Genomic DNA, 53594 nt, shown 5'->3' on the forward strand with positions numbered 1-53594 from the left:
GCATTCGGCAACATCGAGCGAGGCTTCGAAGTACGCGTGCAGGGTTTCCGCGAGTTCAGCGTCCTGCCGCAGTAGTGCGTAAAGACTGCGGTGGCGGAACGTGGAGGACATGAAATTCTGAACCGCCTCGCGGAAGAGGATCTCTCCCTCGAAGTCGTCCACCGTGGCAACGCCCCTGTCCGAAGACGTGCCAACACAACTCAACAGGGCCTCGGTGATCCGGGTGGTCGAGTGCAGGGACAGCAGGTCCGGGACTACCGGGCCGACGGCTGCGAACGGGCTGATGCCGAGGTGCTTACCGGCATCCCGGACGATGGACTCGGCCAGGCTCCGCAGCCCGGGCTCCGCGGCGGTTGACTGCAGGCCAGGAACAATGACGGCGGTGTCACCCTTGAACTGGCCCACGACGGCGGACGCTTTGTAGGCGGCCGCGTGGATGGACGCCAGATTGGCGAGTTCGCCGTGCTTGAGTGCTGCGTCGTCGGCTTGGGCTTCGGAGTCGGGCATTCCTATCAGGATCAGTGCGGCCGGGCGCCCAGCTGAGATCTTCTCGCTGTAAGCACTGGCAGCGGCTTCCGCCGAGCCTGACAGGATCCGCACAATGCGGTCCTCGCGCATGTGCACAGACTGCTGGTTGCGGTGCCGGATGAGCTCTGCGGAGGCCCGAGCAACAGATCCTTTCAGCACATAGTCAACGTCGGGGCCGAAGCCGTCCCCGGTTTCCTGCAGCCAGATGTAGCCCATGATCCGGTCCCCGGCGAACAGTGTGACGGCCACCCGTTCCCGCAGCCCGTCCTGGGGCCGGGCCGGTACCCGCACCGGCAGCCGGGTCCTATGCAGTTCACGGTAGGCGCCCAGGTCCTTCAGCAGCAGCTCGTATATACGCGGACCTCGCCGGGCCAGGATGGAGGCCTTGCGCAGTTCGTCGATGTCGTTCGAAACGGTGGAGTATGCCAGGACCTTGTTGGCGGCGTCTTCGATGACCACGTGGCTGGAGGTGAGCCGAGCGGTGGTCTGGGCGATGGCAAACAAGTCCTCTTCCAGCAGCGTCAGCACTTCGCGCTGGTAGCTGCGCGGCTGGATGCGGTCCTTGGCAATGGACAGCAGCCGGTCCCAGTCAGCCCCCGGATCCACCAGGAGTAGGCCTGTGCCGGCATCGCGGAGCAGTTCCTGGGCTTCGGTGAGCTCTTCAAGCCTTCCCTTGACGGCGATCACTGGCGGAGGGTTCTTAAGGAGCCGCCGCAACGCGGGCAAAGCCGAGCGGCCGCGGACGCCGATCAGCAGGACAAAGGCCGCGCCGCCGTCGGACGTTTCATCATCCGCATCCACTATCAGGAACCGTTCGATCGCAGAGCTACCGGCGGCAGGCCGGAGGATGAGGCTGGCGAAACCCAGCGGGAGATCCGAGAGAATATCGTCCACCGTAACCGCTGCCATGGGCTTCCTTCTGCGTCGATCTGGTCGGACGGCTCTGTCCGGTAACTTCATGCTATCGAGGCGCGCTCGCCCAAAATATGGAAGAGAACCCAAATGAAGTGTCAGCTTTTCGGTTGGCGGACCAAGTTTTTACGGCGCATTGCCCTGTATGGGCGCCGGCGCGGTAGGTCAGTGCGAGATTGCGGGTGGCGGTGCTGCGCCACGCAGTCGGCTGTCCGGGCGCCTATTTGGGTGTTCGTGTCCAGCGGGTGGCCCTGGATGATCTGTTGCCAGCTGCTGACCCCTGACCGCCCGCCGTTGTGTGTGCTGGGACACAGAAGCCTGGCCAGGGCCTTGCTACGCTAGGGCAGAAGACGGCGGAACCTTCCGCCGTCGCTCGAAGGTGCACCTGTGAAAAAGCCGCTTCTGTCCGTTGCGTTGGCGGGCGCCCTGGGCGCCTCGTCCTGCGGCGCACCAGGCAGCACCACTACCGGCCCGTCCGCCGTCGGCGAAATCACCGCAGCGCAGCTTCACCACATACACCCCCGAGGCTGTATCTTCGGCGTCGGAGTCGGAGAAGGTCATCCTGTTCTTCCACGCCACCTGGTGCTCCACCTGCAAGCTGCTCGCCTCCGACATCGAGGCAAATGCCGCCAGCATCCCCGCCGGCGTCAAGATCCTTAAAGTGGACTACGACTCCGAGACCGCGCTCAAACAAAAATACGGCGTGACCCTCCAGCACACCCTCGTGCAGGTGAAGCCGGACGGCTCGCAGATCGCCAAGTGGAGCCTGAGCCGGGATCTGAATGCCCTTGTCAAGGAGATCCGCTAGCGCCGGCGGTACGTCATGGAACTCCTGCCGCTCGCGTTCCTCGCCGGCATCCTCACCGTCCTCTCCCCCTGTGTCCTGCCGCTGCTGCCGGTGGTCCTCGCCGGTTCCGCTGCCGAGTCGAACCGCCGGGCGCCGTACATCATCATCGCCAGCCTGGCCGTCTCAGCGGTGCTCTTCACCCTGCTGATCAAGGCCACTACCGTGCTGCTGGGGGTTCCCAGTGACGCGTGGCTGATTATCTCCGGGGCGTGGCCGGTGGCCCGGATGCCGCGGTGGTCTATGACCCGCGGACGGGGTAGCGTCGCGGGTCAAAACGCTGCTATGGCACCAACTGCCCGGTTGTCAGGTGATCCCCGATGTGCGCGGGAGCTGACGGCAAGGAAGGCAAACGTGGGAACGCCATCCGGTACCCCACTCCACGCACGGTCTCGATCCAACGCGGAGACCGGGAACTGTCACCGAGCCGCTTACGAAGGTTGCCGAGGTGGACTTCGACGGCGCGCTCCTCACCGGCCGTAACGAAAGAGCCGGTGTTGTACGGCTCATTCCGGAGCCGGCGGACCAGGTCCGCCTTGGTCTGCACCACTCGTCCGTTCTCCATCAGGACAAGAAGAAGGTCAAACTGCGTACGCGTCAAATCCAACGGCACCCCATGGATGGCCGTGGACCGTGAGCCTTCGTGCAGGGTCAGGCCATTGTGCTCAAAATCGCACAGGAGGGCCGTGCCGGTGGGGAGAAGTGGAGCGTCGGAGACGGCGGCGGGCACGGCTTGAGGAGCACGTTGCTGCACCGCCTGCGGAGCGTGAACCGGGGCCGTGACGCCCGCCGTGGAATTCAGCGAACGCGGGCGCCGGAGCATCGCCGCGATCCGGGCACGCAGCTCCCGCGGACGGAACGGTTTCGTGAGATAGTCATCTGCGCCGGCCTCGAAGCCCATCAGTGCATCGGCCTCCTCTACCCGGCCGGAGACGATGATGAGGTACGCGTCGCTGAACGTCCGGATCCGGCGCGCAGCTTCGATCCCGTCGAAGTCCGGGAGGCCGACGTCCATAGTCACAATGACGGGGTCGTGCTCCCGCACAGTCTCCACGCCTTCCGTCCCCGAGGATGTTGCGAAGACGGAAAAGCCAGACTGCTGGAGCACCTGCTCGAGGGATTCCCTGACGTCGTCGTCGTCTTCGACCACAACTGCGATGCCCCGTTCTACCATCCCTGCTCCCCATAAATTTTCGCTGCTGCGTCCACGCAAGATTTGCCCCGTAACGGAGCCCCGCGACGTGCCGGACAGAGCCAGCATGTGGCTGCGTCCTTGGAACTGGAACCCGGCAAACCCTCCAAGGTATTCCATGTGCAATTCGTCGTCACTAGCCATGTGGATTGGCTTGTCAATAACTATTAACCATAACGCGCAGAATATTGAGCCTACACACTGCTATTGCCTTCTTTTGAGGACTGAGGACACCTTGCCAAATTCTTGAGCTTGAGCAAATACTGAGCATTTCTTGATTAGTTGATTTACGCCAGGCCATCCGCCGGGACCTATTGCTTTCTGTTGCTGATGTGACTGATGATCATCGTGTGCTCAAAGGGGGCGCAGGATTGTCACTAAGAACGAGACGTCAGGGGCACGCATGGCTTCTTTTCGGTTACCCGTTTCACGTTCCGCACAACCACTCAGGCCGCTCAGGCCGCTCAGGCCGCTGGCTATGATAGCGGCCGCGGGCTTGGCATTGTTGGCAAGCATGCCAGCCGCGCAAGCAGCGGATGCCATTTCCCCTGATCCCGGCCCCGCCGGAAGCTTCTCCTGGAAGGGCTTCAACTGGGAAAAGCGCTTCTGGGGCGGGGCTCCTCAGTACAACGGGCTTTTTGCCGCAGCGAATGTGGTCGATCCCGACTCCAACGGGCATGTCACGCTGAAGCTAACCAACCCTTCCGGAGACGCGCCGGTGGGGGCTGAATTCCAGTCCACCCGCAAAGGCTTCGGCTATGGCACCTACAGCACCACGGTGGAGAAGAACCTCAGTCTGCTGCAGAAAGAGGTGGTGTGGGGGTGCCTGTTCACTTACGATCCCCTCGCCGAGCCCGGCTATAACGAAATCGACCTTTGCGAGGCGTCTGCCTGGGGCGGAGGTGCCGCCTACGGCCAGTCATGGCCGGTGGGACAGGGCCACGGATATTGGTTCGACGCTACCAAAGCGCCCGGCGAAGGCAACAACACCGTGGTCTTTGACGTGACGGCCAGCCCCATAACCACGCATCGGATGGTGTGGGAGCCGGGCAAGCTGACCTTCGAAACCTACGCTGGCGAGGGCTTTGGCGGCACCCTCCTGAAGCGGACGGTCCTGCAGGGCTCCACCGTGCCGGTGCCGGCCAAGGAGCAGCTCCACTTTAACCTCTGGGTCACCGGCGGTGGAGGTGGGGACCCCGCCCACGTGAAACCGGAATCGGTCAAGGTCCGGGACTTCTCCTTCGTCCCGGCGGCCGCAGCCTTGGCTATTGCGCCTTCGTCGGCCATCAAGCTCTCAGCCACAACTTCCAAGACGAAGGGCGTTAACACCACAACACTGAAGTGGGCCGGTGCCACGGGCGATTACGTGACGCTCTGGATCAACGGCGTCCGGAAATCCGTGCCTAACACCAGCAGCTTTGCCAACCAGTTCAAAGGCGGCAACACCACCACCTACAAGGTGTGCGACACCGCCGGATGCTCCAGCATCCTGAGCGTCGTCACCTGACTACGTCCGGACCAAGCATAGGCCCAGGAAATCCGGATGTCCTGGGCCTATGCTCGTTTTTTGGCTCCTGCGACAGAACGCTAGGACTTATCGCCGCGAACGGGAACAATCCGTTTGATGGCCAGACCCAATGCCATGAGGGCAAAAGCTGCCAGTGCAAACCAGAAAATATCACCCGCACCGGTCATGGCGAGGGTTCCGGAACCCATTCCGGCTGCGGCCGGAACTGCTGGGTTGTTATACATAGTTGTTACCAGGCTTTCTTTTTGTTGAGGGCTGCGTCCAGGTACGCCTTCGCATGGACCACCTGCAGGAACAGGTCGATCACCAGCTCGTACATGGTGGCGGCCGCGAGCATGTATTTCCATCCGCGCAGCCGGACCGTGACCACACGTTCGATCACGAAGACACCGGTCACGGCCAGCCAGAACGGCTGAATGTTCAGCCCGGCACCCGTGCCCAGTGCAAACGCCACCGTGCCGAAGTAGGCCAGTGTTACCAGAACGCCCACCAAGGCCAGGATCTGCCGGCCCCAGTACGGGCGCGTTACCCGGGTCCAGCCGTACTGCACGCAGTTCTCCACCGCGCCGCGCTTCCACCGGAGCCGCTGTGCCCACAGTTCGCGCCAGGTCGGCATCACCTCGGTCACCAGATTGCAGTCAGCGGGGGATTTGATCCGGTACCGCAGGGTCAGCAGGGCAAACGAGAGTTCGTTGTCTTCGGTCAGGACTGAGGTGTCGTACACCCCGCCGCGGCCATTGCCCGGCGGCAGCGACCCGTCCAGCCTGGCCGCGATGACATCGCGGAGCGTACGCGCCCGGAACAGTGCCGCGGTGCCCGTGACCACCAGGCACTTGCCCTTGAGCCGCTTCACGTCGCGGGCATACCGCGCATATTCGTTGCGCTGCAGGTGCCCGACGAACCCGCCGCCGTGACCGCCGCGGAAGACGCCGCCAACGGCGCCCAGCCGGGAATCGCGACGCAAGTGGGCCACTGCCCGTTCCACAAAGTCGTGGGCCAGTTGGGAATCGGCGTCCTGGATGAGGATCAGGTCTTCGGGACCGGCGCCGGGCAGGAGCCCGTCCAGGGCGAAGTTCAGGGCACCCGCCTTCTTGTCTGTATTGCCCTCGGTGGGCAGGACTTCGGCACCCTCGGCGAGGGCTATCGCCTCCGTGGCATCAGTGCAGTTATCTGCCACCACGATCACTCTGTCCGGGCGGCGGCTCTGCGACTTTAAGGAATTCAGCGTTGCACCGATCCCCGCCGCCTCATTGTGCGCCGGAATCAGGACCGTAATCACGGAAATGCGGGCAAAGACTTGGTCGCAATAATGGCCGGTATTTTCGGATAAGGCGGGTGAATAATTTCATGAAATTGTGACATGGCACGCATTAGCTTATTAATCTCCACATAAAAGGGTCATCGAATCCTGCTGTGCTTTGACTCTTCCAAGGGAAACGCAATCCAGCTGCAGAGAACCGGCAACGAAAGTACAAGCTTTGGTAAAGAAGATCTCAACGCGGCCGGGCTTAGCGCTGTCGGTGCTGAGAAGGCGCAGGTGGCACTGAGCTGCCGCCAGCCGTCGGACGTGCCGCTCCTCTTTTCGCAGGTGCTACCCAGGACCATCCGCCGCCTTGGAGCAAAACGACGACGATCTGTCGGGAAAATTTTGATCCAATCTTGAGCCAACCCTTCGCAACCCATGCATTTGGCGGTCCACGCTGGAGCTAGCAACACAAGAGGACAGCGGGGAAGCAGGAAGATTCATGGGGAACGAATCAGCTCTGGGCGAGGTCGACGCGGTGGGAGGAGTGATTACTGATCACCACCCACTCGACTTGCACACATTGGGGCTGGCCGGTTGCATTGACCGGTTGACCGGGCCTCTCCGTCAGCAAGGAACGACAGTCCGCTGGGATACTCCGCACTGGGGCATCGAGATCCCGGCGGACTGTGCGTCCCTCCTCTACCAATCGGCGCGCGAAGCGTTGAGTAACGCCTTCAAGTACGCCGGCGCCGGCGAGCTCACCGTCCAGCTGGCGGCCGTCGGCCACGGCATCCGTCTGGTGGTGTCCGACGACGGCACGGGCTTTGACTGCGAACTCGCGTTAAGCGGCAAGAACCACGGCTACGGGCTGCGGCTGATGTCGGTGGCCGTGCACGAGGCCGGCGGCACCGTCAACGTGTCTTCGAAGCCAGGGCAGGGCACCACCGTCACAGTAACCCTGCCCTTGGACTGACGCCCCTACCGCGCCGTAGAGCCTTGAAGGATGAAGCCGGCACAATTCGTCCCCAGTCCAGCACAGAACAGGTGCTGCGGCCAGAGCTCTGGAATGGTTATTGACACCCCGCTTCGAGAGGCGCTGAATGATGATTAAGGCACATTCCACACCCCACGGGAGCGGTTGACATGAAGGAAAAGCCAGTAGTGGCCCAGCGCATCCACAGCGAGGCTCCGGCCGAAGGGGACGAGACTGCGGATCCCACGGACATCCGCATGCACTCGCAGGAGCCCGCCGAGGGCGCCGACACCGACGAAGACTAGCCGCCCTCCCCCTCTGGCCCACGCGCCCCGGCCACCACACGCCGTCGTACGCGGTATCAGCAGGCGCGGCATCAGCTGCCCGGCCCCGCACCAGCTGCTCTGCCCCGCACGAGCGGTGCTGCCACACACCGTTCATGCGGGGCAGCACCGTCCTTACCGAAGCGGCCTAGCCCGGGGTTTTCATCAGTCTTGGGCTGACGGGTGTGTTTAAGAGACGAAAAGGTGCTCTGACAAGGGAAAATAGGGGTGTCTACGCCGTTATTTCCGTGTCTTGAAGGAGCACCTTTTCGATGCCCCAGTCTACCAAGGTCTTCCCATCCGTCCCGGTCACTTTCACCGGCCAGTCGCTGGTCTCCCATGCCGGTGCCAGGGTCCTGACCTCATTCATTGACGCCCTCGGGTTCCGGGATCTGTGCGAGGACCGGCTGGGCCAGTTCGCCCCCGCGATGGCCTCGCACCGGCCCGGGAGGCTACTCGGGTCGCTGGCGGTGATGCTCGCAGCCGGCGGCGAGCACGCCTCCGACCTGGACATCCTGCGCTCCCAGCCCGGCGTGTTCGGCAACGTGCCCTCGAACGCGACAGTCTCGCGGTTCTTCGAACGCACCGTGAAGAACCCGGACGTTTTCGATTACGGTTTTTCGACCCTGTCCAAGGAACTGCGGACCCGGGCCTGGGAAGCCGCGGGTGACCGCAGCCCGGCGGTGACCGCGACGTCCGCGGACCCGCTGCTCATCGACCTCGACGCCACACTGGTGACCTCACACTCCGAGAAGGAACAAGCCACCGGCAACTACAAGGGCGGGTTTGGATTCGCCCCGTTCACCGCCAGCATCGATTACGGTTCCGGCCGAGGCACCGGGGAGGAACTCGCGGTGCTGATGCGCCACGGCGGGGCAACAGCGAACAACGCCGAGGACCACATCCGCATCTTCGAGGCCGCCATCGCGGTCCTGCCCGACGCACTCTACGGTGAAGACGACGAACTGGACGGGCAGAAAATCCTGGTCCGCACCGACAGCGCCGGCGCGTCCCGGAAGTTCCTCTGGTACCTGCATTCGCGCGGCGTGCAGTTCTCCGTCTCGTACCCGGTTCCGGTCGGCAAGGCCCACATGATCGACTGGATCAACGACAAGAAATACTGGCAGCCGGCCCTGGACCAGGACGGCAACGAACGCGACGACGCCTGGGTCATCAACGCCACGCAGGTCATCCCGCTGAAGGACTACCCGCCCGGGACGAAGATCTTTCTGCGCGCCGAGCCGCTGCACCCCGGTGCGACACCGACCCTGCTCGACATCGACGGTCACCGTGTAACAGCTTTCCTGACGAATGCCCCACGCTGGCACGGACCGTTCCTGGATGCCCGGCACCGGGCCCGCGGCCGCTGCGAGAACCGCATCAAGACGCTGAAGAACACCGGCCTGAGCAAGCTCCCGTTCTTCGATTTCGCCGCGAACCAGGCCTGGGCGAACCTCGCGGTCCTGGCCGCGAACCTGGTCTCCTGGCTCCAGCTCACCGCCCTGCCCGACGGCCACAAGGCACGGGGCTGGGACATCAAACGCTGGCGCTACCGGCTCTTCGCCACCGCCGGCAAGATCATCACCCGCGCCCGCCGGACCCACCTGCTGCTGCCCGACGCCGCACCGGAGAAACCCCTCATCGCCGCCCTGCTCGAAGCCATCGGACGGATCGCCGCAGCCGCGAACCGCCCCGCACACCTGCTGCGGACCTGACACCGCAGCCCCCGCCAACCAACGAGCAGGAAAGAAGAACACCAACGGGATCAGTGGAAGCCCGCGCCCCGCCCCGCGACCCCGGGGCCCTTCAGCCACGCCCGAAATCCGATTCAGCCCACCGGGACGACAAAAACCGGACCCGGCGCCCCGACCGCCGTCCGATGAAAAATCCGGGCTAGTCCCTGGCTGGCACCAGCACCACTTCGTGGGGACTTGTCGGCCGCATGAACTGCGCATTCACGGCAGCCAGCGTGTTCCCGAACCGCGCCACCGTGGTGGGTACATCGAAAGCGGGGCTGGTGATGGTGTCTTCGATCTCGCCGGAGGACAGATCCCCCGGAGAGCCTGATGCGGACGATCTGGTTCAGGAAGTTCTGCACCGCCCAGACTGTGTGGCCACGGACCAGGATGCCGTCAACATTCGGTACATCCACGCCGTCGATCCTCGCGCTTCCACCCGTGTACGGGTCCACGGTATAGAGGGACTTGTTGTTCGAATGAGCCACAATCAGTACCCGGCCGCCGGTCCGCTCAGTTCCAGTGTCTCAACGGTACCCAGCTCGCCGCGCCTGCCCACCGGGAGGAAGTAGAGCTCACCGGCAGCGGAATTCGTGAACCAGGCGCCATCCCGGGTGAGCGTGACGTCGTTGATGAAACCAGGAGCGAGCGTGAAATCCTCAACAGGCTCGCCCGATTCCGTGTTGTACACGAAGGCCTTGCCGGTGGCGCCGCCCGCTAGAAACAGCAGATCGTTGCGGGTATCGGCCTTCATCCCGACGGCGGCCATGGGCTGCGAATCAAAGTCCGATACGTCGATGAACAACCGCGCTTTGTCTTGGCGGATGTCGCCGCGGTAAATGTCTCCAAGGGCCAGGTCGCCGGCGTAGAAGGTGGTTCCGCTGCCGGCGGCGATCCCCTCGGCGGACGTGGCGCCCTTGAGCACAATGCCTGAGTCTGCCGGCGGCGACGCAGACGCCGGGAGGACAGGTGCCAACACCTCCATGAGCAGAATGAACCCAATGGCGGTACGGCGTTGTAATTTTGCTGAATTCTGGGTTGTGCGGGCCATGATTCTTCCTTGAATTAGGGTGATCCGCACGGGCCAACCTGCGGCAGGGCCGCACGATCGTAATGCCAGTTTATGCACCCCGGGAACCGGCCCGCCAGAGTCAAAAGCCCCCTCCTTGCGCGGTCACACTCCGCCCTCCGGAGCCCCGGGACCGGCAAGCTGCCACGGTCTCTGCTTACAATCGAAACCTCAATCAACTACTGAGGGACCCATGAAGAAACTCGCCACCGCCCTGATCGCAGCCGGCCTCGTACTTTCCGCTTCTGCATGCACAACGCCCACCAAACTTTCCACCCCCGAAACCTGCGACCGCGTCAAGGCTGTCCTGGCGAACCCCGCGAACAACGTGGGCAAGACCGGCCTGGTGCGTCTCGCCAACCAGATCCGGCCTATCGAAGTTGTTGCATCGGATGACCTCAAGCCTGCGCTCGGATCCATCATCGAGTTCACCGACGAGTCCGCCAAGGAAGCCCCGGACGAGGCCAAGCTCGCCGAGTTGGAGTCGAAGTACCAGGAAGCTGGCGCCGCCTTCACGAAGCACTGCCGCTAAGACGCCTCCTGAGTTAACGTTCGACGGCGGCCGGTTGGCCGCCGTCGTCGGCTTATCCGTGATCGGCTTCGGGCAGCGGCTCGCCCTCGAACCACGGCACTGATCCCCAGCCCCCCCTGGTGTGGCTGCCGGCCCTTGCACGTGCCGCCCGGTCGCCAGTTTGATGTGACCTCGCCCTCATGATGGGACGTTCACGCGGCCCTTTCCGTTAAACCATTGGCGAAAGGAGGCCATGTGCTCATTGTCTTAACCGGAATCGACGGATCAGGAAAATCGACGGCCGCCCGCGCCTTGGTCGATGCGGCGCAGGCTGACGGCAAAAACGCCCTGCCGCTCAGCAACCACGCCGGCAGGCGGAGCATGTCCGTGCTGGGCAAACGGCTGGGCATCCGCTGGCCGCGGCGCCTTGCCGACATTGTGGAGACCAACCTTCGCGTGGCCAACGTACTCATATCCCATGCCTGGGCCAGCCGTTCTGACGGACTGGTAGTGATGGACCGGCACCTCCACTGCCAGCTCGCGCAGCGAACAGCCAAAGGCCTGCCGCGCGGCCGCCTGGTCCCCTGGCTGATGTCGTCGCTGCCGGAACCTGACGCCGTGGTGCAGCTGACTGACCTGGCGGATCTGCGCGATGCCTACCGTGCCATGCCGGAATACCCGGGCTTCGTCCAGCTCGCCGCAGACAGCACGCCGGAAGGGGTTGTGGCCGGGCTCAAGCGGATCGTGCACCAGCGGATGTCGCGCGCAGAGACTCCTGTGGCTGTTTAGGCCACAGGCCAGCGAGGCCTAGTACAGCTCAGACCCGCTCCGACTCCGACGAATACCGGCTCAGATCAGCGCGTGCAGTCCCCTGCTCCGCGGCCGGCCGAAGGACGCCGTACCCAGGAACTCAATGGCGACGAACGGCTCGGACCCAACCACCCACTCATCATGCCCGGGAGGCAGCGCATAGGTGTCGTGGGCATGGATGGTGGACCTCACGCCGTCGGACGTTTGAATCTCCAGACTGCCGGAGACACAGTAGCCGAGGTGATTGTGCTCGCAGAAGTCCGTCAGCTCCATAGGCTTGGCGGACTCGGACCAGCGCCAGCCGGGAGCGAGGATAAGGCGGGCCACGGAGTAGTCATCGACCGTGACGAGATCGAACTCGGCCTTATCCGGACACCGCTTTTTGTCCGGAATATCAAAGGACTTAACGGCCAGAGCTCTGATGAAATTTGCGGTCATGGGGACACAGCCTAGGGATCATTTTCGGCGGGCGCTTAGGGCTGGGACCAAGCGGTTGTGAGTGGATGCCGGCAGGCGGCTACGGAGTGCGGCGACGAAGTGCGGAGACCAACAAGGTGCATCTCTAACCGTATCCATAAGGCGCCTCAAGTCAATGGACCGCCCGTACCTTCGCGGAGCCGAACGGGGTCCCCTGCACAGGTCCCGGCCCTGGACCAGCCGGAATACTTCAAATGACGCCGGAGTTGTTGTTTAAACTGGAAAGCCGATTCACTGGTTTCCTGTCTCTTGCCATCAGACTCTCCCGAAGGAACGCCGTGAGCCCCCAACTGACCATCAAACTTCAGCCAGGTACCCAGGCCCCCGATTTCACGCTGCAGGACGCCGAGGGCACCGAAACCTCACTGGCCACGTACCGCGGCAAGAACGTCATCGTGTATTTCTACCCGGAGGCGGCAACCCTCGGCTGCACCACCGAGGCCTGCGATTTCCGCGACAGCCTCTCATCCCTGCAGGGCTCCGGCTATGAAGTCCTGGGCATCTCCCCCGACGCCCCGGGGAAGCTGGCCGATTTCACCGGCGACTTCAACCTGACTTTCCCGCTGCTCTCCGACGAGGACCACGCAGTTGCCCTGGCCTACGGCGCGTGGGGCGAGAAGCTGGTCAACGGCGAGATCGTCGAAGGCCTGGTCCGCTCCACCGTGGTGGTGGACCCCGACGGCAACGTGGCGCTGGCGCAGTACCAGGTTAAGGCGCAGGGCCACGTCGCTGCCCTGCGCGAGTCCCTGGGGGTCTAATCTGACTGGGCACAGCTAGCCCAGCAATCGGGAGTCAGGCATGGCGATCGAAGACCGTCCGGGGACGCTGTTCGAGGATGTCAAAACGCTGGCTGGCCCTGAGCGGCCCAATGCCAACGTCTGCTGCTCTTTGAGAAGCCGGGTTCGTCAAAGCAGCCGGTACGCATGCGGGACCTGCTGACGCAGCCTGCGCTTCATCAGGGTTTCTTCCGCCAGTTACTTGGCCAGTCGTTGTCTATGAACCATAAGGCCAGCAGCATCGCGTCCATGGTCATAAGCCCAGCTAAGAGGTAGGCCCACCCTGTGTACCAATGCACGGCAATCTCCTGACCTGGTATCCCCCAGCCACTTGATTGTCCTCCAGTGTGGCACGGAACGGGTCAGCAGGGAACGGCTGCTTCGTGAGGGCAACCAGACGGCCGTGAAGTTCGGTTTCGCGGTTCAGGAGGCGGGTCAGCAGTTCGACCTTGTCCGAGAGCTCGATGCCAACCGCCAGCCGGTCCCCGGGCCAGCTCGAGGCCTCCCAAGACTCACCCAGGGCCTGGGCCAGCGAGCGGGACAGTGAGCGGAGCCGCCAGAAATGGCTCAGGTAGTGAACGGTGCTGCGCGAGCGGCGGCCCTGCTTCAAGAGCCGCCACGAACGCGCCAGCCTGCCCGGCAGCCTGACGGATTCCGTTGCTTCCATAACTCCTGCACCGTCCTCCGGCAGTCCGCGTTTTCCTTCGTCGTTTGTCCTTCGAGTGTGTCCACGGAGCCTCAAGGACCCATCAAGGGCAGGCAAGTTTTCCGGCAAGACCGGGCCACGCCATGGCCGCCAGCCCCGGATTGCCCGGGGCCTGACCGACTTCCAGCCCCCTTGTCATATCTATGACATGCTTCACCGGCCCTAATACTGTAGAAGTAGAGTCATGCCTTCCATGCCCGAACCGCGCCGTGCCGTCGTGATCGAGGACGATCCGGACATCCGGGGCCTACTTGTGCGGATCCTCGTCAAGCAGGGTTTCGAGGTCACCCAGGCCGAGGCCGGGTTGCCCGGAGTGGAGGAAGTCCGCCGCGCCAAGCCTGATCTGATCACGCTGGACCTGAACCTGCCCGACATGGACGGGCTGGAAGTCTGCAAGCTCCTGCGTGAATTCTCCGATGCGTTCATCGTGATGCTCACCGCCCGCGCCGACGAACTGGATATGCTCACGGGCCTGGACAACGGCGCCGATGACTACATCAGCAAACCGTTCAGCCCGCGCGAACTCCAGTCCAGGATCAACGCCCTGTTCCGCCGTCGGCAGCCGTCCGCGGCGGAGACGGCCGCTGAATCAGCCGCGGCGAGCGAACTGGAACGCGCTACCGAGGTCCAGCAAAGCCTGCTGCCCCAGGAGGACGTCCGGGTGGATGGGTACGACGTCGCCGGCGTATTCCGCCCCTCCCGCAGCGTGGGAGGTGACTTCTACGACTGGTACAGCACGCCCGAGGGCCTGCACCTGACGTTCGCCGATGCCATGGGCAAGGGCATGGGCGCGGCCCTCATCGCGGCCACCGTCCGGGCCGTGATGCGGTCCACCGGGCGGCGCCAGGACCTGCACGCCGCCTTCGCCTCCGCCAGCACCACAATCGCGGCGGACCTGGATTCCTCCAACTCGTTTGTCACCCTCTTCCACGCCCGCCTGGACGCCGCCTCCGGCGTCGTCAGCTATGTCGACGCCGGCCACGGACTGGCGCTGCATGTCACCGCAGAGGGGTCGGCGCGCCGTCTTCCCAGCGGCGGCCCGCCCGTGGGCGCCTGGGCGGGGTCCGTGTGGCCGCAATCCGCCGTTGACCTGGCCCCGGGCGACTCCTTGGTGGTGGTCAGCGACGGCGTACTGGACGTCTTCGACTCGGTGGAGCAGTTCGCCGAGTCAGTACTCGCCGCCGCTAACGACCAGGTTTCCGCGCAATCCGCCTGTGACGCCATCCTGGCGCTGGCGCCTGCTGAAACTGCCGAGGACGATGTCACCGTCGTGGTGGTCCGCCGCCTGTCCGAGCCAGCAACCGCATGACCCGCTTCTGGACCCGCCTGGTAGTGGTTCTGACCGTCGTCCTCGGGCTGAACTACGTGTGCTGGCGCTGGGCGGCGTCGCTGAACTGGGATGCCTGGTGGATTGCGGTGCCCCTGGTGGTGGCCGAGACCTACAGCCTCATCGACGTAATGCTGTTCGGTATGACCGTGTGGCACCTCAAGATCCGAAAGGGAGCACCCGCCCCGCCGCACGATGCCACCGTCGATGTCTTCATCACCACATACAACGAAGACCTGGACATGGTCATGACCACGGCACTGGCGGCCCAAAAGATCCGACACCCGCACAGCACCTGGATTCTTGACGACGGCGCCCGCCCCGAGCTGAAGGCCCTGGCCGAAGAGCACGGGCTGGGTTATGTGACCCGCAGTGACGCCTGGACCGCCAACGTGCCGCGGCACGCCAAGGCCGGCAACTTGAACAACGCCCTGATGGTCACCCACGGTGAATTCCTGCTGATCCTGGACGCGGACCAGATCCCCGAGCCGGACATCCTGGAAAAAACCCTGGGCTATTTCAACAACCGCCGGGTGGCCCTGGTCCAGACGCCGCAGTACTTCAGCAACGTGCCCGCCCACGATCCACTCGGCAGCCAGGCGCCGCTGTTCTACGGCCCCATCCAGCAGGGCAAGGACGGCTGGAACGCGGCGTTCTTCTGCGGCTCCAACGCCATCCTCCGGCGCGAAGCCCTGATGCAGCTGGGCCTGATGGGCTACGTCAAGGAGACCGAAAAAAGCATCCGCCGCGCCCTCACGGCCTCCCGCTCCGCCATCCGCCAGGCGCGCAAATCCGCGGACACCAACACCCCGCTCGTGGCCGAGGTGCTGGACGAGGTGGAGGCAGCCACGCTGGAAGCCCAGGCCCAGCTGGCGGCCGGCGAAGCCATGAGTGAGATCACCTACCGGGTCCGCCGCCGCGTGGATGCGGCCGTGCAGACGCTGGTCCAGGCCGACATGTCCGCTCTGCAGGCCGACCTTGAAGAGATCGCCGCCATGGAACTCGCCCATGTGGGTGCCGCCGGCGTCCCGGTGGTGGCCGACGACGCCGTCCAGCGTATGTCTGCCCGCGACTGGTCGCCGCTGGGCGCGCTGGAATCCGTTCAGGCAGTCCTGGACGCCCTGAACGTGGAGCGGAACGATGAAGCGCAGCCGGTCATGCCACTGGCCACCATCTCCGTCACCGAGGACATGGCCACGGCCATGCGCATCCATGCCATGGGCTGGGAAAGCGTCTACCACCACGAGATCCTGGCCTACGGCCTGGCGCCCGAGGACCTCAAGACCATGCTGACCCAGCGCCTCCGGTGGGCACAGGGAACCATGCAGGTGCTGCTCCGCGAGAACCCGCTGGTGCAGAAAGGCCTGAAGATCGGCCAGCGCCTGATGTACTTCGCCACCATGTGGACCTACCTCAGCGGGTACGCGGCGGTCATCTACTTCGCCGCCCCCATCATCTACCTGCTGCTGGGTGTCCTGCCGGTGTCCAGCCTCAGCTGGGACTTCTTCCTGCGGTTCATCCCGTTTATGGTCGCCAACCAACTGCTGTTCGCGGTGGCCGGCCGCGGAATCCCCACCTGGCGCGGGCAGCAGTACAGCCTCGCGCTGTTCCCCACCTGGATCAAGGCGTGTTCGACGGCGGCCCGGAACGTGTGGTTCGGCCGCCCTCTCGGGTTCGCCGTCACCCCCAAAGCCCGCCAGACCGGCGGCCCCAGCTGGAGCCTCATCCGGCCCCAGATTGTGGTGAGTGTGCTGCTGGCGGTGGCCTCCGTGGTCGGGATTATCCGGTTGGCCACGGGACTGGCCGAGCCGCTTGGCACACTGGTGAACGTGGCCTGGGTTATTTTTGACCTGGTGGTCATGAGCATCCTGGTCCGGGCCGTTTTGTACAAGGGCTACGAACCCGCTGTGGACGTTGATGCAGGAGAGAGGAAATCCGATGGAGTTTAGTTACGAGGTCAAGGATTCGTACGCGGAGGTCAAGGCGGACGGACGGCTGAATATGGTGTCGGCGCCCAAACTGCGCGAATTCGTCACCGACGTGATCGCCGGGGGCTCGTCGCGGATCGTGGTGAACCTGGAGAACACGGCGTTTATGGATTCCTCGGGACTGGGCGCGCTGATCGGCTGCCTGAAGGCCGCCCGCCAGGCCGGCGGAGACCTACGCATCGCGGCCGTTCAGCCGCAGGTGAAGATGGTCCTGGAGCTGACCAGCATGGACCGGGTGCTGACGTCCTACGCCTCGGCTGACGAAGCGTTCGGCAATGACTGATGTCCTGGCCCGGCGGAGTTTCCGGGGATTGTCCACGGCCGAGGCCATCGACTCCGTCCACAACGAGCTGGACAAGCTCTGGGAGGACGCCCCGTTCGTCCAGGCCATGGACCAGATGACCTTCACAACGGCGGTGGTCGAATCTGCGTCCAACATCGTCCAGCACGCGCATCCGGCGGCGGCCAAACCAGTGGAGCTCGGGGTGGACATCAGCGTGCGCTCCACGCAGCTGCAAGCCAGGGTCAGCGCCTACCACGCCAAGCCTCCGTTCGGCCCCCTGGAACCGGGAACGGCCGACGACGACGCGGAGTCCGGCCGCGGCCTTGCGCTCATCGAGGCGCTGGTCACCACCGTGACGTTCGAACGGCAGGACGGCACCAACACATGGGTCCTCACGAGGACATCACAGAGTTAGCTAAGCGGCGATCCAGACGGAAACGGTGGTGCCGCCGCCCGGCGTTTCGCTGATCCGCAGCTCACCCCCGTGGGCCTTGGCGATGCGCCGGCATGTGGCCAGGCCAAGCCCTGACCCGGGACCGTCCCCGGCCCGCTGCAGCCGGACCAGCGGTTCCATTGCGCGCTGCCTGTCTGCCGCTTCGATCCCTTTGCCGTTGTCCACCACCGACACGGCCGTTCCCGTCTCGCCAGTCACCGCGCTGATGCTGATGTGCAGGGCATGTTCGGGGCTCCGGTAGTTCAGGGAGTTGGCAATGAGGTTCTGAAGCAGGGTCCGTATTTGCGCCCGGTCGGCCACGAGCTCGGCGTCGTCGCAGTGTATGCCGATGGTGCCGCCCAGGGACTGGCCCAGGTCACCGGCAGCCTCGGCGGTGAGGGCAAGCAGCGAGAACCGCTCCCGGAAGAGCTGCCCTCCCACCGTGGAGTAGTCCAGGACGTCCTTCAGGGTGGCCTGCATGCGGCGCCCGCTGCCGGCGATCCGCGAAAAGTATTCAGCGGCGGCGCTCCCTTGCGGAATATCGGGGTCATCCTCGGCAAGCTCGACGTACCCCAGGATGGTGGTCAGCGGAATGCGGAGGTCGTGGCTGACCCGGCCCGCAAAGTCGCCCAGTGCGGTGTTGCTGCGTCGCAGTTCCGCCAGCGCGTCGTTCAGCTGCAGGGTGCGGTGCTGGAGTTCCAGCAGCTCCACAACCTGTTGGGCGAGAACCTCGAGCATCGCAATCTGCGCGGCCTGCGGGCTGGCCGCATCATCGGAGAAAACGCAAAGCGAGCCTAGGACCAAGCCGGAGGCAGTCTGCAGCGGAACCGAAGCATAGAAGCGGACCTTGGCGATCTCGCCCGTGACAAAGGGGTTCCCGGCGAACCTCGGGTCCTGGGAAGCATCGCGGACAACCGTGGTGGTCCTGCGGAGGAAGACCTGGGCGCACATTGAGTCCTCGCGGCTGCAAACCTTGGCGTCCACGCCGAAGGCCGCAATCTGGATTTGCTGGCCCTCGGTAATGACATTGACCACACTGTAGGGAACAGCGCAAAGCCGGGCTGCCAGCTGGACCAGGTTATCCAGCGCCTTGGCGGCTTCTGCGTCGGGGAGCGAGGGGGCTTCGCCAGCCTCTGCGGGCACCAGCCCGTATTCCCTCAAACCGGTTGTCCTGGCCGACTCCGCGGCTTCGTGGCTGTACGTGACTGCGCCGTTCATGCTCTCCTGTCCCCACTGTGATCAGCACTTTCATCAGCGCTGCTACCGGTCCCTCGGCTGATGATATCCGTCCGCCCGGATGCTCCGTCATTCCCAGCTCCGTTCCGCCGCCGTTTTAGCAGCGACAAGTGAGAGAGCAACTGCAATGGTGGGTAGGCTTGAGGGCATGGCTTTTGAAGAAACCCCCGCTGAACGCCGCGAGGTCACCGTCCGCCGGGCACCGAAATATGTGCCGTTCCTCATCCTCGGCGCCCTGGTGGGCGCAGCGGTGGCTGCCGCCGTCGCGTACGGGCTCCCCGGCGACGAATCCTTTGAGCGAGGCTCAGTGTTCGGCTTCTTCCTGATCATGTTCGGCGCCGTCGGCGCGGTGTTGGGCGCCGTGGCGGCCCTGCTGCTGGACCGGCGGAGCGTCAAGCGGCAGAAACGCGCCATCGTCGAAGCTGTCCCGGATTCAGAGCCCGACGACGGCGCGTAGCCCTGGGCATGACACAGCCAGCAGCTCTGCCGCCCGGCCCGCGGTCCGGTCACAATGGCCGCGGCGGAAAAGTCTTACCTCATCTCATGAGATAATCGACCAGTGGCACGCGGCGATGGAAAACTTTCTCATGATCTTCTCCCTGGCGAAAAGGGACCTCAGGACGCTTGTGGCGTTTTCGGGGTCTGGGCGCCAGGTGAAGAAGTAGCAAAACTCACCTATTACGGGCTGTATGCATTGCAGCACCGCGGTCAGGAGTCGGCTGGTATAGCTACCAGTGACGGCAAGCGGATCAACGTCTACAAGGACATGGGGCTAGTTTCCCAGGTCTTCGACGAGACCACGCTGAACACCCTGACCGGGCACCTGGCGGTGGGACACTGCCGCTACTCCACCACCGGAGCCAGCCATTGGGCCAACGCCCAGCCCACCCTCGGCGCCACCAGCACCGGCACGGTTGCCCTGGCGCACAACGGCAACCTGACCAACACGGCCGAACTCAACGCCATGATCCTGGAACGCAACGGCGGCCAGCTCAGCGGCGAAATGAAGCAGGGCAACACCTCGGACACTGCCCTGGTCACAGCACTCCTCGAAGGCGAACCGGGCAAGACCCTCGAACAGACGGCCATGGAGCTGCTGCCGAAGATCAAGGGCGGCTTCTGCTTCGTGTTTATGGACGAAGGCACCCTCTACGCGGCACGCGACACCTACGGCATCCGCCCGCTGGTCCTGGGCCGGCTGGAGCGCGGCTGGGTAGTCGCATCCGAGCAGTCCGCCCTGGCCACCGTGGGCGCCAGCTTCATCCGCGAAATCGAGCCGGGCGAATTCATCGCCATCGACGAGGACGGCGTGCGTTCCAAGCGCTTCGCGGAGGCGACGCCGGCCGGCTGCGTTTTCGAATACGTCTACCTCGCCCGTCCGGACGCCGCCATCGCGGGACGCTCCGTGTACGAGTCCCGTGTTGAGATGGGCCGCCAGCTGGCCCGCGAAAACACCCAGGACGCAGACATCGTCATCCCGGTTCCCGAGTCCGGTACCCCAGCCGCCGTGGGTTACGCCGAGGAATCAGGCATTCCCTTCGCGCACGGCTTCGTCAAGAACTCCTACGTGGGCCGCACGTTCATCCAGCCCTCGCAGACCCTGCGCCAGCTGGGCATCCGGCTAAAGCTGAACGCCCTCGAGTCCGTGATCCGCGGCAAGCGTGTAGTTGTGGTGGATGACTCGATCGTCCGCGGCAACACCCAGCGCGCCATCGTCCGGATGCTCCGCGAGGCCGGCGCCGCGTCCGTCCACATCAAGATTTCCTCCCCGCCGGTCAAATGGCCGTGCTTCTACGGCATCGACTTCGCCTCCCGGGCCGAGCTGATTGCCAACGGCGCCACCATCGAGGAAATCTCCCAGGCCATCGGCGCCGATTCCCTCGCGTACATCTCCGAAGACGGCATGATCAACGCGACCATGCAGCCGCGGGAACGCCTATGCACCGCCTGCTTCACCGGCCAGTACCCCATCACGCTTCCGGGCGCGGACAAACTGGGCAAGAACCTGCTGGAGCGCACGGACCTCGGCGGCCTCACGCCGTCGCCCTCTGCCCTCCCCGGCGCAACGGCCGCACTGACGGTCTCCTCGATTGACGACGAGGAGGCCCCGGCGGAGAAGGCCGGCGCCACCGGCTGCGATCCGGGACCGGACGCCGAGTTCGAGAACCTGCTCACCGAAGAAGACCACGTGCCCGCGATCCACCACGTAGCCACCACCCCCGGCGCTGACAAGAAAGAGTCCGTATGACTTCCGCAACCCCCGCCGCCGGCAACAGCCCGCTGATCCCTGCAGGCATCACCTACGCCTCCGCCGGTGTTGACGTTGAAGCCGGCGACCGCGCCGTGGAACTGATGAAGGGTGCCGTGAAGGCCACCCACAATTCGTCCGTGATCGGCGGTGTGGGCGGCTTCGCCGGCCTGTACGACGTCTCGCGCCTGCTGACTTACAAGCGCCCGCTGCTGGCCACGTCCACCGACGGCGTGGGCACCAAGGTTGCCATCGCCCAGGCCATGGACATCCACGACACCATCGGTTTTGACCTGGTGGGCATGGTGGTTGACGACATCGTTGTGGTGGGCGCCGAGCCGCTCTTTATGACCGACTACATCGCCTGCGGCAAGGTTGTCCCGGAGCGCATCGCGGACATTGTCCGTGGCATCGCCGCGGCCTGCTCCGTCGCCGGTACCGCCCTGGTGGGCGGCGAAACAGCCGAGCACCCCGGCCTGCTGGGCGAGCACGAATACGATGTTGCCGGTGCCGCCACCGGCGTTGTTGAGGCTTCCGACCTGTTGGGCCCGGACCGCGTCCGCGCCGGCGATGTTGTGATCGGCATGGCCTCCTCCGGCCTGCACTCCAACGGCTACTCCCTGGTCCGCCGCGTCATCAACCACGCCGGCTGGGCACTGGACCGCCAGGTCTCCGAACTTGGCCGCACGCTGGGCGAGGAACTGTTGGAGCCCACCCGCGTCTACGCTGCAGACTGCCTGGACCTGGCCCGCGCCTTCCCGGTGAACAGCGCCAACGCCGTGCACGGCTTCAGCCACGTCACCGGCGGTGGCCTGGCCGCCAACCTGGCCCGCGTCCTGCCGCAGGGCCTCGTGGCAACCGTGGACCGCGCCACCTGGGAGCTGCCAGCCATCTTCAAGCTGGTCTCCGAGCTGGGCAACGTGCCGCTGGCCGACCTGGAGCGCACCCTGAACCTCGGCGTGGGCATGGTGGCCATCGTGTCCGCCGAAGCTGCCGACGCCGCCGTGGCCCGCCTCAACGACCGCGGCGTGCCGTCCTGGATCATGGGCACCGTCACCGCGGACTCGGATTCCATCCTCAAGACCGGTCCGGACTACGTCCAGGGCGCCAAGGGCGTGGACGGCGGCGCCGTCCGGTTGGTCAACGCGTACGCCTAAACCTCGAGCAGGCTGAACACCCCGCCCTGCGGGTCCTTGAGGGTGGCCGTAGCTCCGGGCGTATCGTCGTCATCCGGCTCCGGTGCGATCAGGACTTCCGCCCCCGCCGCCACGGCCTTCCGCACGGCATCGGCCACGTCGGTGACGCTGAAGTAAATCTGCCACCTGGCAGGCGCCTCGGCCGCGACGATACCGGCCACCTCCGCACCGTTCACCATCAGCGTGCTGTACGTGCCGCCGTCGTCCTGGGGATACTCGGTCACCTCGTGGCCGAACAGCTGCTGGAAGAACCCGACGGCGGCCCGCGGTTCCGGCGTCAGCAGTTCCGTCCAGGACAGCGCACCGGCCTCGTTGTACCGGCCGGAGCCCGTATGCGTCCCGGGCTGCCACACGCCGGTGGTCCCGCCGCCGGGAGGATCCACAAACACCATCACGCCGGTGTCCGCCACAGCCTCGGGGCCGAACTGCACTGCACCCCCCGCGTGCGGGACTTCTTCAACCAGCGCACCTGCATCCTCGGCCGCGAAGTAGATGTTCCATTGAGCGTGCGTATCGAGTGATTCCTGGTGCGGGTTCTGCGGCGCCACCACGGCCACGAGGTCCTCCCCCACAAACGCCTGGGCGTAGTTGCGGCCATCGGGCGTGGGCAGGTCCTTGAAGGTCCATCCGAACACCGCCGCGTAGAAGGCCTTGGCTGCTTCCACGTCCCGGGTCTGGACATCAGCCCAGCACGGTTCACCGTGGCGGTAGCCGGGGGATGAGGGGTTTCCTGACATGGGAGGTCCTTTCGCGGGCGGCACAGCGCATCAACGCCTCCAGTCAACACCAAAAAGCCCGCCCCCGGCACCGGGTTTCGGCGCAGGCAACGGGCCTGATAACTGAGGCCAGCACCGCGGGTCCGCCTGGATCCGGGTGCTGAAAAGAAGTGCTGTACTCACGAACAAATGCGGCGTCCGAACGTACTGCAGTGTCGCGGCCGGGCGCCTTGCGGCGGGACCGGCGTGCGGCAGCTAGCCGATCCGACGGGTGTCTACCTCGTCGTCGTCTTCTTCCAAATCATCCGCGTACTTATCCACATAAGCCGAATAGTCCGGTTCAACCGGGTCATTCGCGAAATGGCTCGTGGCACGACCATCAGGACCTTTGAGCTCACGCTGAAGGGCCGAATAGTCAGTGTTCGGGGAATAGTACTTAATATCCCGAGCCTGCTTGGTAGCTTTTGCCTTTTGACGGCCGCGCCCCATGGCGTGACCCCCTTTTGTACTCGGACCGGAGGTGGTCACCTTGGCTATCGGTGAGGCCCCGGAATGTTTGGTCAATTTGTCGTAACACCTAGATTACATGCTTTCCGCGCCCGGTGCTGCCTTCCCCATGCGCGTGGACGACATGTCGGGTACCCTTACGGCCGCGATGCGCAGCGTTCCCGGCTTTTTTGTTGGATAGAGTCTCTTCATCAGATGCCGATCCGGTTCACGGTGTGTGCGGCATCCCGAGGCGAAACACAGGAGGGGTATCCGGATGGACAACCAGGAATTACGTTCCGTCCCGCCCAAACCCGGCGCTCCGCCCACCGCGGAGTTGCCGCAGGAGGCGGTCGCGGCACCTGCAACGGAGCCCTCACCCCAGAAGCGCCGGCGGGGCGCGTCAACATTCCTGAAGGCTCTCTTTGTGGCGGTTCTGCTCGGCGTGGCTGGGGGCCTGGTGTGGCTCGCAGTCTGGCTGGATTCCGGGGCGCCCGAGACGTCTGGCGACGGCGGCTCCGGGATCGTGGAAATCCTGCCCACTCCGCTTGCCACCCCGCTCCGGCTCCCCCGTGAGGGTGTGGGGCCGCCGGACTACCGTCTGGGCGACTGTTTCAAGGATTTTGAGCCCGCGGCGTTGCGGTCAACGGTAGTGGCCTGCGATACCGGCCACTCTGCCCAGCTCGTCGCCGTCTTCCGCTACCCCGCCGTCGGCTCCTATCCTGGCCGGGAGGCCCTCGCGGCCAAGGCCCTGGAAGCCTGCCAGGCAGCCAGGCTGGCGCCAGCAGCCAACGAGTACACGTTGAACTTCCAGCGGGCCTACCCCAGTAGCACCAGCTGGGAATCGGGAGACCGGCGCGTGGACTGCTACGTCACCGCCGACGGCGGAAACGTCATCAACGCCAGCGTGCTGCCCTAAAATTGTGGGAATGGTCGTCGTTTTCGGCGTCAAAGACCGGGTTTAGATTCGGGCCGGCCTGCTGCCTCATGTCCCGGCGTAGCTGGCGGCCGGCCGGGCGCGTGGCGCCGTTGGCTTCTCAGCTGGAGGATCCGGGTTGCTCCGGCGATTGCGACGAGAATTCCGCCCGCCACTGCCGCGATGAACAGCGCCATACCCAGAGAAAGCTCGCCGGCAACCCCAAGATAACGCACGGTCACGCGATCCTGGTTCTGCAGAATGAAGATGATCAGCAACACCAAAAGGACCAGCCCTGCGCTGACCGCAACCCAGATCATCCCGGCCCGTGTCACATCCGCTTCCCCGGCCCTGTCCTGAGATGGTTTCCGGGGAGAACGTTTTGGCTTGGAAGGCGCAGGTACCGGACCCGAGGCGGGGCGCGGCCCGGTTGACGGAGTCGACGCTGGATCAGCAGCCACGTTTTTTCATCCCCTATACCCGAAGCAATCCGTCCGTGCCGGACGGATATATCACAGGGTACTCCTCCACCAGGCCCGCGTCCCCTCCCGGTATTGGCCCGGCAGGGCTCAGAGGCTGTCCTGGCAAACGTCAGGGGTGCCGTCCTGGTCGGTTTACCCAGGACGAGCGCCAGGCTGAAACAGTGAGCCGGAGCCCTATTCCTTCCTCCGCACCACCAGTCCTGAGCCGGCGGGAGCACCGCCGTCGGGCCCTGCGAGCGACTCCAGCCCTTCGACGGTGAGTTCGTCGACGTCGGCCGCGGTGTCCACGAGCACGGTGTCACCGTCCGTGATGTCGCCGGACAGGATGGCCCTGGCCAGTCGGTCGCCGATCTCGCGCTGGACGAGCCGGCGCAGCGGCCGGGCACCGTACGCGGAGTCGAAGCCGGACATGGCCAGCCAGGCCCGGGCGCCGTCGGTCACCTCGAGGGTCAGGCGGCGCTCGTACAGACGCCTGCCGAGCTCTGCCACCTGCAGTTCCACGATCTCTGCCAGCTCCTCTACGGTCAGGGCTTCAAACAGCACAATCTCGTCCAGCCGGTTCAGAAACTCGGGCTTGAAGGACGCGTTGACCGTGGTCATGACCGCGGCGCGCTTGGCCTGTGCATCCAGAGACTGGTCCACCAGGAACTGGCTGCCAAGGTTGGACGTCAGCACCAGGATGGCGTTGCGGAAGTCCACGGTACGGCCCTGGCCATCAGTGAGGCGGCCGTCGTCGAGCACCTGCAAGAGGATGTCAAAGACCTCCGGATGTGCCTTTTCCACCTCATCCAGCAGGACAACGGAGTACGGACGACGGCGGACGGCCTCGGTCAGCTGGCCGCCCTCCTCATAGCCGACGTACCCCGGAGGGGCGCCCACCAGCCGCGCCACCGAGTGCTTCTCGCCGTACTCGGACATGTCGATCCGCACCATGGCGCGTTCGTCGTCGAACAGGAAATCCGCGAGTGCCTTGGCCAGCTCGGTCTTGCCCACGCCCGTGGGCCCCAGGAACAGGAACGAACCCGTGGGACGATTGGGATCGCTGATACCGGCCCGCGCACGGCGGACGGCATCCGAGACCGCGGCCACAGCCTTGGACTGGCCGATCAGGCGCTTACCCAGCTCCTGCTCCATGTGGAGCAGCTTCTGGCTCTCGCCCTGCAGCATGCGCCCGGCAGGAATGCCGGTCCACGCGGAAATGACCTCAGCGATGTCGTCGGCGGTGACCCCGTCAGCCACCATCTGGGCAGGCTTTTCCGTCACGGCTTCTTCGGCCGCGGCGGCCGCGTTCAGCTCCCGCTCCACCTCCGGAATCTCGCCGTACAGGATCCGCGACGCAGTCTCCAGATCGCCTTCGCGCGCGGCCTTGTCGTAGGTGGAGCGGAGCTCATCGAGCTTCGCCTTCAGGTCGCCCACACGGTTGAGTCCGGCCCTTTCGGCTGCCCAGCGGGCATTCAGCGCGTCCAGCTCTTCACTCTTGTCCGCTTTGTCCGCGCGGAGAGCCGCCAGGCGCTCCACGGACGCCGCATCCTTCTCGTTCGCGAGCGCCAGTTCCTCCATGGTGAGCCGGTCCACGGCACGGCGCAGTTGATCGATCTCCTCCGGCGCGGAGTCGATCTCCATCCGCAGCCGCGAGGCGGCCTCGTCCACCAGGTCAATGGCCTTGTCCGGCAGCTGACGGCCGGAAATGTAGCGGTTGGACAGGGTGGCGGCGGCCACCAGCGCGGAGTCTGCGATGGTGACCTTGTGGTGAGCCTCGTAGCGCTCCTTGAGGCCGCGGAGAATACCGATGGTGTCTTCCACACTGGGCTCGCCCACGTACACCTGCTGGAACCGGCGCTCCAGGGCCGGGTCCTTCTCGATGTTCTCGCGGTACTCATCCAGCGTGGTGGCGCCGATCAGCCGCAGCTCCCCGCGGGCCAGCATGGGCTTGAGCATGTTGCCCGCATCCATCGAGGACTCCCCCGTGGCACCAGCACCCACCACCGTGTGAATCTCGTCGATGAAGGTGACAATCTGGCCGTCCGAATTCTTGATCTCCTCCAGCACGGCCTTGAGGCGCTCCTCGAACTCGCCGCGGTACTTCGCCCCGGCCACCATGGAGGCGAGGTCCAGGGCAATCAGCGTCTTGCCCCGCAGACTTTCCGGGACATCGCCCGCTACGATCCGCTGGGCGAGCCCTTCGACGACGGCGGTCTTGCCCACGCCGGGCTCACCGATGATGACGGGGTTGTTTTTGGTGCGGCGGCTCAGCACCTGGATGATGCGCCGGATCTCGGTGTCGCGCCCGATCACCGGGTCCAGCTTGCCCGCACGCGCCATCGCGGTGAGGTCCGTGCCGAACCGTTCCAGCGACTGGAACGTGTTTTCCGGGTCCGGGGTGGTGACCTTACGGTCGCCGCGGACACCCGGCAGGGCGGCGAGCAGCGCTTCATGGGAGGCGCCGGCGTCGCGCATTAACCGCCCGACGGCGTCACTCCCGGCAGAGAGCCCCAGCAGCAGCACTTCGGTGGAGACATAGGTATCGCCCAGCCTGTCGGCCTCGTTTTTGGCGTTCTGGATGGCCTGCAGCGCGGGCCGGGACAGCTGGGCCTGCTGCGTGGAGCCGCCCGAAGTTGCCGGCAGCGCCTTGATGGCGCCGCTCGCCTGCACGCTGACAGCATCCGGGTCTGCGCCCGTAGCCCGGAGAAGCGCGACGGCGACGCCCTCCCTCTGATCCATCAGGGCTTTGAGCAGGTGGGCGGGTTCCACCTGGGGATTTCCTGCCGTGGAGGCGTTCATGGCTGCTGCCGAAAGAGCCTCCTGGCTCTTGGTGGTGAATTTGACGTCCAAAGAGAGCTCCTTCCGGGTATACGCATGTGCGCTAAGTTGAGTCTACTACGCTCAACTTTGAGGATGTGCCCTCTACGCCCCATGTTTGCCGACGGCGAACTCCCTGTCCAGAGCTGCCCGCCACCGGCAGGAGATCGATTCCCGGCACCCTCCCGCAGTTGCCCAGGCCCGCCAGCAGCGCAAGTACCCGCGTGGATTCCCGCCCCTTCAGCCCGGGTAGATGGCGACGGCGCCCGCCTTGATCACGAAGTACACCTGCATGCCCGGTGCCAACCCGAGATCGACAGACGCCGCCGGGGTGATGTCCGCGCTCAGCTGCCCGGCCTCCCCGGCGCGGAGCCGGATCCCGTCCCCGTGCGGCTCCAGGTCGGTGATGGTCACGGCAAAGGAGTTCCGCGGACTGCCATGCGCCTCGCTGGGGAAAACGGAAACGGCCGACGGCGGGAAAACAGCCACGCCCGGCTGCCCGGTGGGGAGCGGGGCGGCTGAGTCGTGGTGTCCATAGAGGTTGAGGCCGCCAGCCTGGAGACCGTGTTCGGTGATGTGGCCGGCCACAAAGTTGAGCCCGGCAAGCCCGGCCGCGAACCGGCTGCGCGGGCGCTGGAGGACTTCGCGGGTTGGGCCTTCCTCGCTGATGCGCCCGTCTTCGAGGATGACCACACGGTCGGCCAGCATCAGGGCATCGAGGACGTCATGCGTGATAATGATGGCGCGGCGGCCAGCCAGCACGCGTTTAAGCAGGCGCCGCAGAAGCGGCGCGGCGTGGATATCAAGGGCCGCCATCGGTTCATCCAGGAGCAGGAGCCCGGGGTCCGCGGCAAGCGCCCGGGCCACGGCAACGCGCTGCGCCTGGCCGCCGGAGAGCTCGGCCGGGCGCCGCGCCTGCAGGTCCGTCGCCTCGACCTCCCCGAGCCACCTCAGGGCGGTCTCCCGGGCGGCCTGCTTTGAAGCCCCCGCACTCCGGGGCCCAAAGGCCACGTTCTCCAGCACGCTCAGGTGCGGGAACAGCAGCGGTTCCTGGGCCAGGAGGGCCGTGCCGCGCCGGTGGGGAGCCGTCCACCGGCCGCGGCCGGCGTTGAGGTTAAACAGGGTCCTGCCGTCCAGTTCGGCAGAGCCCGAGTCCGGGTAGAGCAGGCCCGCGATGACGTTCAGCAGCGTGGATTTGCCCGCGCCGTTGGCCCCCATAACGGCCACCGTTTCGGCCGCGCCCAGCTCGAGGGAGACGTCGAACCCGCGGCCAGCCACGGCGGCCTGAACCGAGAACGTCACCGGACCGCACCGCCCGCCGCGGCCGCCGTCGTCGTACGTGCGCCGCTGGGTGCGGACGCCCATTGAGCGGCGCGGGGGCTGCGGTACGCGAGTGCCACCACGGCCACCGCCACGGCTACGAGGACCAGGGAAAGCGCGACGGCGGCATCGGCGTCCGTTTCCCGCTGCAGGTAGATTTCCAACGGCAGGGTCCGGGTCACCCCCTGCAGGCTGCCGGCGAACGTGAGAGTGGCACCGAATTCGCCCAGGCTGCGGGCGAAGGACAGCACCGCGCCGGACGCGAGTCCCGGCAACACGAGCGGGAGGGTGACCCTGCGGAGCACCGTGGTGGGGCCGGCGCCGAGCGTCGCGGCCACCGCCTCGTACCGGTTCCCGGCGGTCCGCAAGGCACCTTCGAGGCTGACCACCAGGAACGGCAGTGCCACAAACGTCTGGGCCAGGATGACCGCCGTCGTCGAAAAAGCGATCTGCAGGCCTGCCACTTCCAACGTCCGGCCCAGCAGCCCCTGCCGCCCGAAGGTGTAAAGCAGCGCAATGCCGCCCACCACCGGCGGAAGGACCAGCGGGAGCAGGACCAATGAGCGGAGGAAGCGCTGGCCGGGGAAGCTGCCGCGGGCCAGGACCAGGGCGAGCGGAATGCCCAGGACGATGCACAGGACGGTGCTGGCCGCGGATGTGCGCAGGCTCAGCCCAAGGGCCTGCAGCGAGGCTTCCGACGTGATCAGCGGGATGAACTGGGCCCAGTTGACTTTGGCCACCATGGCCGCCAGCGGCAGCACCACGAACAGGCCGCCGGCGGCCGCGAGGACGTAAATCCAGCGCGGCACACCGCCGTACCCGCTGTTCCTGGCCTGTTTCATGGTCTCCTTGTGGGCGGTTTACTTACGGGGCCCGAAGCCGGCCGTGGTGAGGGTTTTCTGCCCGTCGGCGCCGGTCACCATGGCGATGAAGGCTGCCGCCAGTTCCTTGTTCCGGCTCGAGCCTACTGTGGCGATGGGATAGGTATTGACAGCCTTGCCGGATTCGTCGAACGGGATTCCCATAACCTTGTCGCCGGCGCCTTTGACGTCGGTGACGTAGACCAGCCCGGCGTCGGCCTCGCCCGAGGTGACCTTGCCCAGGACGTCTGTCACCGATGACTCCTCGCTGACCGGAGCGAGGGTCACGCCCGCGGCCTTTTCCACGGTATCCGCTGCGGCCCCGCACGGAACCTGGCTGGCACAAACAACCACCTTGACGCCCGGCCTGGCGAGGTCGGCGAAGGACGCGATCAACGCCGGATTGGACGGCGGGACGGCGATCTCCAGGACGTTGGTGGCGAAGTTCTTCGCGGCCCCGTCCAGGAGCTTGGCATCGGCCAGTTTGGTCATGTTCTTGGTGTCGGCGGAGGCAAAAACATCGGCCGGTGCGCCCTGGGTGATCTGGGTGACCAGGTCCGAGGAGCCGGCGAAGCTCAACACGATCTTGGTGCCGGGGTTCTTCGCCTCGAAGTCGCTGGCCAGCTGGGTGAACGTGGCCTTGAGCGACGCGGCCGCGAAGACGGTGATCGTCCCGGACACCTGGCCGGTGGCGCCCAGGGACTGCGGGGCGGCGGGCTGCGAGGCCGTGGGCGTCGTGGAAGCGGGTGCGCACGCGGCCAGGCCCAGCATGAGGGCGGCCGTGATGACGACGGTTCTGGCGTGTGTGCGGGTGCTCAAATGATGCTCTTTCCATGCGGGGTTTCGATGATGACTGTTGTTGCCTTGACCACCGCGGTAGCCACGGAGCCCAGTTCCAGGCCCAGGTCGCGGACGGCTTCGCTGCTCATCAGCGAAACCACCCGGAACGGCCCGCACTGGAGTTCCACCTGTGCCATGACTTTGTCCGCAGTGATCCCCGTGACCAGGCCAACAAACCTGTTGCGGGCCGAACTTCCTGAACGGTGCGGGTCCTCGGGAAGCTGCGCAAGCTTCTGGGCATGCCTTGCCAGTTCCAGTCCGTCGACGGCCAGCCGGCCGGCGTCGTCCTTCACCGGGGTGAGGCTGCCGTTCTCTGTCCAGCGCCGGACAGTGTCGTCACTGACGCCGAGGAACCGGGCTGCTTCGGATACGCGAATAGTGGGCATTTCATGATCTTAGTCCGCATTTGCGGGTTTCCTTAGTAATTTTCGCCGTGAATCAGAATATGAAGCCTACGCCGGTTTCGCTCCCGCTCGAGGGTTCACTAGGGCTGCCTATGGAAGGTGCCGGGCCGAAGTCCTACGCTACGGACGGGAACACTCCCTCGCCATTGCCGTCCGTGCCGGCGGCCACTCAGTGGCCGGAATGTCCATGAACAACGACGGTCTGGTAATCGATGTCCGGCCCATGAAGTCAATCGACGTGGACCCGGAATCCGGCATCGTCACAGCCGGGGCGGGCGCCACTTGGGGCGAGTTCGACCGCGCCACCCAGGAGCACGCCCTGGCCGTCACCGGCGGGCGGGCCTCCACCACCGGCGTCGCCGGCTTCACCCTGGGCGGCGGATCCGGGTGGCTGGAGCGCTCCTTCGGGTTCGCGTGCGACAGTCTTGTCTCCGTGGACCTGGTGACGGCCGACGGCGAGCGCGTCACCGCCAGCGCCCGGGAAAACCCCGAACTCTTCTGGGCCCTCCATGGCGGAGGCGGCAATTTCGGAGTTCCCACATCTTTCACGTTCCAGGCACACCGGCTCGGCCCGGTGGTCCACGCAGGGATATGGCTGTGGCCCGGCGAAGAGGTCATGGACGTCTCCCTCGCGTACCGGGACCTGGCCCTCGCAGCACCCGATGGCGTCGGATTGGGGCTGTTGTACATGACCGCTCCGCCGGAGCCGTTTGTGCCTGAGCATCTGGTGGGAAAAAATGGCCGTCGCCATTGGCTACGTCTACGCGGGTGAGCCCGAGGAGGGCTTCGAGCACGCGCGGCCGTTCCGCGAGCTCGGGCCTGCAGTGGACCTCGTGGCCGACACCCCGTACGCCGAATTCCAGTCCTCCCTGGATGATCCGCCGGACCATTACAACTACTGGAGCGCCGACTACCACGACGAACTTCCCGATGCAGCTCTAGACCTCTTGTTGAGTCGGCCCGCAACCTCCCCGACGCCACGTCCCAGCAGCTCATCGCCCGGTGGGGCGGCGCCGTCGGCGGGAACGCGGGGCAGCCACGCCCCTGATCAACCGGAACGCGGCCTGGGTAAGCCATCCCTACGGCATCTCGCCAACACCCGAGGAAGGCCAGCTGGCCAAGGCCTGGGTGAAGGACTTCCGCGGCAAGATTGCGCCCTATGCCACGGGCGGGGTGTGGCTCAATTTCATCGGCAACGAAGGCCAGGAGCGCACCCGTGCCGCGTTCGGCAACGGGAACTACGCGCGGCTGGCCCTGGTCAAGCGGGACGTCGATCCCCAGAACATCTTCCAGGGAAACCAGAACATCCTGCCGGCCGGCTCCTGACCGGTTCCGCGGAGCGCCGCACTAGACTTCCTCCATGGCGATTTACCTGGATCCGCCGCTGTGGCCGGCCCACGGCACGCATTTTTCGCACCTGATCTCGGACACCTCACTGGCTGAGCTGCACGCCTTCGCCGCTGCAGCGGGCATAGCGGACCGGGCGTTCGACGGCGACCACTACGACGTCGCCGAGCGCCGGTTCGACGACCTCGTCGCCGCGGGCGCCGTCCCGGTTGAGGCCCGGATCCTTGTCCGCAAACTCATCGCCAGCGGGCTGCGCATCCCGGCCCGGCAGCGCAACAAGTCCCTCAAGGTGCCGCTGCTGAACCGCTGGGAAGCCATCATGCCCGGCCACGATGCCCTCTTCTTGGACCTGCTGGACCGCTGGAGCGAGGACCATCGCCGGTATCACGGCTGCACGCACCTGCTGGCAGTTCTGGAGGCCTTGGACCTGCTGGCCCACCTTGCCGATCCGCCGCGGACAGTGCTGCTCGCAGCCTGGTTCCACGATGCCGTCTACCGCGGAGTCGCCGGCCAGGACGAGGAGGAATCGGCCCGGCTCGCCGAGGAGCGCCTCGCGGATGCGGGGCTCCCTCCGTCCGAGATCGACGAGGTGGCGCGGCTAGTGCGGCTGACGTCGGACCACCGCCCGGAACCAGGGGACGACGACGGCGCCCTCCTCTGCGACGCGGACCTGTCAGTCCTCGGCGGCGAACCTGAGCCCTACGCCCGGTATGTGGCCGCCGTCCGGGAAGACTACGCGCACATCGGCGACGCCGACTTCGCAGCCGGCCGCGCCGCCGTCGTACGTCACCTGCTGGGCCTGGACCCGCTCTTCCACAGCGAGCGCGCACGGGAACTATGGCTTGATGCGGCCCTCCGGAACCTGCAGGGCGAACTGGCCTGATGGGCACCGCCTCAATCTACGACTCTGACCTGACCCACCATGCCCATGAAGTCATGCAGTGCGCAGATGTATTTGTAGGTGCCAGCCTTGGTGAACTTGACCGTGAAAGTCGAGCCCGGGGCAGGTGCCGGGGGCATGATTCCCGAGTTGAGATCGCCGCCGCTGAAATCACCTGGAGTGCCTGAAAGGACAAAAATGTTCGCCGGTTCAGTGCCGAACGTGACCGTGTGCGGTGCACCCATTCCGGTGTTGCTGAACACCACTTCATCTCCCACGTGCACTGTCACCTTCGGCCGGACGAAGCGCATGACCATCGCAATACCGTCGTCGCCGCCTGCCAGCACCAGGTGGTTACTGGCCTGCCTGGCCAAGGAGGCGTCCAGTTGGCGTCCGTCCCGGAGGATGGAACGCTCCTGCGCCCTTGACGATTTATCGTAGTCCGCCTGGGTATGGGGGTATGCCGATCCTTCTTCCTGGACGTGAACAGTCCCCTTCATCGCCATGCCGTGAACCAGGCACCAGTACGTGAAGTCGCCTTCCTGAGGGAACGTCAGGGTGTAGCTTGTCGCGACAGGAAAACCGGGGACCGCAACGTTGGACAAAAGACCCGAGTTGTAATAGGAGGTCCCGTCGTAGCTGTGGGGATCCGGACGCGGACCCTGAGGAAACAATTCAGCGGAATTGGACGGATCGAATGGCTGCGTGGACTCAAGCGATTGGTCCTGAGCCAGGAACGTCACCGTGTGGATCTCGGCGGCGTTCGCCTGCCAGTTGATGGTGTCGCCCTCATTGACAACAATGTCCGAGGGCAGGAAAGCCATGCCTTGGATTTCGTGGTCGCTGGACTCGGAACCGACTTGCACCGTCCAGGAGCGGGGGGTCCAGGTGGATGCGCCGGCAGGCCCGACGGCGGCCGCTGGCACAGCAAGGGCAACGGCGGCTGCAAGGATTAACGGTAGTTTGCGGAATCTGGTGTGAATGCCCTGAATATGTTTCATCGCATTGCTCTCTTTTTGAACCGTGTTCGGCCATAGCTGGCCGATAGGTCACTGTGACCGGTTCACCCCAGCCGGGAGAACTCCCAAACTGGTCACTGTTGCTCGGCGCAGGGAACCAGTCCTCGCGCCGGAAATGCACCCCCAGATGGTGCGCGGCGGGTTTCAATATTGATCCCGGCGCCATCACTTTCGCGTATTAATGGCGAAATCGCGGAGGCGGGACGCAGTTATTACCATCCTCCTCCGCCAACATTTTGTCGAGGTCAGCGGTAGCCGGTCACGAACGGCCTGTTGGTGGGCACGATCTGCTTTCCCAACGGCATGAGGCACACAGGGATGAGCTTGAGGTTGGCGATGGCCAGCGGGATGCCGATAATGGTGACCGCCATGGCAAAGGCCGTAACCACGTGGCCGATCGCGATCCAGATGCCGGCCACCACCAGCCAGATGACATTCCCCAGGAGCGAGAACACACCCGTTCCGCCCGGTTTGTCCACCACCATGCGCCCGAACGGCCAGAGCGTGTATGCCGCAATCCGGAACGACGCGATGCCCCACGGAATGGTGACGATCAGCAGGCAGCAAATGATGCCCGCCAGGAAGTAGCCCAGGGCAAGCCAAAGTCCGCCGAATACCAGCCAGATGATGTTGAGCAGAGTCTTCATCTGTCCATTGTGCCCTGTGCCTCAGCCCTTGGCGGCCTTCACAAAGGCTCGGATTTTCTCCAGGTCCTTCACTCCGCGGGAAACCTCGACGCCGGAGGAAACGTCCACGCCCCACGCGCCTGAGGCGGCGGTGGCGTGCGCCACGGTATCCGGGTTCAGTCCGCCGGCCAAAAGCCACTTGCGGTCCTGGAGCGCCGTCACGTCCACCATGGAGGCGTAGTCCCAGGCCTGTCCGGACCCGGGGACGGCGGCGTCAATCAACAGGAGTTCCTCGCCCCAGTCGGCGAACGCGTCCGCTGTGGCTGCCATGGTGACGGCCCTGATCAGCTTCATGCCGGCGTCGTGCACTGTGGCGACGTCTTCCGGAGTGAGGTCTGCATGGAGTTGGACCCACTCGAGTCCGGCGGCTCGTGCGATGGCAAGGGCATCGGCGACAGGTTCATGCCGGAAAACGCCGACGGCAAGTACCCCTTCCGGCACGTCGGCCAGCAGCGCGGAAACCTGCGACGGCGAGACCACCCGCGGGCTCGCGGTGAGGACAAACCCGACGGCGTCCGCACCGGCCTGCACGGCTTCACGGACGGATTCGGGCGTACTGAGGCCACACACTTTGACGAACATTCCGGGCTCCTTCAGGCTGTCTTCGCGTAGTCCCCCGGAGGACACTAGCAGGGATTGGTGCGTGCGCCGATGGGGGCCGTCAACAAACTAGGCTGGTCCGATGGAGATCATCCGCTTCGCAGAACTCAGGTCCGAACCGTGGCGCAACGGCGGCGGGGTGACCCGGGAGCTTGCCAGCCACCCGAAGGCCGACTCGGCGCAGGACGGCGCCTGGGACTGGCGCGTCAGCATCGCCGACGTCAGCAAGGCCGGGGATTTCTCGGCGTTCCCGGGCATGGAACGCGTGCTGACCGTGATCGACGGCGAACTCCTCCTTCTCACCGTGGACGGCGACGAACACCCGCTGGAAAAGTACCGGCCCTTCAGGTTCTCCGGCGAAGCTGCCGCGCACGGAGCCCTGCCCACCGGGGACATCCGCGACCTGAACGTCATCACCCGGACGGGTTCGTTCAAAGGCTTCACATCCATCATCGAGCTCTCCAAGAAGCGCGCGCACCCGGTATTTGAGGGCCAGCTAGGTGTGCTGCTGCAGGGCCAGGCCACCGCCAGCGCCGGCAACCTCAGCGTCAGTGCAGAAGCTGCGGTCGCCGCGGAAGCCGACGGCGACGAAGCCGCCCCGGCACCCATGGAGCCCGAGGCACTCAACCGGTATGACGCCGTCGTCGGCTCCGATACCGGGACCCCCGAAATCCTGGGTCGCGGTTTCCTGGCAGTGGTTTCGATCGACCGCGCGACTGCCTGATCCAGCGCTGCAGGCTAGCCTCGCCTTCGTTATCTGAGCCTTTCCACACTGGTCAGTGGCGCGCGGCGCTCCTAGACTCGGGGCTATGACCACCACACCCTTCAATGCTCTTCTGTCCACCCAGATCGGCAACGAGTTCGCGGCCTCGCAGCAGTACATTGCCGTGGCCACCTGGTTCGCCAACCAGGACCTCCCGCAGCTGGCCCGCTACTTCTACCGGCAGTCGGTGGAGGAGCGGAACCACGCCATGATGATGGTGCAGTACATGCTTGACCGCGACATTGAGTTCACCATCCCGGGCGTCCCCACCGTGCGCAACGACTTCTCCTCCGTGACCGAGCCGCTGGCCCTGGCGCTGGAGCAGGAGAAGGAAGTGACGGCCTCGATCGAGGCGCTCTTCCGTGCTGCCCGCACCGAGGACGACGCCCTGGGCGAGCAGTTCATGCTCTGGTTCCTCAAGGAGCAGGTGGAAGAGGTCGCCTCTATGACCACCCTTCTGAACATCGCCGAGCGCGCGGACAACTTTTTCGACATCGAGAACTTCATCGCCCGCGAAACCGTTGGCAACGCGGGCCGCGACTCCTCCGCCCCGGAAGCTGCCGGCGGCGCTCTCTAAAGTTCTGCCCCGCCCGGCGGTGAGGTTGGCCACCAACCCGGCACCCGCCGTAGGGCCTTGCTAAGCTGGAATCAAGGCTCCGCACAGGGCCTCCGGACGACGGTTCAGTACCCGGCACGCGACAAGACTGGCCAAAGGATCTGTCATGTCGTGGTTAATTCTCATTCTTTCCGGAGCGCTGGAAGCCGTCTGGGCCGCAGCCCTGCACCGGACCTTCCAGGCCTCCGGCCGGCGCCGGCTCGCACCCGCCCTCCTCTTCCTGGTCTCCGTCCTCGCCAGCATGGCCGGCCTCGCCCTCGCCATGCAGTCCATCCCCACCGGCACCGCCTACGCGGTATGGGTAGGCGTGGGCGTGGTGCTGACCTCCGCCTACGCGATCATCACCAAGGCTGAACCCCCGACGACGGCCCGCCTCCTGCTGCTCACCGGCATCGCCGCGTGCGTGGTTGGCCTCAAGGTCGTGGCGTAATGACAAAGCGTTCCGCCGCCTGGCTGATGCTCCTCGCCTCCGCCGTACTGGAAGCCGTCTGGGCCACCGCCCTGGGCAATTCCGATGGATTCACCCACCTGCTGCCCACCTTGGTCTTCGCCGTCACGGCCACCCTCAGCATGATCGGCCTCGGCCTGGCCATCCGCAGCATCCCGCTCGGCACCGCCTACGCCGTTTGGGTGGGGATCGGGGCGGCCCTGACGGTGGGCTGGGCGATGGCCACCGGCGTCGAACCCTTCAGCATCCTGAAAGTGCTGTTCATCGCCGGGATTGTGGGCTGCGCGGCGGGATTGAAGTCGCTGCCGGCTTCACCTGCTGCCGTCCAGTCGGTGCGCGGGAAGCCGGGGGAGAGCCGGCGGCCGGTTTAGGCTTTTGCCATGGACTCCCCTGAAGTACGGCAGGCACTCGCCGCCCTGAGGCACAGACTCGACGGCGGCCGGCGGATTCTTTTGGGCATCACGGGCGCGCCCGGCTCCGGCAAGTCCACGTTCGCGGCCCGACTACAGCGGGAGTTCGGCCCGGAGCTCGCCGTGGTGGTGCCGATGGATGGCTTTCATCTGGGCAACGCGATCATCGACGGCACTCCGCTACGGCAGCGCAAAGGAGCAATCGACACATTCGACGTCGGCGGCTACCTCGCGCTGTTACAGCGGCTCGCGCGCCGGGATGAGGCAGTGGTGTACGCGCCCGAGTTCCGTCGCGCATTGGACGAACCGGTGGCTGCGTCCATCGCTGTCCAGGCTTCCGTGCCGCTGGTAATCACCGAAGGAAACTACCTGCTGGCGGAAACGCCCGAATGGAAGGAGGTCCGGGCGCAGCTGGATGAAGTCTGGTTCATGGACACCCCGCCCCCGCTGCGGCTGGCCCGGCTGGTGGACCGGCACGTGGTATTCGGAATGGAGCGAACCGCGGCGGAAGCGTGGGCGACCGGCCCGGATGAGGCCAACGCTGTGATGATCGCGGCCACGCGCCAGGGCGCCGACCGGATCATCCCGTGGGGCCAGGACGCCGGCCAGGAATACTGAGGCAAGGGTCAGGGTTCTTGGCTGGGAAACGTGTCTGCAAACCACATGAGTCCACAACGAATGGAGAGCGCTCATGACTGCACCATCGGTACACCTCGGCGACGGCCTCAACGTCAGCCCGCTCGGCTTCGGCGGCATGGCCCTGACTCCGGTCTACGGCGAGGTTGACCCGCACGAGGCCCTCAAAACCCTGCATCATGCCGTGGATGCCGGCGTCAGCTTCATTGACACCGCGGACATCTACGGCGGAGGCAGCAACGAGCAACTCATCGCGCAGCTGCTCAAGGAGCGCCGGGGCGAAGTGCAGCTCGCCACCAAGTTTTCACTGGTGGGCTCACCTGCCGATGGCTACACGGACATCCGGGGAGATGCCGCCTACATCCGGCAGGCTGTCGACGCCAGCCTGAAGCGGCTTGGCACGGACGTGATCGACCTCTACTACATGCACCGCCGTGACCTCCGCGTTCCGATTGTGGAAACCGTGGAGGCCATGGCGGGGCTGGTGCAGCAAGGCAAGGTCAAACACCTTGGCCTGTCAGAGGTGACCGCGCAGGAGCTGGCCGACGCCCACTCCGTGCACCCCATCGCCGCGGTCCAAAGTGAATGGTCGATCTGGAGCCGCGACGTGGAACGCAACGTGGTTCCGGCCGCGGCCGGCCTGGGCGTGGGCTTTGTGCCGTATTCGCCACTGGGCCGGGGATTCCTCACCGGCACAGTTGACGCTGCGACTTTGGGAGCCAACGACTTCCGACGCCGGATCCCGCGCTTCGCCGCGGACGCCGCCGATGCCAACCAGGGAGTGGTTGCCACCGTGCGGACGGTCGCAGCTGAGCTGTCCGCTACCCCCGCCCAGGTTGCACTGGCGTGGCTGTTGGAGCAGGGCAAACGGCTGGGACTGGCCGTGGTCCCCATCCCCGGCACGCGCAAAACGCACCGGATTGACGAGAACCTGGGCGCCCTGTCCCTGGACCTGACCCGGGCGCAACTGGAGGCGCTGGACCAGGCCGCGGACGCCGTCGTCGGCTCCCGCTCGGCGGACCCCAGCTGGGTGTCCCAGGGCCGTGAATAACCACGGCCGTGAATAGACTGAAGCCCATGGACACGCTCATTCACGACCTACGCCACATCACCATCCGCAGCATCTCCGTAAGCGAGATGAACAACAACGTGTATCTGCTGACCGCGAAGGCCAGCGGTGCACAGCTGCTGATCGATGCGGCGGACGATCTTCCGGCCATCCAGGCGATGCTGGCGGACTCGGCCGCGGATACTGCGGCTGAACCCAAGCTGGCACTCATCGCCACCACGCACCAGCACTGGGACCATGTCCGCGCACTGCCGGCGTTGGTGGAAGCGACGGGCGCACCCACAGCGGCTGGAACGGACGACGCCGAGGCGCTGCCGGTACCCGTGGACCGGTCCCTGGAGCACGGGGATACCTGCGCCGTGGACGGCTTCGAGCTCACCGCCGTGCACCTGCGCGGCCACACCCCGGGATCCATCGCCTTTGTGTACCAGGACCCGGACGGGCCTGCCCATATTTTCAGCGGCGACTCGTTGTTTCCGGGCGGCGTGGGCAACACCCAGAAAGATCCGGCGCGGTTCACGTCCCTGCTGGACGACGTCAACGCGCGGTTGTTCGAGGCCTACCCAGACGACACAGTGGTGCACCCGGGCCATGGCAGCCCCACCACCCTGGGCGTGGAACGCCCGCATCTCGGGGAGTGGCGCGCCCGCGGTTGGTAGGGCTTACGGCGATCGAGCCTACGTAAGGGTTTCGCTCCCCAACCGCCCGGTGGTTGAGCGGGGAGCGAAACCGAGGTAGTGCTGACTAGCGGCTGCGGCGTTCGTTCGAGGCCGGAGCCGACGCGCGGCGAGGACCGCTGCGTGCCGGACGGCCACTGCCGCCACCGTTACCGGCGTACGAGCCACCGGACGTGCCGCCGGTGTTGGAGGACCAGACAGCCTTGTTGCCGCCGTTGCCCGCGTTGCCGCCGTTGCCCGTGGAGGCTCCGGCGCGCTGACCGGATCCACCCGTACGGGCTCCTGCGCCGGCGCCCGCAGTGCGGGCTCCGGCTGCGCGCTGGCCCGTTGCCGGACGTCCGCCGCGCTGTCCGCCGGTGGCAGCCGGGCGGCCCGTGCCGCCACGGGGAGCATCGCTGCGGGTAACGCGTGAATCTGCACGGCCGCCAGAACCGCGGCCAGCCGCTGCACGGCCACCTGCTGCGGGGACGTCGTTGCGGTGCGTGGAGCCGGTGGCCCCGTGGCCGCGGGAGTTGCGGCGAGCAGAAGCTGCCGCAATGGCGCGGTCCTCGTTCTGCTCAGCTACACGGTCAAATGCTGCGCGTGCCTCGGTGCGGCCTTCATAGGCAACAGCGCGGCGCTCGGCGCGGGGAAGATCGGAGCGCGTCGGCTCAGCGGAGACGCGTCCACGTCCACCACGGCCGCCACGGCCACCGGCGGTGGGCCCTTCCTGGCTGCGGCGGGCGCGCTTGCGCTCGGCGTTGGCACCCGTGGAGGTGCCGCCACCCTGCTGTGCAGACTTCTTGGCGAGAAGAGCGGCACGGGTGCGCGGATCGATCTTGTCTGCCATTTCGCCCACGAGTTCGGCAACCAACGGGGAGTTGGCCGTGACGCGCTCGAAGTTGACCTCGACGCCGGCAGCCTTCATCAGCTTCTTGACGTCGGACTGCTGCTCCGGGAGGGTCAGCGTGACAACAGTGCCATCCGAACCTGCGCGGGCCGTACGGCCTGAGCGGTGGAGGTATGCCTTGTGCTCTGTGGGCGGATCCACGTGGATTACCAGTTCGACGTCGTCCACGTGGACGCCGCGGGCCGCGACGTCGGTGGCTACCAGGACGCGGACGTCACCGGAGGAAAACTCGGCCAGGTTGCGGTCACGGGCGTTCTGCGAGAGGTTGCCGTGCAGATCGACGGCGGGGATCCCGGCGTCGGTCAGGGTTTTGGCCAGCTTGCGGGCGTGGTGCTTGGTCCGCATGAAGAGGACGCGGCGGCCGGCGCCGGAGGCGAGCTCGAAGATCAGCTGCTTCTTGACGGTCTGGTCGTTGACCACCAGGACGTGGTGCTCCATGGTGGTCACGGCGGCCTGTGACTCGTCTACCGCGTGGGTCAGCGGGTTGGACAGGTAACGCTGGACGATCTTGTCCACGCCGTTGTCCAGGGTCGCCGAGAACAGCAGGCGCTGGCCCTGGCTGGGGGTCATGTCCATGAGCTTTTTGACCACCGGGAGGAAGCCGAGGTCGGCCATGTGGTCGGCCTCGTCCAGGACGGTGATCTCGACGCCTTCGAGGGTCAGGATGCGCTGGCGGATCAGGTCCTCCAGGCGGCCCGGGCAGGCGATGACGATGTCGACGCCGGCGCGCAGTGCCTTTTCCTGGCGGGCCTGGGAGATGCCGCCGTAGATCACGGTGGTGGTCAGGCCCATGGCCTTGGCCATCGGCTCGATGGTGGCGTTGATCTGGGTGGCCAGCTCGCGGGTCGGTGCGAGGACCAGGCCCATGGGGCGGCCGGGCTTGCGGAAGTGCTTGGCTTCCCGCTCAGCGAGTCTTGCTACAAGCGGGATGGCGAAAGCGATGGTCTTGCCGGAGCCGGTGCGGCCGCGGCCCAGGACGTCGCGTCCGGCCAGGGTGTCCGGGAGGGTCTTGACCTGGATGGGGAACGGCTCAACAATTCCCTGGGCTGTGAGGGTGTCGGCAAGTTCTTTGGGCGTGCCGAGGGCAGCAAAAGTAGTCATATATTCAAGGTCTTTCAGGCGGTATCCATGCGGATATCGGCCCCCGATGCCGGTTGGCTCAAGGGTTTCGCCGAAGAAAAGTCAGGTGATCAACCGTGCTGCTGCCCAATTCAGGGCGGCGGCTGGGACCAAATGGAACGCGTTCATCGACGCAGGATGTGCCTCTCACATGAAAAAACCCGCTTCCCAAATAAAGGGACTCCGATTTAAGGAGCAAGCGGGCATCACTGCACATCAAGTCCCATAAGCGTACCATCCCCGAGCCTGGGCCTCTTTCAAGTACGTCGCTCAGAGGCTGCGGTCGTTGCCTTCAGAGCCCGGCAGGCGCAGGCTTGAGGCATGACTGAACAGGGTGCGGACCACCACCACACCACGGACGACGGCGGCACCCGGCTGGGGGATGAACCGCAGCGCAGTGCCGCCGAGGCGTGGGACGAAAGGTACCGGAGCAAGCCGAAATTCTGGAGCGGGAAACCCAACCCGCAACTGGTCCGCGAAGGCGCGGGACTGAGGCCGGGCAAGGCCCTGGACCTGGGCTGCGGCGAAGGGGCCGACGCCATCTGGCTGGCCCAGCAGGGCTGGACCGTCACCGCCGTCGACGTTTCCGCCGTCGCCCTGGAAAGGGCGCTGGTCCACGAAAAGGCAGCCCTGGACCGTGAAAGTGTGCACGCCGAAGGAGCCGGTGAAATTCCCAGCCGCATCCACTGGAAACAGTGTGATCTGGAGGAGTGGCAGCCCGCGGCAACCTTCGATCTGGTGTCCTCCCAGTTCCTGCATTCCCCGCATCTGGCGTGGCAGGGTCCGCTGCGGACGGCGGCTGCGGCGGTCAAGCCGGGCGGCACGCTGCTGATCGTGGGCCACCATCCGCACCGCCTGCCGCCGTGGGGAAACCACACCAAGCCGGAGATGTTCTACACCCCGGCGCAGCTCGTGGCGGAGCTCAGCTTGGACTCGCCGGACTGGCAGTTGGAGGTCAACACCACGCGAGAGCGGGCAGCGTCAGGTCCGGACGGCGAGGAAGCCATCATCGGCGACACCGTACTCCGCGCCACCCGGCTTGCTTGAGTTTTTGTCCAGATAAAGCGCCTTCGCCAGGCATTGGACGGCATTATGTGGACAAAAACTCCGGGGTTAGCGCGAAACCCGCGGCGCCACCGCAACCGCGGCGACGGCCACCACTGCCGTCAGTGCGAAAACCCCCGCGAACGATTCCGCCGTCGTCGTAAACGCGGCGAACACGATGCCCGTGGCGGCGAGCGCCAGCGCCCCGCCCAGTGAGTCCGAAATGGACATTGCCGAGCTGTTGAAGCCTTGGTTTTCCTTACTGGACATGGCAAGCGTCATCACGCTGAGCCGCGGATACAGCAACCCCATGCCGCCGCCGGCGAAGAGCCAGCCGGAAATTGCGACGGCGGCAGGCCAGTGGAGTGCCGACGTCGCCAACGTGAGGAGGATGGCCCCAAGCACCAGCGCTGAGCCGATGCGCACGGCCACGCGGTGCTGCAGCCGGGCGCCGAGGCGGCCCTGGATGGCGGCAGCGGCGGCCCACGACAACGCGCCTCCCGTGAGCGCCAGGCCGGCGAACGTCGGCGGGAACTGGTATTCCTCGATCAACAGGTACGGCAAGTAAACTTCGGCGCCGAAAAACGCGGCAGACGCCAGTCCGCGGGTCAGGATCACGCTGGGCAGGCCGCGGCGGGCGAGCAGTGTTCCGCGGGGTACCAGCGGACGTACGGCTACGAGGGCAATCGCGACGGCGGCCGCAGCCAGGAGTGCCGGCGCGGCGGTGAAGCCCGCGATTCTGACTCCGGCGGAGAGGTTCAGTCCCAGTACAGCGAGCGCGGCGAGCGCTGCCCACGCGAGCCGACCCAGCGCCCAGGGCGGGACTGGGGCCTGCTCAGAGGGCCGGTCAATGCCGCGGAGCACCGGAACGATCATCACCACAGCGGGAACCACCAGCCCTACCACGCCCAGGAACACCCAGTGCCAGCTCAGGACTTCCGCCACGATGCCGGCCGCGAACGGGCCAACCAGGGACGGGATCACCCAGGCGGCGGAGAAGGCAGCGAAGATCCCGGGGTGCAGGACGGCCGGGTAGACGCGGGCCACCACCACGTAGAGCGCAACAGTCAGAGCACCGCCACCGAGCCCCTGCACCAGGCGGCCGGCAACCAGAATGGGCATGGAAACGGCCGTGCCCGCGATGATCAGGCCCAGCACGAACAGGGCAACTGAGGCATACAGCGGGACGGTTGGCCCGCGGCGGTCCGACCAGTTTCCGGCCGCCACCGTGCCGATCACGCCGGTTGCCAGCGGACCGGCGAACGCAAGGGCATACAGGCTGGCGCCGTCGAGTTCACGGCTGACGACGGGCATGATGGTGGTCACCGCGAGCGATTCGAACGCCGCGAGGAACACGAGGGCACACGAGCCGATGGTCACCCACAAGTACGGTCGCTGCAGGATCCCTGCCGTAGGGTCTGTCGTTGGGAGGGTGGAGTCGCGCATGTTATCGGCGCGGCTGGGTGGAGTCGCCGATGTAGCGGTTCCGGCCCGCTCGGTAGCCGAACACCGCGGCCAGCGAACCGACCACCAGGAACAGCACCCCGGCTGCGGTGAACGATCCCGTGGCCTGGTGCAGCTGGCCCACCATCAGCGTGCCGGTGGAACCCAGCCCGTAGCCCACGCCCTGCATCATCCCGGACAGGTGCGCGGCGGTGTGCCCGTCGCGGGTCCGCAGCATGATCATGGTCAGGGCCACCGCGGTGAGGCTTCCCTGCCCCAGTCCCAGCAGCCCGGTCCACGCCCAGATGAGTTCCAGGGGTCCGAAGATGCTCAGAGAAAACCCGCCGCCGGTCATCAGCGCCACCACCACAGCGATGGCGCGCTGGTCACGGAATCCCGCCGCCAGCGCCGGGGCAAACAGCGAGCCCAGCATCTGGAGCACGATCGAAAGCGAAACCATCAGTCCGGCCGTTCCGCCGTCCACGCCGCGTTCGCGCAGGATCGGCGCCAGCCATGCAAAGACGCTGAAGGACATCATGGCCTGCAGCACCATGAAGATAGTCACCTGCCACGCCACCGCCGAACGCCACACATTGATGCCGAGGTGGCCGTCCTGGTGCCGGACAGGGTGCTGGCGCAGCGCCACCGGCAGGAACAGCAAAAGTACGACGGCGGCAGGAACCGCCCAGAACCACAGCGCCGAGGTCCACTCCCCCGTCGCCGTGAAGACCGGGTAGGTAAAGCCGGCTCCGAGGGCGGCCGACGCGCAGATGGCCGTGGTGTACAGCCCGCCCATGAGGCCCAACCGGTGCGGGAAATCACGCTTCACCAGCCCCGGAAGTAGGACGTTGCACAAGGCGATGGCGGCACCGCAGGCAGCAGTTCCCGCCAGCAAGGTAGGCAGATGGCCGGCACCGGGCACCAGGCCGCCGATGTCCGCGGGCCGCAGCAGCAGCCCTGCCGTGAGTACTGCCATGGCACCAAGCAGGACGCGTTCGGCGCCGAACCGACGGGCCAGGACAGGGGCCAGCGGTGCGAAGACGCCCAGGAGCGTCACGGGCACGGTGGTGAGCACCACGACGGCCCAGCCCGGCAGGCCGGCGTCGGAGGTGATCTCCGGAAGAACCGCCGCGAAACTGGAGAAAACCGTGCGGAGGTTCAGCCCGATAAGCACCAGGCAGAGGCCCAAGTATGCCAGGGCACGGCGGCTGCTCTGGGGGCTTTCCGGACCGCCTCCCGACTGGCCCGGAAGGCGCGTAGGGGCTGCTGGGGGGATGTCGTCGATTTCGGCGTCGACCAGCAGTCCAGGCACGTCAACGTTGTCAGCACGGGTCACGGGGACCATTCTGTCACCACGTTGTCTTGGCCTGTGCTCACCCGCCCACGCTAAGTACACGGAGTGTTATCCACATAGGCCGGAAAAGGGCTGGCGGCCCGGCTGAGGCGAACTTACTTTGGGAACACACGCAGTGTCCAGCCACAACATTCTGGAGAAACCATGAGCCTCGCACCATTGCAGGATCCGTCCGTTGCGCCCGGCCCGGCCGCGGCAAAAGCCCACGGCAGCGGCGAAGGCACAGCCAGCCTCGTCTTCAGCTTGGTTGCGCCCGCCAGCATTTTTTTGACCGGTCCGCTCAGCCGTGTGGCAGTACTCTACTCCGGCCCTTCTGACGGCGCGGGGAGACTGGATGTGTCTGCTCCGTGGGTGCTGTGGAGTTACCCGGTGATATTTACCCTGCTGGCAGTGACGCTCGGCGTCGTTTCACTCCGCGTATTCGCGCGCCGATCCACCGGCTGGCGGGCGGGCGTGGCTGCTTTGTGGATATCGGCGGCCGAGGTTGCGGTGGGTCTGCTGCTCGTGCTCAGGAACGGGGATTTCATGATCCTGCCGTAGGTTCCGTGATGCTTTCTGAAGTAGCCGGGCAACCGTTCTGACCTTCCAACGCCTAGGGTGCTAGGCACGCGGGCTGGGCCCAGGCCGCCGGCGCGCTCCCGGGTATTCTGGAAGGGATGAGTGAATCCCCAGAATCCCCCCAGCCTCCGCATGTACCGCGCCCGGTGACGCCCGGAACGCAGGCGTCTTTCGGCACTTACGGCGGCAGGCCCGTGAGCTTCGTGCGCCGCGGTACCCGTCTCCAGGGACGCCGCCAGACGGCGTGGGAAGAGCACGCGGACCGGTGGGCGCTGGACGTGCCCCGGCACGTCGCCAACACCTCGGTCCACCCGGATTACACGTTCGACGCCGAGGCCGAGTTCGGCCGCAAGGCACCGCTCATCGTGGAAATCGGGTCCGGACTGGGCGATGCCATCTGCCACGCGGCCGAGGAGAACCCGGGCACGGACTTCCTGGCCGTGGAGGTCTATACGCCGGGCCTGGCCAACACCATCATCAAGATCAACAGCCGCGGGCTGAACAACGTCCGGGTGGTGGAAGCCAACGCGCCCGAGGTCCTCGCCACCATGCTGCCGGCCGGTTCCGTAAGCGAACTGTGGGTGTTTTTCCCCGACCCCTGGCACAAGTCACGGCACCACAAGCGCCGACTCATCCAGCCGGAGTTTGCCGAACTGGCAGCACGGGCACTCACCAAGGACGGCCTGTGGCGGGTCGCCACGGACTGGTCCAACTACGCCGTCCACGTCCGCGACGTCCTTGCGGACTCGCCGGACTTCGAAAACCTCCACACCGGCGAGCGCCATGGACCGGAAAGCCCGCTCACCCAGGTGTGGCAATCCGGCGTCGAAACCATAGTGGGCGGAGCGCCCGTCCGCGAGGGCCGGGCGCCTGTAAGCACCGCACACACCGGCCCCAACGAGGGCGTGGACGAAGCGGGCGGCTGGGCCCCCCGCTTCGAAGGCCGGATCCGCACCAGTTTCGAGGCGAAGGCCCACGAGGCCGGCCGGCTGATCTTCGACCTCTGCTACCGCCGGCGCTGAGCGCCGGAACCGGTGTCAGCTCACGCTGGTGGAAGCGACGATCTCCGTGAGCATCCCCAGCCGCGGCTCGATCTCCGGGCAGACGCCCACGGTGGCCGCGACCCTAGCCTCGCCCGCCGGATCCGTGGACCCAACCACGACGGCGTACGAGGACTTGCCGGGAATGTTCAGTTCGCCTTCGGTGAGGACGGTCCTGGCGCGGTCTTCAAGGTAGAAGCCTGACATCAGGTGTGCCCAGCCGTTGGCCTGCGCGGCCCCGGTCACGGAGGTGTCGTCCTTGATGACCGTCAGCAGGACGCCGCCCAGCAGGCCATATTGCTCGGTGTTCGGCCCGGCGGCCGAGTCCTCCAGCACCTGGGTGTGCTCGGGGAAGTCTGCCGTGAATCCCAGCGGGGACTCGATATGCACTGACATGGTTGCTCCTTAGCGGTAAGTCTTGGCTGGGCTGGTTTGCACGTGCGGATCCGGCATGGGACGTCAGAGCTTCTCGAGCTTGGTGTCGTTCGGGACCTTTTAGTACGTGGACACGTTGGTGGTTGCCTTGTTCTCGGTTTTGACCTCCACCTCGCCGGCCTTGAGGTCAATGCCGAACTCGTTGGACGCTGTCACCACGTGGTTCGCCTGGACGGTGGCGGAGCCTGCCTCGTAGAGCTTGGCGGCGTCCTGGCCGGCGGCAACCGAGTCTCCCAACGCCACGTTGCGCATGTAGCTGTCGATCACGGCCGCGTTCTCCGGCGAGTATTCGACAGCGTCAAGGGAGGCCTTGCCACTCTCCGTGTAGACGGGAGTTTCTGTCTTGGCGAGTTCACGGAGGTGGTCGCTGGCCTGGTCCTGGGCGGACTGGGGAATGCCGCCGTCCATCCGCATGAGGTCATCGGCGAACGGGCCGTTCTCGTCTTCGCCTTCGATCAGGCACTTCCGGTCCTCCTCGGAGAGGCCGGCCCACCACCTGGCCTGCTCTTCCGGGCTGGCCTTGAGCATGTCATCCACGCCCTTGCTTCAGCTCCTGGCGGTGGGCCTCAGCCGCTGCCGCCCGCTCCAGGCTGGGGCGGTGGTTGCCCGACCAGTCCTGCCGGAACAGCTCATCATCGGCGCCCTTCCACGGCGCGGACTGGATCTGGCCCTGCAGGGAGCTGGCCCGGCTGCTGAGCAGCGCCACCGCCTTGTCAACAGCCTTCGCCAGCTCCCGAAGCTGACTGACGTCCGCGCCTAAAAAGTCATAGTGGCTCCCCCGGAGAGTTATAAGAGTTAGATCAATCGCTGGATATATCGTTGCACGGCAATAAGTCTCCCGCGATGGGGATCACTACCCATAGCAGGAGCACCCACCCCTCACCAGGTCCGGGACGGAACTGGGCGCGCGGATCGGGACTGTTCGCGGGTCGCCAAGCGTGGCACGATTGGGCTTGTGCAGGGGGCACACAAATATGCGCCTCTGCGGCGCCGGCAGAAGGAACCGCCATCAAAAGAGAACTCAGGCAGGCCGCCGATGCGGCGGAGGATGTCACAAATTCACGCACGTTGGAACTGTTCGCGCGGGCAGGGTTCGCAGCCAGCGGTGTCCTGCACTTCCTGGTAGGCCTCATCGCCATCCGACTCGCCATGGGCGGCGGCGGAAGCGCCGACTTCAGCGGCGCCGTGTCAGAGCTCGCCAGCCAGCCCGCCGGGCCGTTCCTACTCTGGGCAAGCTTTGCCGCCTGCGCCGCCCTTGCACTGTGGCAGACCAGCGATGCCATCTTCGACTACAACGGACTGCCGACGAAGAAAAAGGCTGGCAAGAAGGCCCAGGCAGCAGCACAGGCCGTCGTGTACGCCGGCTTGGCCCTGACGCTTGTCTCCTTTGCCATGGGAACTGGTTCCGGCGGTGACAACCAGAAGTCCGTGAGCGACTTCACCGCGACCGTGATGAAGGCACCCGGCGGTGTGGCACTCCTGGTCCTGGTGGGGGTGGGAATTGCCGTCACCGGGGTGATCTATGGCATCCGTGGCATCAAGAAGTCCTTCGAGAAGCACCTGAAGATGCCTACGGATCCCCGGGCCCGCACCGCCGTCAGCGTGCTGGGCGTGACAGGGTACGTTGCCAAGGGGACTGTCTTGTTCCTCACCGGACTCCTCATCACGATCGCCACCCTGCGCGCGCACCCGGAGGAATCAACGGGCCTTGACGGCGGGCTCAAGGCGCTACGGGAGCAGCCCTTCGGCGTTTACCTGCTTGCGGCGGTGGGCGCCGGACTGATCTGCTACGGCATCTACATGGTGGTCAGGGCGCGCCTTGCCAAGATGAACCAGTAGGGCACCAGTTCACCCCGGCTAGGGGGGGGCCATGCCCCAGGTACGCGCCGAACGCCACATCCGCCTCGATCCGGAGACAGTCTTTGCCCTGTCCCAGACCACCGGTGCGTTCCGGCTCAAATGGGACCCGTTCATCTCCGCCCAAGGTTTCCTGAACAGCGCAACATCCGCCGGAAAGGGCGTCCGGACGCGGACCGTGTCCCGCCTGGGCCTGGTGATGGTGAGAGCCCTCCACGCACAGTAATCCTGGCCAGGGGATTACGGCACCGTGATGGTAGCAACGGCCTGCTGGGTTTCATCCCGCAGTTCCAGGCTGGCGATGCTGGCCAGCTGTACGGGCGTGGCGCCCGTAACCTTTACCCTCCCGCTGGGCGTTGCGGTCCAAGCACAGGCTCGGTCCTCGCCGCCGTTGCGGTCCCGGATCCAGAGCGAGAGGGTTCCGTCCAGCGGCAGTTTGCTGCCGTTCACGGCCAGCTCGGTGCCCCATGTTTTCTTGGCAAGGTCGATGCTGAACTGCAGGCCATTGCCGGACTGGACCGAATAGCTGGCGTCCGGCGCCGGCGGCCGGCTGAGCAGCGGCGCCGCGGCCAGGCCCAAGGCGAGGCACGCGGCGGCGACGGCGCCCACCAGCGCCGCCCACCGCCGTCGTAATTTGCGACGGCGGGTGGCCAGTTCATCGAGGACCGTGAGGGGCACTGAACTGGCTGGCTCAGGGGCCACCCCGGGGCGGGCACCCGCGGTCAGCGCCACCGCGTCCGGGACCGGCAGCGCGTCCAACAGGGCCGGCAGGCTTTCGAACTCGGCGAGTTCGGTCCGGCAATCCGCACAGGACTCGAGGTGGGCTTCGAAACGGTGCGAATCCGCGGGGTCAAGCCCACCGAGCACATAGGCGCCCATCAAGTGATGCAGCTGAGAATCGGTCACCGTTCCACTCCCATTTCATCCAGGATGATCCGCAGCGCCCTGACCGCGTAGTAGGCGCGGGACTTCACGGTTCCGCTAGGGATGTTCAGCTGCACGGCGGCCTCGTTGACGGTGAAACGGCGGTAGTGGAGTGCAACAAGGACATCGCGGTGTTCGGCGCTGAGCCTGACCAGCGCCTCCTCCATAAGCACGCGGTTGAGGAGTTCATCCACGCGTTCAACGGCTTGGGAGGGATCAGCGAGGTCGCGTTCCATCACTTCGGCCGGGCGCCGTTGGGCTTTGCGGTAGTTGTCGATCATGATGTTCCGGGCGGTCCGGAACAGGTAGCTGCGCAAGCTTCCGGTGATGTCCGGGGTCTGCTGCCAGACGCGCAGCACGGTCTCCTGAACCACGTCCTCCGCCAGCTGTGGGTCACGCGATGCGCTGAGGACAAAGCGGCGCAACGCTGCGCCGTGTTCGCGGTAGATCGCCGCCACCACGTCCTCATCCAGCGGCATGCCGCCCCCTCCTGTCCCTGGTTCCCGTCCCGTCACTGTACATTTCGGCTGATACGACGTCCCCCGTACGCAAAAGGTTCACTGGCCGTGGTCCCCGGGAACCGGCGCCGGAAACAGGGGAGCTGGTTCTTGAACCATTCTTCACCCTGGCGCGTCGTACCGGTTAGTCCCCGGTGATCCACCACCGGGCCCCCGTCCAGGAGCGTTCACATGAAAAAGCATCGACGCACAGGTTTTGCCGCAATGGCCCTCATGGCCGCACTCTCTGGCTGCGCTGGCAGCCCGGGAACCAGTACAACAACGGGGGCGCCCACGCCGTCGGCCACGAGTCCCGCAGCCACATCCGCCGCCCCTCCGACTGGCACCCCCACCGCAGCGGCCGCCGTCGACCTCAGGGCAGCGTCCTCCAGCGCCGGCAACATCGTGGTTGATTCCGCTGGCATGAGCCTGTACTTCTTCACCAAGGATGTGAAGGACTCCGGCACGAGCGCCTGCACCGGAGCGTGCCTCACCGCGTGGCCACCGCTCCTCACCACCGCGGCCAAGCCCGCCGCTGAAGGCGTCACCGGCACGCTTGGGACCATCACGACGCCGGCCGGGGCCAAGCAGGTGACCCTGAACGGGATGCCGCTGTACTACTACCAGAAAGACGCGAAGCCCGGCGACATCCTGGGACAGGGCGTCAACGGCGTCTGGAATCTGGCCACGCCGGCCGGGGAAATGATCCAGACAGCGTCGTCAGGCTACTGAGCGTCCCGGCGCTTACGGATGGGCAGCTTGCGGATGGGCAGCCTACGGATGGACGCGGGGCAGCGGGACTGGAGGCGAAGGCGGCAGAGGCAGGGCCGGGGGCTGCCCCTCGCCGTTCAGCGGTCCACCCGGCACACCGGGCACACCGGGCACGACGGTTTCCGGCAGGGATGGATCTGGCAGGGGCACTGACGGCGCTGAACCCGAGGGGGCGGGAGTCTGCTGCGTGGCCTGGCCGGACACGGATCCCGGAGCAGCCGGAACCGGCGCAGTGACAGCCGGCCCGGTGGGCCCTACGGCAGGGACGCCGGGCTGGACCGGTCCCGGAGTTTCCGCCGGCGCGGGGGCAGGCCCGCCGCCAACGGTGGACACAAAAGATGTGACTGCATGGTTGACCTGGCCAATGGAATCCCTGATCCCCTGGTCGGAGGCAACGGCAACGGCGCCGCCGGCCGCCAGCGAGACGGCAACGGACAGTGTGGTGAGGGTGAACCTGCGCTTGGCCCGACGGCGGGCGGCTAGCTCGTCGGTTGCCGCGGCGGGTTCGCCCGTTGCCCCCGGAGCGTCCGCGGCAGCAGTCCGGGTCACGGCGGGCATCATGAGCGCGGCAACGGCAGCGGAGGGCACCGGCTGCTCGCCTGCGAGCGCACGGAGTTCCAGCAGGGCGGGGCGGAGGGCGCCGTCGTCGTCGAACCCTGCCTCTAGCAGCAGCCGGCCAACAGAGGCGTCGTCGCGGGAACCGTTGCGTGTGCCTGCGGTATCACTCATGATCTGCCTGGTTTCTTCTAAGAGTCTGGTCCTTGAGGTTTTGCAGCGCCCTGCGTTGGAGCTGCTTGATGGCACCCTGTGACTTGCCCATGATGCCGGCCACCTGTTCGATGGATAAGTCCGCCACCACCCGCAGTGCCAGGACCTCGCGGTGGTCATCGGCGAGGCCTTCCAGCAGGTCAGTCGCGCCGCCGCTGTGGCCTAACGCGTGGTCTTCCGCGGATGCCGTGCTGCGCCCGTCCTGCAGGGGGTCGTACGGGGTGAAGTCGGGCCGTCGTTCAACCCGCCGGTAGTAATCCACCATCCGGGCGTGCGCGATGGAAAAAACCAACGCCTTGGCACCCTGCAGCCCGCCGGTCAGCTCACCAATCTTCGGGAAAAACGCCAGGAATACGTCCTGGGTGACAGCCTCGGGATCGTCCACGCCGCGGGCCTTGAGGTAGCCCTGGACCGCGCCGGCAAAGGTTCGATAGACAGCGCCGAAGAGCACAGCCGGATCAGCACCGGCAGTGTCTGCAAATGTATCTATGTCTACTTCGGCCAAAGTGTCCAGCACCAGTGGCTCCTCCATCCCGGGCAGCGGACTCGCTCATCCCGGTATTCGGCGCGGTGTGCTCC

Annotated in this window: 60 protein-coding genes, 2 pseudogenes and 1 riboswitch (1 of these 63 running past the window's edge); of the genes and pseudogenes, 34 read left to right on the forward strand and 28 right to left on the reverse strand. The window is 65.8% G+C overall.

Going from position 1 to position 53594, the window contains the following annotated elements; genetic code table 11:
- Window positions 1–1437 carry the 5' portion of a helix-turn-helix domain-containing protein gene (locus tag ACQCS0_RS18790; protein WP_354155061.1) on the reverse strand. It extends 162 nt beyond the left edge of the window, so 1437 of the gene's 1599 nt are visible here — the first part of the coding sequence; its start codon is at window positions 1435–1437; its stop codon lies beyond the left edge, outside the window.
- 412 nt (window positions 1438–1849) lie between these two features.
- Here ACQCS0_RS18790 and ACQCS0_RS18795 point away from each other — a divergent pair, with 412 nt between their 5' ends.
- Both ACQCS0_RS18795 and ACQCS0_RS18800 read left to right on the forward strand, forming a co-directional pair.
- The gene (locus ACQCS0_RS18795) at window positions 1850–2248 is read left to right on the forward strand and encodes a thioredoxin domain-containing protein (RefSeq protein WP_354155062.1); all 399 of its coding nucleotides are present in this window, start codon (window positions 1850–1852) and stop codon (window positions 2246–2248) included.
- 15 nt (window positions 2249–2263) lie between these two features.
- Entirely contained in the window at window positions 2264–2767 is a 504-nt protein-coding gene (locus ACQCS0_RS18800) for a cytochrome c biogenesis CcdA family protein (RefSeq protein ID WP_426938926.1), read from the forward strand.
- On the opposite strand, the pseudogene ACQCS0_RS18805 reads toward ACQCS0_RS18800, so the two are convergent.
- Window positions 2649–3458: pseudogene (locus ACQCS0_RS18805) on the reverse strand (response regulator transcription factor); the annotation flags it as partial. The gene ACQCS0_RS18800 and the pseudogene ACQCS0_RS18805 sit on opposite strands and share 119 nt — an antisense overlap.
- Window positions 3459–3990: 532 nt before the next feature.
- On the opposite strand from ACQCS0_RS18805, the gene ACQCS0_RS18810 reads away from it, so the two are divergent.
- Complete coding sequence (locus ACQCS0_RS18810) at window positions 3991–4983, forward strand: hypothetical protein (protein WP_354155063.1); 993 nt, start codon at window positions 3991–3993, stop codon at window positions 4981–4983.
- 80 nt (window positions 4984–5063) lie between these two features.
- Here the strand turns inward: ACQCS0_RS18810 and ACQCS0_RS18815 are convergent, their stop codons facing one another.
- Together ACQCS0_RS18815 and ACQCS0_RS18820 are read right to left on the reverse strand one after the other, a co-directional pair.
- On the reverse strand, window positions 5064–5228 hold the full coding sequence (locus tag ACQCS0_RS18815) for a hypothetical protein (protein WP_426939957.1): 165 nt from the start codon (window positions 5226–5228) through the stop codon (window positions 5064–5066).
- 5 nt (window positions 5229–5233) lie between these two features.
- Window positions 5234–6283 carry a glycosyltransferase family 2 protein gene (locus ACQCS0_RS18820; protein WP_354155065.1) on the reverse strand — a complete coding sequence of 350 codons (1050 nt, stop codon included), beginning with the start codon at window positions 6281–6283 and terminating at the stop codon, window positions 5234–5236.
- Between the two features lie 466 nt (window positions 6284–6749).
- Here ACQCS0_RS18820 and ACQCS0_RS18825 point away from each other — a divergent pair, with 466 nt between their 5' ends.
- The 3 genes from ACQCS0_RS18825 to ACQCS0_RS18835 all read left to right on the forward strand — a co-directional run bounded on the left by ACQCS0_RS18825 (window position 6750) and on the right by ACQCS0_RS18835 (window position 9261).
- Window positions 6750–7223 carry a sensor histidine kinase gene (locus ACQCS0_RS18825; RefSeq protein ID WP_426939958.1) on the forward strand — a complete coding sequence of 158 codons (474 nt, stop codon included), beginning with the start codon at window positions 6750–6752 and terminating at the stop codon, window positions 7221–7223.
- Window positions 7224–7393: 170 nt separating this feature from the next.
- Window positions 7394–7528: a hypothetical protein gene (locus ACQCS0_RS18830; protein WP_258524227.1), complete on the forward strand. Its 135-nt coding sequence runs from the start codon at window positions 7394–7396 to the stop codon at window positions 7526–7528.
- 290 nt (window positions 7529–7818) lie between these two features.
- Window positions 7819–9261 carry an IS1380 family transposase gene (locus ACQCS0_RS18835; protein WP_426939959.1) on the forward strand — a complete coding sequence of 481 codons (1443 nt, stop codon included), beginning with the start codon at window positions 7819–7821 and terminating at the stop codon, window positions 9259–9261.
- Window positions 9262–9772: 511 nt separating this feature from the next.
- Here the strand turns inward: ACQCS0_RS18835 and ACQCS0_RS18840 are convergent.
- Complete coding sequence (locus ACQCS0_RS18840; RefSeq protein ID WP_426939960.1) at window positions 9773–10333, reverse strand: hypothetical protein; 561 nt, start codon at window positions 10331–10333, stop codon at window positions 9773–9775.
- Window positions 10334–10544: 211 nt separating this feature from the next.
- On the opposite strand from ACQCS0_RS18840, the gene ACQCS0_RS18845 reads away from it, so the two are divergent.
- Together ACQCS0_RS18845 and ACQCS0_RS18850 are read left to right on the forward strand one after the other, a co-directional pair.
- Window positions 10545–10883 (forward strand): hypothetical protein, encoded by a 339-nt coding sequence (locus tag ACQCS0_RS18845; RefSeq protein ID WP_354155069.1) that lies wholly within the window; start codon window positions 10545–10547, stop codon window positions 10881–10883.
- A 234-nt stretch (window positions 10884–11117) separates the two neighbouring features.
- On the forward strand, window positions 11118–11651 hold the full coding sequence (locus ACQCS0_RS18850; protein WP_354155070.1) for a thymidylate kinase: 534 nt from the start codon (window positions 11118–11120) through the stop codon (window positions 11649–11651).
- Window positions 11652–11711: 60 nt separating this feature from the next.
- On the opposite strand, the gene ACQCS0_RS18855 is transcribed toward ACQCS0_RS18850, so the two are convergent.
- Window positions 11712–12110 (reverse strand): cupin domain-containing protein, encoded by a 399-nt coding sequence (locus tag ACQCS0_RS18855; RefSeq protein ID WP_354155071.1) that lies wholly within the window; start codon window positions 12108–12110, stop codon window positions 11712–11714.
- 317 nt (window positions 12111–12427) lie between these two features.
- Here ACQCS0_RS18855 and bcp point away from each other — a divergent pair, with 317 nt between their 5' ends.
- A complete protein-coding gene (gene bcp, locus ACQCS0_RS18860; RefSeq protein WP_354155072.1) occupies window positions 12428–12907 on the forward strand; it encodes a thioredoxin-dependent thiol peroxidase in 480 nt (159 codons plus the stop codon).
- A gap of 283 nt (window positions 12908–13190) precedes the next feature.
- On the opposite strand, the gene ACQCS0_RS18865 is transcribed toward bcp, so the two are convergent.
- Complete coding sequence (locus ACQCS0_RS18865; RefSeq protein WP_354155073.1) at window positions 13191–13592, reverse strand: hypothetical protein; 402 nt, start codon at window positions 13590–13592, stop codon at window positions 13191–13193.
- 223 nt (window positions 13593–13815) lie between these two features.
- Here ACQCS0_RS18865 and ACQCS0_RS18870 point away from each other — a divergent pair, with 223 nt between their 5' ends.
- From ACQCS0_RS18870 to ACQCS0_RS18885, 4 genes are read left to right on the forward strand one after another with little or no spacing between them, the layout of a single operon-like run.
- Complete coding sequence (locus tag ACQCS0_RS18870; RefSeq protein WP_354155074.1) at window positions 13816–14940, forward strand: SpoIIE family protein phosphatase; 1125 nt, start codon at window positions 13816–13818, stop codon at window positions 14938–14940.
- Window positions 14937–16907: a glycosyltransferase family 2 protein gene (locus tag ACQCS0_RS18875; protein WP_354155075.1), complete on the forward strand. Its 1971-nt coding sequence runs from the start codon at window positions 14937–14939 to the stop codon at window positions 16905–16907. Before ACQCS0_RS18870 ends, ACQCS0_RS18875 begins: the two co-directional genes overlap by 4 nt.
- Window positions 16897–17229 carry an STAS domain-containing protein gene (locus tag ACQCS0_RS18880; RefSeq protein ID WP_185261765.1) on the forward strand — a complete coding sequence of 111 codons (333 nt, stop codon included), beginning with the start codon at window positions 16897–16899 and terminating at the stop codon, window positions 17227–17229. Before ACQCS0_RS18875 ends, ACQCS0_RS18880 begins: the two co-directional genes overlap by 11 nt.
- On the forward strand, window positions 17222–17644 hold the full coding sequence (locus ACQCS0_RS18885; protein WP_354155076.1) for an ATP-binding protein: 423 nt from the start codon (window positions 17222–17224) through the stop codon (window positions 17642–17644). Before ACQCS0_RS18880 ends, ACQCS0_RS18885 begins: the two co-directional genes overlap by 8 nt.
- Here the strand turns inward: ACQCS0_RS18885 and ACQCS0_RS18890 are convergent, their stop codons facing one another.
- On the reverse strand, window positions 17645–18880 hold the full coding sequence (locus ACQCS0_RS18890) for a sensor histidine kinase (protein WP_426939961.1): 1236 nt from the start codon (window positions 18878–18880) through the stop codon (window positions 17645–17647).
- 166 nt (window positions 18881–19046) lie between these two features.
- Here ACQCS0_RS18890 and ACQCS0_RS18895 point away from each other — a divergent pair, with 166 nt between their 5' ends.
- From ACQCS0_RS18895 to purM, 3 genes are all read left to right on the forward strand, one after another.
- The gene (locus ACQCS0_RS18895) at window positions 19047–19355 is read left to right on the forward strand and encodes a hypothetical protein (protein WP_354155078.1); all 309 of its coding nucleotides are present in this window, start codon (window positions 19047–19049) and stop codon (window positions 19353–19355) included.
- A gap of 102 nt (window positions 19356–19457) precedes the next feature.
- The gene (purF, locus tag ACQCS0_RS18900) at window positions 19458–21146 is read left to right on the forward strand and encodes an amidophosphoribosyltransferase (protein WP_354155079.1); all 1689 of its coding nucleotides are present in this window, start codon (window positions 19458–19460) and stop codon (window positions 21144–21146) included.
- Window positions 21143–22303, forward strand: coding sequence for a phosphoribosylformylglycinamidine cyclo-ligase (gene purM, locus ACQCS0_RS18905; RefSeq protein ID WP_354155080.1), 1161 nt, complete (start codon window positions 21143–21145; stop codon window positions 22301–22303). The genes purF and purM overlap by 4 nt, the downstream gene beginning before the upstream one ends.
- On the opposite strand, the gene ACQCS0_RS18910 is transcribed toward purM, so the two are convergent.
- Complete coding sequence (locus ACQCS0_RS18910) at window positions 22300–23079, reverse strand: VOC family protein (RefSeq protein ID WP_426939962.1); 780 nt, start codon at window positions 23077–23079, stop codon at window positions 22300–22302. The genes purM and ACQCS0_RS18910 overlap by 4 nt on opposite strands.
- Window positions 23080–23313: 234 nt before the next feature.
- Window positions 23314–23547: a DUF3073 domain-containing protein gene (locus ACQCS0_RS18915; RefSeq protein WP_185263854.1), complete on the reverse strand. Its 234-nt coding sequence runs from the start codon at window positions 23545–23547 to the stop codon at window positions 23314–23316.
- Between the two features lie 274 nt (window positions 23548–23821).
- Between ACQCS0_RS18915 and ACQCS0_RS18920 the strand changes: the two genes are divergently transcribed.
- Entirely contained in the window at window positions 23822–24463 is a 642-nt protein-coding gene (locus ACQCS0_RS18920; protein ID WP_426938928.1) for a septum formation family protein, read from the forward strand.
- 29 nt (window positions 24464–24492) lie between these two features.
- Here ACQCS0_RS18920 and ACQCS0_RS18925 read toward each other — a convergent pair whose 3' ends face one another.
- The 6 genes from ACQCS0_RS18925 to ACQCS0_RS18950 form a co-directional block, all read right to left on the reverse strand.
- On the reverse strand, window positions 24493–24741 hold the full coding sequence (locus tag ACQCS0_RS18925) for a LapA family protein (RefSeq protein ID WP_426939963.1): 249 nt from the start codon (window positions 24739–24741) through the stop codon (window positions 24493–24495).
- Between the two features lie 375 nt (window positions 24742–25116).
- Window positions 25117–27774, reverse strand: a complete 2658-nt coding sequence (gene clpB / locus ACQCS0_RS18930) for an ATP-dependent chaperone ClpB (protein ID WP_426938930.1) — start codon at window positions 27772–27774, stop codon at window positions 25117–25119.
- A gap of 207 nt (window positions 27775–27981) precedes the next feature.
- Window positions 27982–29043 (reverse strand): ABC transporter ATP-binding protein, encoded by a 1062-nt coding sequence (locus ACQCS0_RS18935; protein WP_354155182.1) that lies wholly within the window; start codon window positions 29041–29043, stop codon window positions 27982–27984.
- A complete protein-coding gene (locus ACQCS0_RS18940) occupies window positions 29040–29903 on the reverse strand; it encodes an ABC transporter permease (protein ID WP_354155085.1) in 864 nt (287 codons plus the stop codon). The genes ACQCS0_RS18935 and ACQCS0_RS18940 overlap by 4 nt, the downstream gene beginning before the upstream one ends.
- An 18-nt stretch (window positions 29904–29921) precedes the next feature.
- Window positions 29922–30692 (reverse strand): molybdate ABC transporter substrate-binding protein, encoded by a 771-nt coding sequence (gene modA / locus ACQCS0_RS18945; protein ID WP_354155183.1) that lies wholly within the window; start codon window positions 30690–30692, stop codon window positions 29922–29924.
- A 44-nt stretch (window positions 30693–30736) separates the two neighbouring features.
- Window positions 30737–31147: a TOBE domain-containing protein gene (locus ACQCS0_RS18950; RefSeq protein WP_056341185.1), complete on the reverse strand. Its 411-nt coding sequence runs from the start codon at window positions 31145–31147 to the stop codon at window positions 30737–30739.
- A 163-nt stretch (window positions 31148–31310) separates the two neighbouring features.
- On the opposite strand from ACQCS0_RS18950, the gene ACQCS0_RS18955 reads away from it, so the two are divergent.
- From ACQCS0_RS18955 to ACQCS0_RS18965, 3 genes are all read left to right on the forward strand, one after another.
- Window positions 31311–31937 (forward strand): FAD-binding oxidoreductase, encoded by a 627-nt coding sequence (locus ACQCS0_RS18955; RefSeq protein ID WP_354224491.1) that lies wholly within the window; start codon window positions 31311–31313, stop codon window positions 31935–31937.
- 230 nt (window positions 31938–32167) lie between these two features.
- Window positions 32168–32491, forward strand: coding sequence for a BBE domain-containing protein (locus tag ACQCS0_RS18960; RefSeq protein ID WP_354155086.1), 324 nt, complete (start codon window positions 32168–32170; stop codon window positions 32489–32491).
- A gap of 34 nt (window positions 32492–32525) precedes the next feature.
- Entirely contained in the window at window positions 32526–33395 is an 870-nt protein-coding gene (locus tag ACQCS0_RS18965) for a DUF4031 domain-containing protein (protein WP_426938931.1), read from the forward strand.
- A gap of 11 nt (window positions 33396–33406) precedes the next feature.
- Here the strand turns inward: ACQCS0_RS18965 and ACQCS0_RS18970 are convergent, their stop codons facing one another.
- From ACQCS0_RS18970 to ACQCS0_RS18980, 3 genes are all read right to left on the reverse strand, one after another.
- Window positions 33407–34393, reverse strand: a complete 987-nt coding sequence (locus ACQCS0_RS18970) for a plastocyanin/azurin family copper-binding protein (RefSeq protein WP_354155088.1) — start codon at window positions 34391–34393, stop codon at window positions 33407–33409.
- A 263-nt stretch (window positions 34394–34656) separates the two neighbouring features.
- Window positions 34657–35058 carry a YccF domain-containing protein gene (locus tag ACQCS0_RS18975; protein ID WP_354155089.1) on the reverse strand — a complete coding sequence of 134 codons (402 nt, stop codon included), beginning with the start codon at window positions 35056–35058 and terminating at the stop codon, window positions 34657–34659.
- Window positions 35059–35079: 21 nt separating this feature from the next.
- A complete protein-coding gene (locus ACQCS0_RS18980; RefSeq protein ID WP_354155090.1) occupies window positions 35080–35679 on the reverse strand; it encodes a phosphoribosylanthranilate isomerase in 600 nt (199 codons plus the stop codon).
- Between the two features lie 100 nt (window positions 35680–35779).
- On the opposite strand from ACQCS0_RS18980, the gene ACQCS0_RS18985 reads away from it, so the two are divergent.
- The 7 genes from ACQCS0_RS18985 (at window position 35780) to ACQCS0_RS19015 (ending at window position 40298) form a co-directional block, all read left to right on the forward strand.
- A complete protein-coding gene (locus ACQCS0_RS18985) occupies window positions 35780–36421 on the forward strand; it encodes a HutD/Ves family protein (RefSeq protein WP_426938932.1) in 642 nt (213 codons plus the stop codon).
- Between the two features lie 85 nt (window positions 36422–36506).
- On the forward strand, window positions 36507–37037 hold the full coding sequence (locus tag ACQCS0_RS18990; protein WP_354155092.1) for a ferritin: 531 nt from the start codon (window positions 36507–36509) through the stop codon (window positions 37035–37037).
- Between the two features lie 71 nt (window positions 37038–37108).
- Window positions 37109–37173, forward strand: a riboswitch (guanidine-III (ykkC-III) riboswitch).
- Window positions 37174–37182: 9 nt separating this feature from the next.
- Window positions 37183–37506, forward strand: coding sequence for an SMR family transporter (locus ACQCS0_RS18995; protein WP_354155093.1), 324 nt, complete (start codon window positions 37183–37185; stop codon window positions 37504–37506).
- Window positions 37506–37895, forward strand: coding sequence for a multidrug efflux SMR transporter (locus ACQCS0_RS19000; RefSeq protein WP_354155094.1), 390 nt, complete (start codon window positions 37506–37508; stop codon window positions 37893–37895). Before ACQCS0_RS18995 ends, ACQCS0_RS19000 begins: the two co-directional genes overlap by 1 nt.
- A 9-nt stretch (window positions 37896–37904) precedes the next feature.
- Window positions 37905–38552, forward strand: a complete 648-nt coding sequence (locus ACQCS0_RS19005) for a nucleoside/nucleotide kinase family protein (RefSeq protein WP_354155095.1) — start codon at window positions 37905–37907, stop codon at window positions 38550–38552.
- A gap of 73 nt (window positions 38553–38625) precedes the next feature.
- The gene (locus ACQCS0_RS19010; protein WP_354155096.1) at window positions 38626–39621 is read left to right on the forward strand and encodes an aldo/keto reductase; all 996 of its coding nucleotides are present in this window, start codon (window positions 38626–38628) and stop codon (window positions 39619–39621) included.
- A gap of 26 nt (window positions 39622–39647) precedes the next feature.
- Window positions 39648–40298, forward strand: coding sequence for an MBL fold metallo-hydrolase (locus ACQCS0_RS19015; RefSeq protein ID WP_354155097.1), 651 nt, complete (start codon window positions 39648–39650; stop codon window positions 40296–40298).
- Between the two features lie 85 nt (window positions 40299–40383).
- Here ACQCS0_RS19015 and ACQCS0_RS19020 read toward each other — a convergent pair whose 3' ends face one another.
- Window positions 40384–42306 (reverse strand): DEAD/DEAH box helicase, encoded by a 1923-nt coding sequence (locus tag ACQCS0_RS19020; RefSeq protein WP_426938933.1) that lies wholly within the window; start codon window positions 42304–42306, stop codon window positions 40384–40386.
- Between the two features lie 339 nt (window positions 42307–42645).
- On the opposite strand from ACQCS0_RS19020, the gene ACQCS0_RS19025 reads away from it, so the two are divergent.
- Window positions 42646–43371 (forward strand): SAM-dependent methyltransferase, encoded by a 726-nt coding sequence (locus ACQCS0_RS19025; protein ID WP_426938934.1) that lies wholly within the window; start codon window positions 42646–42648, stop codon window positions 43369–43371.
- 66 nt (window positions 43372–43437) lie between these two features.
- Here the strand turns inward: ACQCS0_RS19025 and ACQCS0_RS19030 are convergent, their stop codons facing one another.
- Both ACQCS0_RS19030 and ACQCS0_RS19035 read right to left on the reverse strand, forming a co-directional pair.
- Entirely contained in the window at window positions 43438–44814 is a 1377-nt protein-coding gene (locus ACQCS0_RS19030; protein WP_426938935.1) for an MFS transporter, read from the reverse strand.
- Between the two features lies 1 nt (window position 44815).
- Window positions 44816–46156, reverse strand: a complete 1341-nt coding sequence (locus ACQCS0_RS19035; protein WP_426938936.1) for an MFS transporter — start codon at window positions 46154–46156, stop codon at window positions 44816–44818.
- A 153-nt stretch (window positions 46157–46309) separates the two neighbouring features.
- Here ACQCS0_RS19035 and ACQCS0_RS19040 point away from each other — a divergent pair, with 153 nt between their 5' ends.
- Window positions 46310–46705, forward strand: a complete 396-nt coding sequence (locus ACQCS0_RS19040; RefSeq protein WP_354223724.1) for a hypothetical protein — start codon at window positions 46310–46312, stop codon at window positions 46703–46705.
- A 116-nt stretch (window positions 46706–46821) separates the two neighbouring features.
- Entirely contained in the window at window positions 46822–47745 is a 924-nt protein-coding gene (gene trmB, locus ACQCS0_RS19045) for a tRNA (guanosine(46)-N7)-methyltransferase TrmB (RefSeq protein ID WP_354155103.1), read from the forward strand.
- 15 nt (window positions 47746–47760) lie between these two features.
- On the opposite strand, the gene ACQCS0_RS19050 is transcribed toward trmB, so the two are convergent.
- Together ACQCS0_RS19050 and ACQCS0_RS19055 are read right to left on the reverse strand one after the other, a co-directional pair.
- Window positions 47761–48159: a hypothetical protein gene (locus tag ACQCS0_RS19050; RefSeq protein ID WP_354155104.1), complete on the reverse strand. Its 399-nt coding sequence runs from the start codon at window positions 48157–48159 to the stop codon at window positions 47761–47763.
- A 99-nt stretch (window positions 48160–48258) separates the two neighbouring features.
- On the reverse strand, window positions 48259–48735 hold the full coding sequence (locus tag ACQCS0_RS19055; RefSeq protein ID WP_354155105.1) for a hypothetical protein: 477 nt from the start codon (window positions 48733–48735) through the stop codon (window positions 48259–48261).
- Between ACQCS0_RS19055 and ACQCS0_RS19060 the strand changes: the two genes are divergently transcribed.
- The 3 genes and pseudogenes from ACQCS0_RS19060 to ACQCS0_RS19070 form a co-directional block, all read left to right on the forward strand.
- Window positions 48725–48958: a hypothetical protein gene (locus tag ACQCS0_RS19060; RefSeq protein ID WP_426939964.1), complete on the forward strand. Its 234-nt coding sequence runs from the start codon at window positions 48725–48727 to the stop codon at window positions 48956–48958. The genes ACQCS0_RS19055 and ACQCS0_RS19060 overlap by 11 nt on opposite strands.
- Before the next feature lie 212 nt (window positions 48959–49170).
- The gene (locus tag ACQCS0_RS19065; RefSeq protein WP_354155185.1) at window positions 49171–50037 is read left to right on the forward strand and encodes a DUF1206 domain-containing protein; all 867 of its coding nucleotides are present in this window, start codon (window positions 49171–49173) and stop codon (window positions 50035–50037) included.
- Window positions 50038–50068: 31 nt separating this feature from the next.
- A pseudogene (locus ACQCS0_RS19070) lies at window positions 50069–50260 on the forward strand (SRPBCC family protein); the annotation flags it as partial.
- A 35-nt stretch (window positions 50261–50295) separates the two neighbouring features.
- Here the strand turns inward: ACQCS0_RS19070 and ACQCS0_RS19075 are convergent.
- On the reverse strand, window positions 50296–50961 hold the full coding sequence (locus ACQCS0_RS19075; protein WP_354155107.1) for a zf-HC2 domain-containing protein: 666 nt from the start codon (window positions 50959–50961) through the stop codon (window positions 50296–50298).
- Window positions 50958–51458 carry a sigma-70 family RNA polymerase sigma factor gene (locus tag ACQCS0_RS19080; RefSeq protein ID WP_354155108.1) on the reverse strand — a complete coding sequence of 167 codons (501 nt, stop codon included), beginning with the start codon at window positions 51456–51458 and terminating at the stop codon, window positions 50958–50960. The genes ACQCS0_RS19075 and ACQCS0_RS19080 overlap by 4 nt, the downstream gene beginning before the upstream one ends.
- Window positions 51459–51668: 210 nt before the next feature.
- Here ACQCS0_RS19080 and ACQCS0_RS19085 point away from each other — a divergent pair, with 210 nt between their 5' ends.
- Window positions 51669–52208 carry a hypothetical protein gene (locus ACQCS0_RS19085; RefSeq protein ID WP_354155109.1) on the forward strand — a complete coding sequence of 180 codons (540 nt, stop codon included), beginning with the start codon at window positions 51669–51671 and terminating at the stop codon, window positions 52206–52208.
- A gap of 42 nt (window positions 52209–52250) precedes the next feature.
- Here ACQCS0_RS19085 and ACQCS0_RS19090 read toward each other — a convergent pair whose 3' ends face one another.
- Both ACQCS0_RS19090 and ACQCS0_RS19095 read right to left on the reverse strand, forming a co-directional pair.
- Entirely contained in the window at window positions 52251–52976 is a 726-nt protein-coding gene (locus ACQCS0_RS19090) for a hypothetical protein (protein WP_354155110.1), read from the reverse strand.
- Window positions 52969–53547 (reverse strand): sigma-70 family RNA polymerase sigma factor, encoded by a 579-nt coding sequence (locus ACQCS0_RS19095; protein WP_354155111.1) that lies wholly within the window; start codon window positions 53545–53547, stop codon window positions 52969–52971. Before ACQCS0_RS19095 ends, ACQCS0_RS19090 begins: the two co-directional genes overlap by 8 nt.
- Window positions 53548–53594: the final 47 nt, after the last annotated feature.

Source organism: Pseudarthrobacter sp. S6, assembly GCF_050156575.1.
GTDB lineage: Bacteria > Actinomycetota > Actinomycetes > Actinomycetales > Micrococcaceae > Arthrobacter.

Coding starts and splice junctions, on each gene's coding strand:
- ACQCS0_RS18800 (WP_426938926.1), top strand. CDS start 2,264: ATGGAACTCCTGCCGCTCGCGTTCCTCGCCGGCATCCTCACCGTCCTC.
- ACQCS0_RS18810 (WP_354155063.1), top strand. CDS start 3,991: ATGCCAGCCGCGCAAGCAGCGGATGCCATTTCCCCTGATCCCGGCCCC.
- ACQCS0_RS18815 (WP_426939957.1), bottom strand. CDS start 5,228: ATGTATAACAACCCAGCAGTTCCGGCCGCAGCCGGAATGGGTTCCGGA.
- ACQCS0_RS18825 (WP_426939958.1), top strand. CDS start 6,750: ATGGGGAACGAATCAGCTCTGGGCGAGGTCGACGCGGTGGGAGGAGTG.
- ACQCS0_RS18830 (WP_258524227.1), top strand. CDS start 7,394: ATGAAGGAAAAGCCAGTAGTGGCCCAGCGCATCCACAGCGAGGCTCCG.
- ACQCS0_RS18835 (WP_426939959.1), top strand. CDS start 7,819: ATGCCCCAGTCTACCAAGGTCTTCCCATCCGTCCCGGTCACTTTCACC.
- ACQCS0_RS18840 (WP_426939960.1), bottom strand. CDS start 10,333: ATGGCCCGCACAACCCAGAATTCAGCAAAATTACAACGCCGTACCGCC.
- ACQCS0_RS18845 (WP_354155069.1), top strand. CDS start 10,545: ATGAAGAAACTCGCCACCGCCCTGATCGCAGCCGGCCTCGTACTTTCC.
- ACQCS0_RS18855 (WP_354155071.1), bottom strand. CDS start 12,110: ATGACCGCAAATTTCATCAGAGCTCTGGCCGTTAAGTCCTTTGATATT.
- ACQCS0_RS18865 (WP_354155073.1), bottom strand. CDS start 13,592: ATGGAAGCAACGGAATCCGTCAGGCTGCCGGGCAGGCTGGCGCGTTCG.
- ACQCS0_RS18870 (WP_354155074.1), top strand. CDS start 13,816: ATGCCTTCCATGCCCGAACCGCGCCGTGCCGTCGTGATCGAGGACGAT.
- ACQCS0_RS18875 (WP_354155075.1), top strand. CDS start 14,937: ATGACCCGCTTCTGGACCCGCCTGGTAGTGGTTCTGACCGTCGTCCTC.
- ACQCS0_RS18880 (WP_185261765.1), top strand. CDS start 16,897: ATGGAGTTTAGTTACGAGGTCAAGGATTCGTACGCGGAGGTCAAGGCG.
- ACQCS0_RS18885 (WP_354155076.1), top strand. CDS start 17,222: ATGACTGATGTCCTGGCCCGGCGGAGTTTCCGGGGATTGTCCACGGCC.
- ACQCS0_RS18890 (WP_426939961.1), bottom strand. CDS start 18,880: ATGAACGGCGCAGTCACGTACAGCCACGAAGCCGCGGAGTCGGCCAGG.
- ACQCS0_RS18895 (WP_354155078.1), top strand. CDS start 19,047: ATGGCTTTTGAAGAAACCCCCGCTGAACGCCGCGAGGTCACCGTCCGC.
- purM (WP_354155080.1), top strand. CDS start 21,143: ATGACTTCCGCAACCCCCGCCGCCGGCAACAGCCCGCTGATCCCTGCA.
- ACQCS0_RS18910 (WP_426939962.1), bottom strand. CDS start 23,079: ATGTCAGGAAACCCCTCATCCCCCGGCTACCGCCACGGTGAACCGTGC.
- ACQCS0_RS18915 (WP_185263854.1), bottom strand. CDS start 23,547: ATGGGGCGCGGCCGTCAAAAGGCAAAAGCTACCAAGCAGGCTCGGGAT.
- ACQCS0_RS18920 (WP_426938928.1), top strand. CDS start 23,822: ATGGACAACCAGGAATTACGTTCCGTCCCGCCCAAACCCGGCGCTCCG.
- ACQCS0_RS18940 (WP_354155085.1), bottom strand. CDS start 29,903: ATGAAACAGGCCAGGAACAGCGGGTACGGCGGTGTGCCGCGCTGGATT.
- modA (WP_354155183.1), bottom strand. CDS start 30,692: ATGCTGGGCCTGGCCGCGTGCGCACCCGCTTCCACGACGCCCACGGCC.
- ACQCS0_RS18950 (WP_056341185.1), bottom strand. CDS start 31,147: ATGCCCACTATTCGCGTATCCGAAGCAGCCCGGTTCCTCGGCGTCAGT.
- ACQCS0_RS18965 (WP_426938931.1), top strand. CDS start 32,526: ATGGCGATTTACCTGGATCCGCCGCTGTGGCCGGCCCACGGCACGCAT.
- ACQCS0_RS18970 (WP_354155088.1), bottom strand. CDS start 34,393: ATGAAACATATTCAGGGCATTCACACCAGATTCCGCAAACTACCGTTA.
- ACQCS0_RS18975 (WP_354155089.1), bottom strand. CDS start 35,058: ATGAAGACTCTGCTCAACATCATCTGGCTGGTATTCGGCGGACTTTGG.
- ACQCS0_RS18980 (WP_354155090.1), bottom strand. CDS start 35,679: ATGTTCGTCAAAGTGTGTGGCCTCAGTACGCCCGAATCCGTCCGTGAA.
- ACQCS0_RS18985 (WP_426938932.1), top strand. CDS start 35,780: ATGGAGATCATCCGCTTCGCAGAACTCAGGTCCGAACCGTGGCGCAAC.
- ACQCS0_RS18990 (WP_354155092.1), top strand. CDS start 36,507: ATGACCACCACACCCTTCAATGCTCTTCTGTCCACCCAGATCGGCAAC.
- ACQCS0_RS18995 (WP_354155093.1), top strand. CDS start 37,183: ATGTCGTGGTTAATTCTCATTCTTTCCGGAGCGCTGGAAGCCGTCTGG.
- ACQCS0_RS19000 (WP_354155094.1), top strand. CDS start 37,506: ATGACAAAGCGTTCCGCCGCCTGGCTGATGCTCCTCGCCTCCGCCGTA.
- ACQCS0_RS19005 (WP_354155095.1), top strand. CDS start 37,905: ATGGACTCCCCTGAAGTACGGCAGGCACTCGCCGCCCTGAGGCACAGA.
- ACQCS0_RS19010 (WP_354155096.1), top strand. CDS start 38,626: ATGACTGCACCATCGGTACACCTCGGCGACGGCCTCAACGTCAGCCCG.
- ACQCS0_RS19015 (WP_354155097.1), top strand. CDS start 39,648: ATGGACACGCTCATTCACGACCTACGCCACATCACCATCCGCAGCATC.
- ACQCS0_RS19020 (WP_426938933.1), bottom strand. CDS start 42,306: ATGACTACTTTTGCTGCCCTCGGCACGCCCAAAGAACTTGCCGACACC.
- ACQCS0_RS19025 (WP_426938934.1), top strand. CDS start 42,646: ATGACTGAACAGGGTGCGGACCACCACCACACCACGGACGACGGCGGC.
- ACQCS0_RS19030 (WP_426938935.1), bottom strand. CDS start 44,814: ATGCGCGACTCCACCCTCCCAACGACAGACCCTACGGCAGGGATCCTG.
- ACQCS0_RS19035 (WP_426938936.1), bottom strand. CDS start 46,156: ATGGTCCCCGTGACCCGTGCTGACAACGTTGACGTGCCTGGACTGCTG.
- ACQCS0_RS19040 (WP_354223724.1), top strand. CDS start 46,310: ATGAGCCTCGCACCATTGCAGGATCCGTCCGTTGCGCCCGGCCCGGCC.
- trmB (WP_354155103.1), top strand. CDS start 46,822: ATGAGTGAATCCCCAGAATCCCCCCAGCCTCCGCATGTACCGCGCCCG.
- ACQCS0_RS19050 (WP_354155104.1), bottom strand. CDS start 48,159: ATGTCAGTGCATATCGAGTCCCCGCTGGGATTCACGGCAGACTTCCCC.
- ACQCS0_RS19060 (WP_426939964.1), top strand. CDS start 48,725: ATGTCATCCACGCCCTTGCTTCAGCTCCTGGCGGTGGGCCTCAGCCGC.
- ACQCS0_RS19080 (WP_354155108.1), bottom strand. CDS start 51,458: ATGCCGCTGGATGAGGACGTGGTGGCGGCGATCTACCGCGAACACGGC.
- ACQCS0_RS19085 (WP_354155109.1), top strand. CDS start 51,669: ATGAAAAAGCATCGACGCACAGGTTTTGCCGCAATGGCCCTCATGGCC.
- ACQCS0_RS19090 (WP_354155110.1), bottom strand. CDS start 52,976: ATGAGTGATACCGCAGGCACACGCAACGGTTCCCGCGACGACGCCTCT.
- ACQCS0_RS19095 (WP_354155111.1), bottom strand. CDS start 53,547: ATGGAGGAGCCACTGGTGCTGGACACTTTGGCCGAAGTAGACATAGAT.